At 66.3% G+C, this 54,308-nt stretch carries 59 protein-coding genes and 1 tRNA gene; 33 read left to right on the forward strand and 27 right to left on the reverse strand.

Annotated elements, in window-relative coordinates; all coding sequences use genetic code 11:
* Window positions 1–244 precede the first annotated feature (244 nt).
* From BW38_RS08260 to BW38_RS08225, 8 genes are all read right to left on the reverse strand, one after another.
* Window positions 245–952, reverse strand: coding sequence for a DUF4124 domain-containing protein (locus BW38_RS08260; RefSeq protein ID WP_032976669.1), 708 nt, complete (start codon window positions 950–952; stop codon window positions 245–247).
* A 43-nt stretch (window positions 953–995) separates the two neighbouring features.
* A complete protein-coding gene (locus BW38_RS08255) occupies window positions 996–1,556 on the reverse strand; it encodes a Sua5/YciO/YrdC/YwlC family protein (protein WP_032976670.1) in 561 nt (186 codons plus the stop codon).
* Window positions 1,557–1,677: 121 nt separating this feature from the next.
* Window positions 1,678–4,131 carry a DNA topoisomerase I gene (locus tag BW38_RS08250; protein WP_032976671.1) on the reverse strand — a complete coding sequence of 818 codons (2,454 nt, stop codon included), beginning with the start codon at window positions 4,129–4,131 and terminating at the stop codon, window positions 1,678–1,680.
* Window positions 4,132–4,353: 222 nt separating this feature from the next.
* Complete coding sequence (locus BW38_RS08245; RefSeq protein ID WP_032976672.1) at window positions 4,354–5,283, reverse strand: RDD family protein; 930 nt, start codon at window positions 5,281–5,283, stop codon at window positions 4,354–4,356.
* A gap of 48 nt (window positions 5,284–5,331) precedes the next feature.
* Window positions 5,332–6,066 (reverse strand): GYF domain-containing protein, encoded by a 735-nt coding sequence (locus tag BW38_RS22200; RefSeq protein ID WP_032976674.1) that lies wholly within the window; start codon window positions 6,064–6,066, stop codon window positions 5,332–5,334.
* A 39-nt stretch (window positions 6,067–6,105) separates the two neighbouring features.
* A complete protein-coding gene (locus tag BW38_RS08235) occupies window positions 6,106–6,579 on the reverse strand; it encodes a DUF494 family protein (RefSeq protein ID WP_025879062.1) in 474 nt (157 codons plus the stop codon).
* Window positions 6,580–6,622: 43 nt separating this feature from the next.
* Window positions 6,623–7,750 (reverse strand): DNA-processing protein DprA, encoded by a 1,128-nt coding sequence (gene dprA, locus BW38_RS08230; protein WP_032976675.1) that lies wholly within the window; start codon window positions 7,748–7,750, stop codon window positions 6,623–6,625.
* Between the two features lie 132 nt (window positions 7,751–7,882).
* Complete coding sequence (locus tag BW38_RS08225) at window positions 7,883–9,010, reverse strand: LysM peptidoglycan-binding domain-containing protein (protein WP_032976676.1); 1,128 nt, start codon at window positions 9,008–9,010, stop codon at window positions 7,883–7,885.
* 128 nt (window positions 9,011–9,138) lie between these two features.
* On the opposite strand from BW38_RS08225, the gene def reads away from it, so the two are divergent.
* From def to BW38_RS08200, 5 genes are all read left to right on the forward strand, one after another.
* Window positions 9,139–9,651, forward strand: coding sequence for a peptide deformylase (gene def / locus BW38_RS08220; RefSeq protein WP_025879059.1), 513 nt, complete (start codon window positions 9,139–9,141; stop codon window positions 9,649–9,651).
* A gap of 121 nt (window positions 9,652–9,772) precedes the next feature.
* The gene (gene fmt / locus BW38_RS08215) at window positions 9,773–10,696 is read left to right on the forward strand and encodes a methionyl-tRNA formyltransferase (protein ID WP_032976677.1); all 924 of its coding nucleotides are present in this window, start codon (window positions 9,773–9,775) and stop codon (window positions 10,694–10,696) included.
* Between the two features lie 3 nt (window positions 10,697–10,699).
* Window positions 10,700–12,031, forward strand: coding sequence for a 16S rRNA (cytosine(967)-C(5))-methyltransferase RsmB (gene rsmB, locus BW38_RS08210; protein ID WP_032976678.1), 1,332 nt, complete (start codon window positions 10,700–10,702; stop codon window positions 12,029–12,031).
* A gap of 22 nt (window positions 12,032–12,053) precedes the next feature.
* On the forward strand, window positions 12,054–13,766 hold the full coding sequence (locus BW38_RS08205; protein ID WP_032976679.1) for a glycosyltransferase family 39 protein: 1,713 nt from the start codon (window positions 12,054–12,056) through the stop codon (window positions 13,764–13,766).
* 233 nt (window positions 13,767–13,999) lie between these two features.
* Window positions 14,000–15,175 carry an O-antigen ligase gene (locus tag BW38_RS08200; protein WP_223497314.1) on the forward strand — a complete coding sequence of 392 codons (1,176 nt, stop codon included), beginning with the start codon at window positions 14,000–14,002 and terminating at the stop codon, window positions 15,173–15,175.
* A gap of 25 nt (window positions 15,176–15,200) precedes the next feature.
* Here BW38_RS08200 and BW38_RS08195 read toward each other — a convergent pair whose 3' ends face one another.
* Complete coding sequence (locus BW38_RS08195; protein ID WP_032976680.1) at window positions 15,201–16,007, reverse strand: glycosyltransferase family 2 protein; 807 nt, start codon at window positions 16,005–16,007, stop codon at window positions 15,201–15,203.
* Here BW38_RS08195 and BW38_RS08190 point away from each other — a divergent pair.
* Complete coding sequence (locus BW38_RS08190; protein WP_032976715.1) at window positions 16,006–17,064, forward strand: CDP-glycerol glycerophosphotransferase family protein; 1,059 nt, start codon at window positions 16,006–16,008, stop codon at window positions 17,062–17,064. The two genes, BW38_RS08195 and BW38_RS08190, sit on opposite strands and share 2 nt — an antisense overlap.
* A gap of 233 nt (window positions 17,065–17,297) precedes the next feature.
* On the opposite strand, the gene BW38_RS08185 is transcribed toward BW38_RS08190, so the two are convergent.
* From BW38_RS08185 to BW38_RS08170, 4 genes are all read right to left on the reverse strand, one after another.
* Complete coding sequence (locus tag BW38_RS08185) at window positions 17,298–18,839, reverse strand: PH domain-containing protein (RefSeq protein ID WP_025879052.1); 1,542 nt, start codon at window positions 18,837–18,839, stop codon at window positions 17,298–17,300.
* On the reverse strand, window positions 18,836–19,312 hold the full coding sequence (locus BW38_RS08180) for a PH domain-containing protein (RefSeq protein WP_088101515.1): 477 nt from the start codon (window positions 19,310–19,312) through the stop codon (window positions 18,836–18,838). The genes BW38_RS08185 and BW38_RS08180 overlap by 4 nt, the downstream gene beginning before the upstream one ends.
* Window positions 19,313–19,424: 112 nt before the next feature.
* Window positions 19,425–20,558 carry a GTP cyclohydrolase II RibA gene (gene ribA, locus BW38_RS08175; RefSeq protein WP_032976682.1) on the reverse strand — a complete coding sequence of 378 codons (1,134 nt, stop codon included), beginning with the start codon at window positions 20,556–20,558 and terminating at the stop codon, window positions 19,425–19,427.
* A gap of 74 nt (window positions 20,559–20,632) precedes the next feature.
* Entirely contained in the window at window positions 20,633–21,553 is a 921-nt protein-coding gene (locus tag BW38_RS08170) for a lauroyl acyltransferase (protein WP_025879049.1), read from the reverse strand.
* Window positions 21,554–21,614: 61 nt separating this feature from the next.
* Between BW38_RS08170 and dtd the strand changes: the two genes are divergently transcribed.
* The 4 genes from dtd (at window position 21,615) to BW38_RS08150 (ending at window position 24,702) form a co-directional block, all read left to right on the forward strand.
* Window positions 21,615–22,055 carry a D-aminoacyl-tRNA deacylase gene (dtd, locus tag BW38_RS08165; RefSeq protein WP_032976683.1) on the forward strand — a complete coding sequence of 147 codons (441 nt, stop codon included), beginning with the start codon at window positions 21,615–21,617 and terminating at the stop codon, window positions 22,053–22,055.
* Between the two features lie 90 nt (window positions 22,056–22,145).
* Entirely contained in the window at window positions 22,146–23,996 is a 1,851-nt protein-coding gene (gene rpoD, locus BW38_RS08160; RefSeq protein WP_032976684.1) for an RNA polymerase sigma factor RpoD, read from the forward strand.
* Between the two features lie 274 nt (window positions 23,997–24,270).
* Window positions 24,271–24,582: a hypothetical protein gene (locus BW38_RS08155; protein WP_032976685.1), complete on the forward strand. Its 312-nt coding sequence runs from the start codon at window positions 24,271–24,273 to the stop codon at window positions 24,580–24,582.
* Window positions 24,583–24,626: 44 nt separating this feature from the next.
* A tRNA-Ile gene (locus tag BW38_RS08150) sits at window positions 24,627–24,702 on the forward strand.
* A 14-nt stretch (window positions 24,703–24,716) separates the two neighbouring features.
* Here the strand turns inward: BW38_RS08150 and BW38_RS21940 are convergent.
* Both BW38_RS21940 and BW38_RS08145 read right to left on the reverse strand, forming a co-directional pair.
* The gene (locus BW38_RS21940) at window positions 24,717–24,866 is read right to left on the reverse strand and encodes a hypothetical protein (RefSeq protein WP_154881118.1); all 150 of its coding nucleotides are present in this window, start codon (window positions 24,864–24,866) and stop codon (window positions 24,717–24,719) included.
* Window positions 24,863–26,266 carry a hypothetical protein gene (locus BW38_RS08145; protein ID WP_032976686.1) on the reverse strand — a complete coding sequence of 468 codons (1,404 nt, stop codon included), beginning with the start codon at window positions 26,264–26,266 and terminating at the stop codon, window positions 24,863–24,865. The genes BW38_RS21940 and BW38_RS08145 overlap by 4 nt, the downstream gene beginning before the upstream one ends.
* A gap of 585 nt (window positions 26,267–26,851) precedes the next feature.
* On the opposite strand from BW38_RS08145, the gene BW38_RS0120760 reads away from it, so the two are divergent.
* Window positions 26,852–27,388 (forward strand): hypothetical protein, encoded by a 537-nt coding sequence (locus BW38_RS0120760; protein ID WP_235189962.1) that lies wholly within the window; start codon window positions 26,852–26,854, stop codon window positions 27,386–27,388.
* 57 nt (window positions 27,389–27,445) lie between these two features.
* On the opposite strand, the gene BW38_RS21945 is transcribed toward BW38_RS0120760, so the two are convergent.
* Complete coding sequence (locus tag BW38_RS21945; protein WP_161763242.1) at window positions 27,446–27,592, reverse strand: hypothetical protein; 147 nt, start codon at window positions 27,590–27,592, stop codon at window positions 27,446–27,448.
* 139 nt (window positions 27,593–27,731) lie between these two features.
* On the opposite strand from BW38_RS21945, the gene BW38_RS0120765 reads away from it, so the two are divergent.
* Window positions 27,732–28,400 carry a hypothetical protein gene (locus BW38_RS0120765; protein ID WP_051585045.1) on the forward strand — a complete coding sequence of 223 codons (669 nt, stop codon included), beginning with the start codon at window positions 27,732–27,734 and terminating at the stop codon, window positions 28,398–28,400.
* Between the two features lie 18 nt (window positions 28,401–28,418).
* Here the strand turns inward: BW38_RS0120765 and BW38_RS08140 are convergent, their stop codons facing one another.
* Together BW38_RS08140 and BW38_RS08135 are read right to left on the reverse strand one after the other, a co-directional pair.
* Window positions 28,419–28,739, reverse strand: a complete 321-nt coding sequence (locus BW38_RS08140) for a hypothetical protein (protein ID WP_025879041.1) — start codon at window positions 28,737–28,739, stop codon at window positions 28,419–28,421.
* 128 nt (window positions 28,740–28,867) lie between these two features.
* Entirely contained in the window at window positions 28,868–29,212 is a 345-nt protein-coding gene (locus BW38_RS08135) for a winged helix-turn-helix transcriptional regulator (RefSeq protein ID WP_032976688.1), read from the reverse strand.
* Window positions 29,213–29,299: 87 nt separating this feature from the next.
* Between BW38_RS08135 and BW38_RS08130 the strand changes: the two genes are divergently transcribed.
* Window positions 29,300–29,626, forward strand: a complete 327-nt coding sequence (locus BW38_RS08130) for a nuclear transport factor 2 family protein (RefSeq protein ID WP_032976690.1) — start codon at window positions 29,300–29,302, stop codon at window positions 29,624–29,626.
* Window positions 29,627–29,746: 120 nt separating this feature from the next.
* Here the strand turns inward: BW38_RS08130 and BW38_RS08125 are convergent, their stop codons facing one another.
* A complete protein-coding gene (locus BW38_RS08125) occupies window positions 29,747–30,388 on the reverse strand; it encodes a glutathione S-transferase family protein (RefSeq protein ID WP_032976718.1) in 642 nt (213 codons plus the stop codon).
* 195 nt (window positions 30,389–30,583) lie between these two features.
* Between BW38_RS08125 and BW38_RS08120 the strand changes: the two genes are divergently transcribed.
* Window positions 30,584–30,904, forward strand: a complete 321-nt coding sequence (locus BW38_RS08120) for a hypothetical protein (protein WP_081794575.1) — start codon at window positions 30,584–30,586, stop codon at window positions 30,902–30,904.
* Between the two features lie 20 nt (window positions 30,905–30,924).
* Here the strand turns inward: BW38_RS08120 and BW38_RS08115 are convergent, their stop codons facing one another.
* The gene (locus BW38_RS08115) at window positions 30,925–31,227 is read right to left on the reverse strand and encodes a hypothetical protein (RefSeq protein WP_025879036.1); all 303 of its coding nucleotides are present in this window, start codon (window positions 31,225–31,227) and stop codon (window positions 30,925–30,927) included.
* A 167-nt stretch (window positions 31,228–31,394) separates the two neighbouring features.
* Between BW38_RS08115 and BW38_RS0120770 the strand changes: the two genes are divergently transcribed.
* The 7 genes from BW38_RS0120770 to BW38_RS08085 all read left to right on the forward strand — a co-directional run bounded on the left by BW38_RS0120770 (window position 31,395) and on the right by BW38_RS08085 (window position 35,946).
* Window positions 31,395–31,625 (forward strand): hypothetical protein, encoded by a 231-nt coding sequence (locus BW38_RS0120770; RefSeq protein ID WP_032976720.1) that lies wholly within the window; start codon window positions 31,395–31,397, stop codon window positions 31,623–31,625.
* Between the two features lie 97 nt (window positions 31,626–31,722).
* Entirely contained in the window at window positions 31,723–31,980 is a 258-nt protein-coding gene (locus BW38_RS08110) for a hypothetical protein (RefSeq protein ID WP_223496722.1), read from the forward strand.
* A 43-nt stretch (window positions 31,981–32,023) separates the two neighbouring features.
* Window positions 32,024–32,239, forward strand: a complete 216-nt coding sequence (locus BW38_RS08105) for a hypothetical protein (RefSeq protein ID WP_025879033.1) — start codon at window positions 32,024–32,026, stop codon at window positions 32,237–32,239.
* Entirely contained in the window at window positions 32,227–32,526 is a 300-nt protein-coding gene (locus BW38_RS08100) for a hypothetical protein (protein WP_025879032.1), read from the forward strand. The genes BW38_RS08105 and BW38_RS08100 overlap by 13 nt, the downstream gene beginning before the upstream one ends.
* Window positions 32,527–32,603: 77 nt before the next feature.
* Window positions 32,604–33,668, forward strand: a complete 1,065-nt coding sequence (locus BW38_RS08095) for a prolyl oligopeptidase family serine peptidase (RefSeq protein ID WP_032976692.1) — start codon at window positions 32,604–32,606, stop codon at window positions 33,666–33,668.
* Window positions 33,669–33,980: 312 nt separating this feature from the next.
* The gene (locus tag BW38_RS08090; RefSeq protein WP_032976693.1) at window positions 33,981–34,901 is read left to right on the forward strand and encodes an MBL fold metallo-hydrolase; all 921 of its coding nucleotides are present in this window, start codon (window positions 33,981–33,983) and stop codon (window positions 34,899–34,901) included.
* A gap of 91 nt (window positions 34,902–34,992) precedes the next feature.
* Window positions 34,993–35,946, forward strand: a complete 954-nt coding sequence (locus BW38_RS08085) for an alpha/beta hydrolase (RefSeq protein WP_032976695.1) — start codon at window positions 34,993–34,995, stop codon at window positions 35,944–35,946.
* Between the two features lie 589 nt (window positions 35,947–36,535).
* On the opposite strand, the gene BW38_RS08080 is transcribed toward BW38_RS08085, so the two are convergent.
* From BW38_RS08080 to BW38_RS08070, 3 genes are all read right to left on the reverse strand, one after another.
* Entirely contained in the window at window positions 36,536–37,417 is an 882-nt protein-coding gene (locus BW38_RS08080) for an RNA polymerase sigma-70 factor (protein ID WP_032976696.1), read from the reverse strand.
* Between the two features lie 83 nt (window positions 37,418–37,500).
* On the reverse strand, window positions 37,501–37,908 hold the full coding sequence (locus tag BW38_RS08075; protein ID WP_032976698.1) for a cupin domain-containing protein: 408 nt from the start codon (window positions 37,906–37,908) through the stop codon (window positions 37,501–37,503).
* 35 nt (window positions 37,909–37,943) lie between these two features.
* Window positions 37,944–38,423 (reverse strand): carboxymuconolactone decarboxylase family protein, encoded by a 480-nt coding sequence (locus BW38_RS08070; protein WP_032976699.1) that lies wholly within the window; start codon window positions 38,421–38,423, stop codon window positions 37,944–37,946.
* A gap of 144 nt (window positions 38,424–38,567) precedes the next feature.
* Between BW38_RS08070 and BW38_RS08065 the strand changes: the two genes are divergently transcribed.
* The 5 genes from BW38_RS08065 to BW38_RS08045 all read left to right on the forward strand — a co-directional run bounded on the left by BW38_RS08065 (window position 38,568) and on the right by BW38_RS08045 (window position 41,928).
* Entirely contained in the window at window positions 38,568–38,825 is a 258-nt protein-coding gene (locus BW38_RS08065) for a sigma factor-like helix-turn-helix DNA-binding protein (protein WP_223483463.1), read from the forward strand.
* Window positions 38,822–39,853: a LysR family transcriptional regulator gene (locus BW38_RS08060; protein ID WP_051585047.1), complete on the forward strand. Its 1,032-nt coding sequence runs from the start codon at window positions 38,822–38,824 to the stop codon at window positions 39,851–39,853. The genes BW38_RS08065 and BW38_RS08060 overlap by 4 nt, the downstream gene beginning before the upstream one ends.
* A 115-nt stretch (window positions 39,854–39,968) precedes the next feature.
* Entirely contained in the window at window positions 39,969–40,736 is a 768-nt protein-coding gene (locus BW38_RS08055; RefSeq protein WP_032976700.1) for an SDR family oxidoreductase, read from the forward strand.
* A gap of 32 nt (window positions 40,737–40,768) precedes the next feature.
* Complete coding sequence (locus BW38_RS08050; protein ID WP_025879021.1) at window positions 40,769–41,266, forward strand: Ohr family peroxiredoxin; 498 nt, start codon at window positions 40,769–40,771, stop codon at window positions 41,264–41,266.
* A gap of 209 nt (window positions 41,267–41,475) precedes the next feature.
* The gene (locus BW38_RS08045; protein WP_032952113.1) at window positions 41,476–41,928 is read left to right on the forward strand and encodes a PA2169 family four-helix-bundle protein; all 453 of its coding nucleotides are present in this window, start codon (window positions 41,476–41,478) and stop codon (window positions 41,926–41,928) included.
* 84 nt (window positions 41,929–42,012) lie between these two features.
* Here the strand turns inward: BW38_RS08045 and BW38_RS08040 are convergent, their stop codons facing one another.
* Window positions 42,013–43,479, reverse strand: a complete 1,467-nt coding sequence (locus BW38_RS08040) for an MFS transporter (protein ID WP_235189963.1) — start codon at window positions 43,477–43,479, stop codon at window positions 42,013–42,015.
* 109 nt (window positions 43,480–43,588) lie between these two features.
* Here BW38_RS08040 and BW38_RS08035 point away from each other — a divergent pair, with 109 nt between their 5' ends.
* The 4 genes from BW38_RS08035 (at window position 43,589) to BW38_RS08020 (ending at window position 46,630) form a co-directional block, all read left to right on the forward strand.
* On the forward strand, window positions 43,589–44,494 hold the full coding sequence (locus BW38_RS08035; RefSeq protein ID WP_032976702.1) for a LysR substrate-binding domain-containing protein: 906 nt from the start codon (window positions 43,589–43,591) through the stop codon (window positions 44,492–44,494).
* A 216-nt stretch (window positions 44,495–44,710) separates the two neighbouring features.
* Window positions 44,711–45,892 (forward strand): CmlA/FloR family chloramphenicol efflux MFS transporter, encoded by a 1,182-nt coding sequence (cml, locus tag BW38_RS08030; RefSeq protein ID WP_032976703.1) that lies wholly within the window; start codon window positions 44,711–44,713, stop codon window positions 45,890–45,892.
* 87 nt (window positions 45,893–45,979) lie between these two features.
* Complete coding sequence (locus BW38_RS22205; protein WP_032976704.1) at window positions 45,980–46,180, forward strand: hypothetical protein; 201 nt, start codon at window positions 45,980–45,982, stop codon at window positions 46,178–46,180.
* A 99-nt stretch (window positions 46,181–46,279) separates the two neighbouring features.
* Entirely contained in the window at window positions 46,280–46,630 is a 351-nt protein-coding gene (locus BW38_RS08020) for a VOC family protein (protein ID WP_032976705.1), read from the forward strand.
* Window positions 46,631–46,733: 103 nt separating this feature from the next.
* Here the strand turns inward: BW38_RS08020 and BW38_RS08015 are convergent, their stop codons facing one another.
* Window positions 46,734–47,036, reverse strand: a complete 303-nt coding sequence (locus BW38_RS08015) for a KGG domain-containing protein (protein WP_032976706.1) — start codon at window positions 47,034–47,036, stop codon at window positions 46,734–46,736.
* A gap of 329 nt (window positions 47,037–47,365) precedes the next feature.
* On the opposite strand from BW38_RS08015, the gene BW38_RS08010 reads away from it, so the two are divergent.
* Complete coding sequence (locus tag BW38_RS08010; protein WP_032976707.1) at window positions 47,366–48,259, forward strand: NAD(P)-dependent oxidoreductase; 894 nt, start codon at window positions 47,366–47,368, stop codon at window positions 48,257–48,259.
* Window positions 48,260–48,481: 222 nt separating this feature from the next.
* A complete protein-coding gene (locus BW38_RS22210) occupies window positions 48,482–51,016 on the forward strand; it encodes a methyl-accepting chemotaxis protein (RefSeq protein WP_032976708.1) in 2,535 nt (844 codons plus the stop codon).
* A gap of 72 nt (window positions 51,017–51,088) precedes the next feature.
* Here the strand turns inward: BW38_RS22210 and BW38_RS08000 are convergent, their stop codons facing one another.
* A complete protein-coding gene (locus BW38_RS08000; protein ID WP_025879013.1) occupies window positions 51,089–51,475 on the reverse strand; it encodes a DUF2628 domain-containing protein in 387 nt (128 codons plus the stop codon).
* A gap of 216 nt (window positions 51,476–51,691) precedes the next feature.
* Between BW38_RS08000 and BW38_RS22020 the strand changes: the two genes are divergently transcribed.
* Entirely contained in the window at window positions 51,692–51,862 is a 171-nt protein-coding gene (locus BW38_RS22020; protein ID WP_162887695.1) for a hypothetical protein, read from the forward strand.
* Window positions 51,863–51,919: 57 nt separating this feature from the next.
* Here the strand turns inward: BW38_RS22020 and BW38_RS07995 are convergent, their stop codons facing one another.
* The gene (locus BW38_RS07995) at window positions 51,920–53,956 is read right to left on the reverse strand and encodes a TonB-dependent receptor (protein ID WP_032976710.1); all 2,037 of its coding nucleotides are present in this window, start codon (window positions 53,954–53,956) and stop codon (window positions 51,920–51,922) included.
* Window positions 53,957–54,308: the final 352 nt, after the last annotated feature.

Consider the following 54,308-nt stretch of genomic DNA (forward strand, 5'->3'; position numbering starts at 1 on the left):
GGCGTCTACCAAAGCGGGGGCATAGCCCCAGCGCAGGGCTCAGATGCCCCGGTAGTTGCCAACCTTGGTTGGCACCGCTGTTTGCCAGTGCCCACCAAGGTGGGCATCTACCAAAGCGGGGGCACAGCCCCAGCGCAGGGCTCAGATGCCCCGGTAGTTGCCAACCTTGGTTGGCACCGTTGTTTGCCAGTGCCCACCAAGGTGGGCATCTACCAAAGCGGGGGCATAGCCCCCAGCGCAGAGCTCAGCCGCCGCAGTCCTGCGCCAGCCGCGCGTCGATGCCACGCTGCTCCCTGCTGATCGCGGTGCGCTCGCTCTGCAGCGCGCTGTTGTAACGCCGGTCCAGTTCCCAGCGACGATCACGCAGGCGTGCGCACACTTCCTGCGGGGGCAGGGCGTGGCAGGTATCGCGCACCAGGATGTTGCCGGCAGGCACGTTGACACCGACGCCCACTGACGGCGGGCGATACACCGGAGGCCCGCCGCCGATGGGGGTACCGATGGTGTTGCCGCTGCCGGCCGGACGCGGCCCCGGATGCGGTCCGGGGTACGCACCGCCAGGATGACCATGCGGGTACCAGACCGTCGTCCACAGCGGCACCCAGCGCGGATTCCCTTCGTTGTTGTCGCTGGTGTAGCGGTCGCCGTCTTCACTCACGCATTCGTACATCGGCTGTGGCGGCTGGATGTAGACATGGCGCACCTCGCGCTCGCGCATCGCTGGCGTCTGCACCGATGCGGGCGGCGCGGCCTCGGTGCTGACCACCCGTGGCGGCGGGTCGCGCGGCCGTTGCAGGTCGCGCACTTGCTGGCGGCCGGCCGTGCAGGGCTTGTCCTGCAGCGCGACGGCACCATTGCTGCCGACGCAGCGGTAGACCCGCACGTCGTCGGCGGCAAGGGCCGGCAACGACAGCAGCAGGGCCAGAGACAGGACAGCGCGCAGCAGGGTCATGGGCGCAGCGTGCGCGATCGGCAACACCGACGCAATGGACCTGTCAGGAGCGCAGTACGTTGCCACTGAGCGCGTCGCGGATCGGCGTGGGTTGGGCCAGGCCGCCGGTCTGCCCATCGAGGATGCCGTCGAGCAGGCGCAGCAGGCGAGCGTCCAGCTCTTCGCGGCTGCGCGCGGGGGGCTCGCCGGCAAGGTTGGCGCTGGTGGAGACCAGGGGGCCACCCCAGGCCTGGCACAGGGCTGCTACCAGGGGATGGGCGCTGATTCGCACCGCGATGCCGCTGTGTTCGCCGGTGATCCAGCCGGGCGCGCGCGTGCCGGCGGGCAGGATCCAGGTGTTGGCGCCGGGCCAGCTGGCGAGCACTGCGCGCTGGCGTGCATCGGGCAGCGCCTGCAGGCGCACCCAGCCCTGCAGCTGCGACAGGTCAGCGGCCACCAGGATCATGCCTTTCTCGATCGGGCGCTGCTTCAGTCGCAGCAGCGTGTGCACCGCTGCCTCGTGCGCAGGATCGCAACCCAGGCCCCAGACCGCTTCGGTCGGGTAGGCAATCACCCCGCCACTGCGGAGCGTGGCGACTGCGGTGTCCAGTGTGAGTTCTTTCATGGCGGCGACCGGGCCCGGCGTGGGCCTTCATTATCCCCCCGCTGCGTGCAGAGCGGGTGGAGCGGTGGGGGCGGACCGTGGGTCCGCTCACCTTGGCAGATCATCCACGCATGGCGTGGATCTACTTGGCAGCCTTCTTGACCGCCTTCTTTGCCGGTGCCTTCTTGGCCACGGACTTCTTCGCAGCCGCCTTCTTCGGCGCGGCTTCCTTCTTCACTGCCGCCTTCTTTGCCGGTGCCTTCTTGGCGGCGGCCTTCTTGGCGCCGAAGCCCTTGCGCACCGGCTTGCCGGTTTCTTCCATCAACTGCTGCACCTCGGCCAGGGTCAGCGATGCCGGTTCACGATCCTTGGGGATCTTGCCGTTCATCTTGCCGTCGCTGATGTACGGGCCGAAACGACCGTTCAGCACCTGGATGTCGCTGCCCTCGAACTCCTTGATGATCCGGTTGCGCGCGATTTCTTCCTTCTCTTCGATCAGGAACACGGCGCGGGCCAGGTCGATGGTGTACGGATCGTCTTCCTTCTTCAGCGAGGCGTAGGTGCTGCCGCGCTTGGCGAACGGGCCGAAGCGGCCGATGCCGACGCTGACGTCCTCGCCCTTGTCCTCACCCAGCGCGCGCGGCATCAGGAACAGTTCCAGCGCGTCTTCCAGGGAAATGGTGTGCATTGACTGGCCCGGCCGCAGCGAGGCGAACTTGGGCTTGTCCTCGGCATCCTCGGCGGTGCTGCCGATGGCCGCGTACGGCCCGAACCGGCCCAGGCGCACGCTGACCGGCTTGCCGGTCTTCGGGTCGGTACCCAGTTCGCGCGCACCACTGGCCTCGGCACGGTCGACCGATTCCTTCTTGTCTTCGACCAGTTCCTTGAACGGTCCCCAGAAGCGCGACATCAGCGGAATCCACTCTTCCTCGCCACGCGAGACGGCATCGAGCTCGTCCTCCAGCTTGGCGGTGAAGTCGTAGTCGACGTACTGGGTGAAGTGGCTGGACAGGAACTTGGACACCGCACGGCCGACATCGGACGGGCGGAAGCTGCGGCCTTCCATTTCCACGTACTTGCGGAACAGCAGGGTCTGGATGATCGAGGCGTAGGTCGAAGGACGACCGATGCCGTACTCTTCCAGCGCCTTCACCAGCGCCGCTTCAGTGAAGCGCGGCGGCGGCTGGGTGAAGTGCTGGTCGGCCACGATGCGCTCCAGCGGCACGCGGTCGCCCGGCTTCATCGCCGGCAGCTTGCGGCCTTCATCGTCATCCTCGGCGCTCTTGCTGTCCTTGCCTTCCTCGTACACGGCCAGGAAGCCGGGCACCACCACCGTGGTGCCGCTGGCGCGGAACACATGTTCGCTGCCGGCCGACAGGTCCACGCTGACGGTGTTGAGCGTTGCCGGGATCATCTGGCAGGCCACCGCACGCTTCCAGATCAGTTCGTACAGCTTGCGCTCGTCGTCGGTCAGGAACCGCGCGACCTGGGCCGGGGTGCGCAGTGCCGATGTCGGGCGCACCGCTTCGTGCGCTTCCTGGGCGTTCTTGGACTTGGTCTGGTAGGTGTTGGGCTGGTCGGGCAGCGAGGCGATGCCGTAATCACGGGCAATCACGTCGCGGATTTCAGCCAGCGCGTCCTGCGACAGGTTCACCGAGTCGGTACGCATGTACGAGATCAGGCCGACCGTGCCTTCGTCGCCGCCGATGTCCACGCCTTCGTACAGCTTCTGCGCGACCTGCATGGTCTTGCGCGTGGTGAAACCGAGCTTGCGCGAGGCTTCCTGCTGCAGCGTGGAGGTGGTGAATGGCGGCGCGGGGCGGCGCTTGCGCTCCTTGCTGGCCACGTCTGTGACATGCAGGGCGCCCTGTGCGGCCTGCTGGATGCGCAGGCGGGCGGCCTCGGCGGTGTCGCCGTCGGTGACGGTGAACTGCTCGAACTTCTGCCCGTCCAGCTTGACCAGCTTGGCGTTGAAATGCTGCGAGGGGTGCGCGCACTCGGCGGCGATCGACCAGTACTCGCGGGCGATGAAGGCTTCGATCTCTTCCTCGCGCTCGACGATCATGCGCAGCGCCGGGCTCTGCACGCGGCCTGCCGACAGGCCGCGCTGGACCTTGCGCCACAACACCGGCGACAGGTTGAAACCGACCAGGTAGTCCAGCGCGCGGCGCGCCTGCTGGGCGTCGACCAGGTCGCTGGCGATCTCGCGCGGCTGGCTGATGGCTTCCTTGATCGCGCGCGGGGTGATCTCGGTGAACACCACGCGCTGCATCGGCTTGTCCTTGACCAGCCCGCGCTCCTTCAGGATCTCGGCGATATGCCAGCTGATCGCTTCACCCTCGCGATCCGGGTCGGTCGCCAGCAGGATGTCGTCGGCGCCCTTTGCGGCCTTGGCGATCGCATCGACATGCTTTTCGTTCTTCTCGATCACGTCGTAATGCATGGCGAACCCGTTGTCCGGGTCAACCGCGCCTTCCTTCGGGATCAGGTCACGCACGTGCCCATACGAGGCCAGGACCGTGTAGTCCTTGCCGAGGTATTTGTTGATCGTCTTGGCTTTGGCCGGCGATTCAACGATGAGCAGGTGCTTGGGCATGGCAGCAGGGTCTGTGGGTAAGCCGCGGGGAAGGGCCGCTAGGGTGGAGCAAACGGCCGCATTAGTGAAGCGGCCACGGGCAAATCAATAAACTGAACGCCCGGGACTGTGCCGGGCGTTCAGGTTTCACCTTATTAGAGGAATCACGCCCGGCCTGCCATTGTCAAGCAGGGGGGCGTGAGGATGGCCGTCCGCGACGGCGCATTGGCCCTCGATCCGCGATCACGACGCCATGTTGGCGATGACGCCGACGGCGAAGATGATCGCGGCGAAACCGGCCAGCATCAGCAGGCCGCCCAGCACCAGGATCACGATGGTCACCGTGCCCATCTCGCGGCGCTGCAGCTGCGGCTGGTCGGTATAGGCCCAGCGGTCGACCACCACCGTGTCGCAGATCAGGTCATGCAGGCCCTGCTTGCGCTCGGTGAAGGCGGCCATCAGGTAGCCGATGCACAGTGTCAGGCCACTGAGGATGGTGGCGAAATAGCGGCCGATGCTGCGGCCCAGGGTCAGGCGATCGCCATTGCCGCGCACGACCTTGATGCCGATGGCCATCTTGCCGAGGGTGGCACCGCCGCGGGAGGCATGGAACCAGCCGTAGTAAGCGGCGGCGATGAACAGGCCGGCCAGGCCACTGATCAGCTGGGTGACCACTTCAACCGCTGTTTCGCCGCTGCCGGCAGCACCCATGCCCGCGCCGAGCACGAAGCCCAGTACGCCACCGACCACGCCGCTGGGAATCAGCAGGACGAAGTAGTCGATCAGGTAGGCGGCAAAGCGCTTCCAGAAGCCGGCATAGACCACCTCGCCGCCATGCACCGGCTGCGAGTAGTCACTGCCGCCTGCACCGGGCGCGGTGTACGGCGAGCTGCTGAGGGCGCCGGTGCCCGGCAGGGGCGCGGTGCCGTTGTCGATCGCGGCGTAGTCGTTGCGCAGGTCGAAGCCACCGGTGGCGGTGGACGTGCTGGCATCGGCCAGGGTCTGCAGGCCCAGCTCTTCCACCATCTGCCGCAGCGGCGCCCACTGCCCCATGCCTTCGCGCCAGACCAGGGTGTCCAGGTTCAACTGGCCACGTTGGAAGCGCTGGCGGATCTCGGTGACCTCCAGCGGTCCCTGGCGTTGCTGTCCTTCGGCGTAGTACCACTCAGTCATTGCATGTCCCCTGTTGGGTCGTCCTTGGTGGGTTGCCCGATGCGCGGCTCAGCCGCGGCATTGCGTGGGCAGATACTTGTCGTCGCTTTCGCCGCTGCATTCCCAGCGCCCGCTGTCGCGGTCGTATTCGAGCCAGAGCAGGTCGCCATCCTGGCTCTTGCCGGGAACCGCCAGCGTCGCTTCGATGCCGCAGTGGCCATTGTTGAAGCGGCCGATATGCACGGCCGACAGGCCCTGGCCTGCGAATTCGTCCGCCGCCGGGAAGCCGGCGTCGTTGGCGCCCGGGCAGCGGCCCTGGTCATCGGCGAAGTGCTGGACCTTGTCCTTCAGCGGCTGCAGCACGGTGACCGCGCCGGCGACCTTGGCCTTGATGGTGTAGTCGTTGTAGGCCGGCAGGGCGATCGCGGCCAGGATGGCCAGGATCGGCACCACCACCAGCAGTGCGACGCCGCCGATGATGGCGGTCAACGCGCAGCCGGACAGGCCCTTCTTCGCGACCGGGGCAGCGTCCATCGGCGTGGTCGCGTACGGAGAGGCGGGGGGAAGGGTGGGCGGCAGAGGGGCGGCAGGCGGCGGCGGTGGTGCCGTGGCGGCTGCATCAACGGCGGGCACGATCAGGCCCAGTTCGTCGACCACGTTGCGCAACGGCTGCCATTGCGGCAAGCCGTCGCGCCATACGAGGGTGTCCAGGGTGATCTGGTTGCTGCGGAACAGCTCGATCAACTGTTCCGAGGGCAACGGGCCTTGCTGGCGGTTGCCTTCGGCATGGAACCACTCACTCACGGGGACGCTCCTGAATGCGCACGGTCCCCAAGTGTACGGTCAGTGCAGGGGTTCTGGCTCGTCCACGAACATCTGCGTTTCCATCCAGGCGTAGGCCGCCTCGGCGCCGGGCTGGTTGAACAGCACCATCAGCACGACCCATTTCAGGTCGTCCAGGTCCAGTTCGTCCTGGTCCAGGGCCATCGCCCGGTCCAGCACCAGCTCGCGCTGGCCGGCATCGAGGATGCCGTGCTGTTCCAGGTACAGCAGGAAACCACGGCACTCCACGTCAAGCTTGTCCAGCTCCGGGCCGTGATAGATGCGCACCGGGCCATCGACCCGGGCCTGGGCCGCGCTTGGGCGCTGCGCTGCCAGGGCATCGAGCCATTCGAATGCCTTGTTGATCTCAGTGGGGCTGAAACCGGCCTGGATCAGGCCATTCTGCAGTGAGTCGCGGTCACGGATCAGGTCCGCATCTTCGCTGAAATAGTGTTCAAACAGGTACAACAGTACATCCAGGATGCTCTCTTTCATTGCCCCTCGGCCTGCGTCGCGCGACGCTGTGGAGGTGAAGAAACTAGGGACGTCGACAGTAGCGGCCGTGTACGCACACCACGATCCCCGCAAGTTCCATGGCCAGCAGCATGGAGGACACCTCCGACGCCGTCAATCCACACTGCGTGATCAGTGAATCCATACTGATTGGGTCGTGCTCCAGCACCCGCCACAAGCGCTGGTAGTCAGCGTCGTTCGCCCAGCATGCCGGCAGGTCCGCCGGCGCTGCCTGTTCAGTGGGGGTGGCAAGCCGGGTTTGCAAGCCCGGAAGCTGGTGACGCAGTGCCGGGGCCAGCAGTTCCAGCACTTCTTCGGGCCGTTCGACCAGGGCAACCCCTTCACGGATGAGCCGGTGGCAGCCGACGGCGCGCGGATTGAGTACCGAACCGGGTATCGCGCAGACCTCGCGGCCGGCTTCGGCTGCCAGCCGGGCGGTGATCAGGGCGCCCGAGCGTTGTGCGGCCTCGACCACCACCGTGGCCAGGGCCAACCCGGCCACCAGCCGGTTGCGCGCGGGGAAGTGACCCGGCCGTGCGGGCGTACCTGGCAGGTACTCGCTGAGCACCGCGCCGTCGGTGGCGATTCTTGCCTGAAGGCGGGCATGGCTGGTGGGATAGGCGCGGTCCGGGCCAGTGCCTATCACCGCGAGGGTGCAGCCGCCTGCCTCCAGCGCCGCCTGGTGGGCGGCCGCATCGATGCCTGCCGCCAATCCACTGGTCACCGCCAGCCCGGCCTCGACGAAGCAGGTGGCAAACCGGGCGGCCAGGGCACGACCGGCGGGGGTGGGTGAACGGCTGCCGACCAGGGCCACCGCAGGACGCCAGGCGATGGCCGGATCGCCGGCAACGAACAGCGCCAGGGGCGGATTGGGTGCATCAAGCAGGAGGGGCGGGAAGGCTGGATCGTTGCAGGCCAGCAGATGATGATCAGGCTGCTGCAGCCAGCGCTGCGCCAGCGCGAGGGCGCGGGTGTCGGGACGCTCCAGCGCAGCGCATTGTTCCGGTGTGCAGCCGTGGGCCCGCCAGCCTGCAACACCGAGCGCCAACGCTGCATCCGCATTGCCGGTGGTCTGCAGCAGCGCGCGCCTGGGTGCCAGGGAACCAGCCGCGATCAACAGGCGCAGCAGCGCCTCATGTCCATGCTCAGTCATCCCCCGACTATCGGCCTCACGCAACAAAGGCGCCCTAGGGCGCCTTCGCGTATTGCTGTCAGGGTATCCCGGAGGTTGCCGGCCGATGCGGCCGGCACTCCCTGCCGAGGCCGGGCGGGGCCCGGCGCCGGATCATTTCGCGTCCGGATGCAGCGCGCTGTAGCCCACACGCACCGGCTTCACACCCTGCATCACCAACGCATAGCTGACGTTGTCGAAGGTGCGGAAGACCATGGCATGCGCGGCGTACTCATCCGGCAGGCTGACCCGGCCGGCGCCGGTGCTGATCGAGTCGTCCATGCGAGAGGACCCCGGGAACTTCATCCGGTGCGCCACGTGGCTGCCATGGCGCCACAGCGAGAACACGGTGCCGTTGTCCACGCCCTGGGCGCGACCAGCGGAAATCGCGATCACATCGCGCGGGCCGCCGGTAGTGAACATATCGGTGACTGCCAGCACGCGTACATCCACGCCTTCCACGCCGGCTGCGGGCACATGCGGGAAGAACTGCAGGTCGTACGGCGTGGCCTCGACCGGCACCAGGCGGTCGCCTGCACGTACTTCACGGCCGCCGCTGGCGTTGTCCAGCGCCAGGGTCGACGCTTCGGTCTTGCCGCCGGCCACCTGGGTGATGGTGCCGGTGCCGACCTGTGCCAGCTCGTAACCCAGCACGCCGCGGCGGTGGTTGGGCGCGCTGAAGGCCTTCCAGAGATTGCCGCTGCCCGGGGTGACGTCGCCGTTGGCGGTCAGGTCCTCGGTGGGCTTGGGCTGGGCGTAGCGCACGGTCGGGCGGACCACGGCCCAGCGCTGCCCGACCTGGGCGTCGGCCAGGCGCACATAGGCGGTCTGCCCACCGGTGGCGCGCAGGCGGTTGTCTTCCAGGCCGACCACATAGGGCAGCTGTTCGATGCTGTCGACCACGCTGAGCTGCTTCAGGAACGGCTCGACCTGGGCCAGCGGCACGCCGGTTACCGGGGCTTCCTGGCGCGGGCCGGGCTGGGCCGTCACGCGGTCCAGGTAGGCCAGGCTGAGGACGTCACCGGGATAGATCAGGTGTGGATTGGCGACCTGCGGATTGGCCTGCCATATCTCCGGCCACAGCCATGGTTTCTGCAGGAATCGTCCTGCGATGTCCCACAGGGTGTCCCCTTTGCGGACCACATAGGTGTCCGGGTGCCCGCCATTCACTTCCACGGCGGTAGCATAGGCAGCCACGGTCAGCATCGCCGCGGCGACGACCGTACGAAAACGAAGCAACATAGGTGTGAAGCCCTGATTCCCCAACAGGTTCGCGCACTATAGTCCAGAAACCGGGGCGCAAGGCAAGCGTTGGAGCTAGAATCTGCGACGTATGCCGGCGTACCCCGGCCCCAACCCCGGAAACTGCCATGGCTTTACTCCCCATCCTTGAGTTCCCCGATCCGCGCCTGCGTACCAAGGCTGCGTTGATCGATGCCGCCGAAGTGACCACGCCGGCGTTCCAGGAGCTGCTCGACAACATGTTCGAGACCATGTACGACGCCCCGGGCATCGGCCTGGCTGCCAGCCAGGTGGACGTGCACCAGCGCTTCATGGTCATCGACGTGAGCGAAGAAAAGAACGAGCCGCGCGTCTTCATCAACCCGGAAATCGTCGCCAAGGACGGGGGCCAGGTGTACCAGGAAGGCTGCCTGTCGGTGCCTGGCATCTTCGCCGACGTGACCCGTGCCGACACCATCACCGTCAAGTTCCTGGATCGCCAGGGGCAGCCGCAGGAGTTGACCACCGACGGCCTGCTGGCGGTCTGCGTGCAGCACGAGATGGACCATCTGGACGGCAAGCTGTTCATCGATTACCTGTCGCCGCTGAAGCGCGAGATGGTCCGCAAGAAGCTGGCCAAGCAGCGCAAGCACGTGGCGTGATCGCTGCTCCGGGCCGCCCTTCGGGGTGGCCCGCGCCTGCGCGTGACGCGCGGGCTGCATGGCGCCGGCCGACGGCGCCGTTTTTTTTCCTGCACGATTTCATCCTGCAAGTGGGGTTGCCATGAGGATTGTCTTTGCCGGTACGCCGGAATTCGCGGTGTCTTCGCTGCGCGCGGCCGCGCGTCATCACGAGGTGGTGGCTGTCTATACCCAGCCCGATCGCCCTGCCGGTCGCGGCCGTGGTCTGGCGCCTTCGCCGGTCAAGCTGGAAGCGGTCGCCCGTGGCATCCCCGTGTACCAGCCGGAAACGCTGAAGGACGAAGTGGCCCAGCAGCAGCTGCGTGACCTGCAGCCGGACCTGATGGTGGTGGTGGCCTATGGCCTGATCCTGCCCAAGGCGGTGCTGACCATTCCGACCCACGGTTGCTGGAACGTGCATGGTTCGCTGCTGCCGCGCTGGCGCGGCGCCGCACCGATCCAGCGCGCCATCCAGGCCGGTGACAGCAAGACCGGCGTCTGCCTGATGCAGATGGAAGCCGGCCTGGATACGGGCCCGGTGCTGCTGCACCAGGAGCTGCCGATCGCCGCTACCGATACCGGTGGCCAGCTGCACGACAAGCTGGCCGAGCTCGGCGCGCAGGTGCTGTCCGATGGGCTGGGCCTGCTGCGCGCCGGCATCAAGCCGATCGCACGGCCGCAGCCGGAGCAGGGCGTGACATACGCGCACAAGCTGGACAAGGCCGAGGCAAAACTGGACTGGGCGCAGGACGCAGAAGCGCTGGCGCGCACGGTGCGTGCATTCAATCCGTGGCCGATTGCCGAGGCACTGCTGGCCGGTGAGCGCGTGCGCATCCACGGCGCGGTGGCGCTGGATGTGACGCATGGCCAGGCGCCGGGCACGGTGCTGGCCGCGGGCCGCGAGGGCATCGACATCGCCTGCGGGCAGGGCGCGTTGCGCCTGCGCGTGCTGCAGCGCGAAGGCGGCAAGGCAATCACCGCTGCCGACTACCTCAATGCGCGCCGTGATCTGCGCGTGGGGGTTTGACGGGTGAGCAAGGCAAACGATTTTTCCATCGCCAAGGCGGCGCCGGGCGCGGCCACCCGCATGCTGGCTGCGCGCGTGCTGGCGCAGGTGTTCACCCGCGGTCGTTCGCTCAAGGCGGAACTGGCCTGGGCGCTGCCGAAGCTGTCCGACACCCGCGACCGCGCGCTGCTTGAAGCGTTGTGCTTTGCGGTGCTGCGCCGTCGCAGCACCTATGACGCCGCCCTGCAGGGATGGATGCAGAAGCCGCTGTCCGCACGCGATGCCGACCTGCGCACGTTGCTGATGGTGGGCTTCGCCCAGCTGGATGTGCTGGAACTGCCTGCCCATGCGGCCCTGTCGGCGACGGTCGATGCTGCACGCGCACTTGGCCGCGAACGCCAGGCTGGCCTGGTCAATGCGATCCTGCGACGGGCCCAGCGCGAAGGCTTCCCCGAACAACCGGCGCGCGACGCATTTCCGGCATGGCTGGCCGAGGCCGTCGAGCACGACTGGCCGGCACAGGCCGAGGCGATCTTCGCCGCCAGCCTGCAGCCAGCGCCGCTGTGGCTGCGTGCCAACCGCCAGCAGGGCGGGCGCGACAAGATGATGGCGGCCCTGGCCGAGGTGGGCATTGCCGCCGAAGCCAGCGCGCTGAGCGCCGATGCGCTGCGACTGGCCGTGCCGGTTCCGGTGAACCAGCTGCCCGGTTTCGGCGAAGGCCTGCTGTCGGTGCAGGATCTGTCGGCGCAGTGTGCAGCCGACGCGCTGGCGCCGCCGGCAGGCAGCCGCGTGCTCGACGCCTGTGCCGCCCCGGGCGGCAAGTCGGCGCACCTGCTCGAGCGTGACCCCAGCCTGCAATTGCTGGCGCTGGATATCGATGCCCGTCGTCTGGCGCGCGCAAGGGATACGTTCGCCCGCACCGGTGTGGGCGAAGGCGCGCAGGTGCAGGTGGCCGATGCCAGCGATCCGGGGGCATGGTGGGACGGCGTTCCGTTCGACGCGATCCTGCTGGACGCACCGTGCTCGGCCACCGGCGTCATCCGCCGGCAGCCGGACGTGATGTTCCATCGCCGTGCGGAAGACATCGATGCGCTGGTCGGCATCCAGGCCCGCCTGCTGGAAGCCTGCTGGTCGATGCTGCGCCCCGGTGGTGTGTTGCTGTATGCCACCTGCTCGATCCTGCGCGCGGAAAACGTCGATCAGGTAAAGGGCTTCCTGAAATGGCACGCGGATGCGGAAGCGGTCGCGCTGGATGACGCATTTGGTCTGGATTGTGACGGTATTGCTCGCCAGCGCCTGCCCGGTGAAAACGATGCTGACGGATTTTTCTACGCGCGTCTGCTAAAAAAGGGCTGACCCAACCGCTGTCCGAGCCCCCATGCTGAAAACCCGTGCGTCACGCCAGACGTGGCTGTTCGTTGTGATGGCCCTGTTGGTGTTGGGTGCCGGGCTGGGACTACGCGATCCCTGGCCCTCGGACGAACCGCGCTTCGCCTTGGTCGCCAAGCAGATGGTGGACAGCGGCGACTGGCTGTTCCCGCACCGTGGGCTGGAGCTGTACTCGGACAAGCCGCCGATGCTGATGTGGTGGCAGGCCACGCTGTACAGCGTGATCGGCAACTGGCGCGTGGCGTTCCTGCTGCCTTCGCTGATCGCTGCACTGGGCACGCTGTGGTGCGTGGTCGACCTCGGCCGGCGCCTGTGGACACGCCAGGTCGGCCTGTACGCTGGCTGGGCGCTGCTGTTCGCCCTGCAGTTCACCTTCCAGGCGAAGAAGGCGCAGATCGACCCGCTGGTGGTGTTGTTCATCACCCTGGCCAACTATGGCCTGCTTCGCCACCTGTTGCTGGGGCCTGCTTGGCGCTGGTGGTGGCTGGGCTGGTTCTTTGCCGGCATCGGGGTGATCACCAAGGGCGTGGGCGTGATCGCGCTGCTGATGATCGTGCCAGCGGTGATCGGTTCTGCCCTGCACTGGCCACGGGTGCGGCTGCATGCGCGCGACCTGCGCTTCTGGCTGGCGCCGCTGGCATTCGTGCTGGCCGTCGCGCTGTGGCTGGTGCCGATGGTGATGACCGCGCTGGCCACCCGTTCCGGCGAATACCTGGCCTACATGGACGACATCCTGTTCCGGCAGACCGCCAAGCGCTATGCGCAATCGTGGGACCACCACCAGCCATGGTGGTACTTCCTGGGCACCATGCCGTCGATGTGGATTCCGGCCTTCCTGGCGGTGCCGTGGGCGATCCCCGCCTGGCGGCGCCGGCTGCAGCGCCGGGACGCACGCTATCTGTTGCTGCTGGGCTGGTGGGCGCTGATCGTGCTGTTCTTCTCGATCCCCAATGGCAAGCGCGACGTCTACATCCTGCCTGCGCTGCCGATGTTCTGCCTGGCGCTGGCGCCGTTGCTGCCGGGGCTGCTGCGCCGGCGCGATGTGCAATGGCTGCTGGGCGCGTTCACCCTGCTGCTGTCGCTGGGGACGTTGGCCGCCGGGTTGTCTGCCCTGCTGGGCAAGCCCGGCTTCGAAGTGCGGCTGATGCAGACGCGGGGCATCGGCAATGGCGAAATGAACGCCCTGGCCTGGGCGGCGATGGCGATGGGCGGCTGGGGTGTGGCCAGCCTGCTGCTGTTCGGGCGCGCCCGCCGCGAGCTGGCCCTGGTCTCGACCCTGACTGCCGTCTGGGTGCTGTACAGCCTGATCGGCTATCCGCTGCTGAATGATTCAAGTTCCGCCCGCGGCCTGATGCGGCACACCGGCCAGCGTATCGGCGCCGACGCGGAGCTGGGGCTGGTGGCCTGGAAAGAGCAGAATCTGCTGATGGCCGACCGCCCGGCAGCCACCTTCGGTTTCAACGAGCCTTGGGATGGGCAGCTGGCTGCGGCCGTGGAATGGCAGCAGTTGGCGCCCCGGCGCCGCTGGTTGCTGGTCCACGAAGACGCGCTGTTGCCCTGCATCGACCGCAACCACGCCGAGTTGGCGGGAATTGCCAATCGCCGCCGCTGGTGGCTGGTACCGGCTGCTGCCGTGCAGGGCCGCTGCGTGGCCAGCGCGAAGGAACGCGAACGTGAACGACGGCTGCAACGTGAGGAATAACCATCCTGGCCCGTGCTTGTCCAGACTGCCCAAGCGACAGCAAAGGCAGTAAAACGTCAGCGTGGGATTGGCCGTGCCGGTGATCCCGTTCATTCCGCCGGATTGCAGCGAACTTTTTCGACGTGGCAGCTTTACAGCACAACCTGGAATCCACGATCGGCGATCCGCTGGGCGTCCCCGCAGGCAAGCTCCCGCGCGCGGCGCACTGGCTGGCGCAGATCGGCCTGTTCTGCATGCCGGCACTGGTGCTGACCATCCCGATCAACCTGTTGCCCTACGCGCTGCTGCTGCTGGTCAGCACGGCGATGGTGCCCGGCCTGCTGTGGCAGGCCCGGCGTATGGACAAGCAGCCGATCAAGGTTCTCAGCTGGCTGATGCTGGCGGTGCTGTTGATGGCCATCGTGTCGGTCGTGCTGTTCGAACAGGGCCTGCGCGATGTCGACAATCGATCCCGCTTCCTGGTCATCCCGTGGATCGCACTGTGGGTGTGTGCGCTGCGCCCGGACATGCGCTGGCTGTGGCGCGGTGCATTGGCCGGGCTGGTGGGCACCTTCGTGCTTTCGGCACTGCAGGTGTTCCAGGGTGCGGCACGCGCCGAACTGTTCACCAACGCGATCGTGCTCGCCGACATCGTGATGATGCTGATGGTGCTGCTGGTGTTCTGCCGGCCGTCGCGGCGTTGGTCGCTGGTGATCGTCGGCATGGCTGCTGGTTGCGGGACCATCATCCTGACCGGAAGCCGGGGCGTGTTCGCGGCCCTGCTGGCGCTGCTGGTGGTGCTGGCACTGAGCCTGCGCTGGCGCACCGGCGCGGCGCGTCTTTCAGTGCTTGCCGGCATGCTGGCCATCGGCGCGACCCTGCTGCTGTCGGTGCCCGAACTGCGCCACCAGGTGCGGTTGTCCGAACTGCACAGCGATGTGCAGCGCATGGAGCAGGGGGACAGCGACTCTTCGGCTGGGGCGCGCGTCGAGCGCCTGCAGGTGGCGTGGGAGACCTTCCTCGACCATCCGCTGACCGGGGTAGGCATCGGCCATTTCGACATGGCCATGAAGCGGGTGCCGGTCTGTCGCGAGAACCCGCAGGAAATCCGCTGCCACCTGCGCCATGCGCACAACGATCTGGCCGAGTGGGGGGCTACCCAGGGCCTGCCGGGCGTGTTGCTGCTGCTGGCCGTATATGGCGTACCCCTTTGGGTGTTCGTGCGCCTGCACCGGCGCAGCGGGCACGCTACCTTCCGCGGCCCTGCCGCGGCCGGCGTGATGGTGGTGGTGTCCTACATCCTGTGCGGGCTGACCCAGTCGATGTTCGCGCACCAGATGACCGCAAGCTTCTACGTCACCATCGTCGGCCTGCTGACCGGCCTGTCGATCGTGGAAGGTGCCCGGCACCGGGCAAAGAACGCCCGGTAGCGTTCAGCCACGCTCGGCTCCGCACTCAGGGGTTGGGCGGATCGGACACGGCCTGACCGTTGCCCAGCATCCACAGCATGATGGTCTTCTGACGTACGTAGTTGGCGCGCACGTAGGCATACACCAGGCCATGCCAGCCGTCGCGGAAGCCGCCACGGAACAGGAAGCCGCGCCAGAACCGCCAGGCCGGGGCCAGCACCAGCTTGCCGAGGGTGGCCCGCTTGCCACGCGCGAACTCGTGTTCGGCCATCATCCGTGCGTACTTCTCGGTCTTGGCCAGCTGCTGCTGCAGCGAGCGATAGGGGAAGTGGATGAGGTCCCCGCGCAGGGTGCCGACCGTGCCATCGACACTGGCCGCCTCATGGATCTCGCGCTTGCCGCGCCAGCCGCCGTGGCGGCGGTCGAACAGGCGCAGCACCCGGTCCGGATAGGCATTGCCGTGGCGCAGGAACCTGCCGAAGTACTCCGACAGGCGGGCGAAGCGGTAACCCGCATGACCTGCAAAGCCGCCGTCGCGGGCCTGCTCGATGGCCGTGCGCAGTTCCGGGCTGATGCGCTCGTCGGCGTCCAGGCACAGCACCCAGTGGTGGGTGGCCTGCTCGACGCAGAACGCCTTCTGGCTGCGGAAGCCATCGAACGGACGCTGCAGCACGCGGGCGCCGGCCGCCTCGGCGATGGCCACCGTGGCGTCGGTGGACTGCGAGTCCACCACCACGATCTCATCGCAGAAGGCCAGCGAGGCCAGGCAGTCGCCGATGCGCCCGGCCTCGTTGAACGCGATAATGCAGGCCGAGATGCGAGGCCGTTCGATGGGAGCGGTCGTGGAGGACATGATGGCCGGGTACCTGTTGTTTGCGACGGAGCGCTATGCGCTGCCTATTCTCGCCCCGTTGGTGCAAGCCTTGCACGCTTCCGGCCAGGAAGTGGCCGCCTGGTTCGAAGATGGCGCGGCTGGCAGCCAGCTGCCCGGCGTGCCCAACATCGGCCTGAAGCAGGCCCTGGCGATGCGGCCGCGGGCGGTGTTCAGCGCGGCCAACTGGGTGCCGACCTTCCTGTCGGGGGCCAAGGTGCAGCTGTTCCATGGCTTCAACGTGGAAAAGCGCGACAGTGCGCGTGGCCACTTCCGGGTGCGCGGCATGTTCGACCTGTACTGCACGCAGGGCCCTGCCACCACCGCGCCGTTCCGCGGGATCGCGGCAGTGCAGGGCCATTTCGCCGTGGCGGAAACCGGCTGGCCGAAGCTGGACCCGCTGTTCCGCGACGACGGTGGCGACAGTGCCGCGCTGCGCAGTGCAGCCGGCGGCCGCCCGGTGATCCTGTTCGGTTCAACCTTCACCGAGCGCTTGAGCGCCGCCCCGCACCTGCATGCGCAGATCGCGGCCGACATCGCCGCCGGTCAGCACTACTGGCTGCTGACCCTGCACCCGAAGTGCCCGCCGGAACTGTTCGAACGCTACCGCGCGCTGGCCGGCGCCAATGCGCGTTTCATCGAACCGGAGCAGGTGATGGCAGCCCAGCGCGCCGCCGACGTGCTGGTGTCGGACACCTCATCGATCGTTTCGGAGTTCATCGTCCAGCACAAGCCGGTGGTGACCTTCCGCAACCGCGTGCCAAAGCCGCACATGATCGATTTCGATGATCCGCAGCAGCTGCCGGCCATGCTGGCGCGCGCGCTGCATCCCGACGCTGCGTTGCAGGCGGAGATCGTGCGTTACGCCGATGCCATCCACCCCTATCGCGATGGCCGGTCCAGCGAGCGGGTGATCGCCGCCACCGAGGATTTCCTGTCCGGCGAAATGGGCGTGCTGCGTCGCAAGCCGTTTGGCAGCTGGGTGCGCGACCTGCAGATCCGCAAGGACCTGGGCTACTGGGGTCCGTCGCAGCGGTGATGTGGGTAGTGCCGGCCGCTGGCCGGCAACCACCGGAATGCCTGCGTTTGCCGGCCAGCGGCCGGCACTACCGTAGATCCACGCCATGCGTGGGTGGTGCAGTAGATCCACGCCATGCGTGGGTGGTGCAGTAGATCCACGCCATGCGTGGGTGGTGGAGTAGATCCACGCCATGCGTGGATGGTGAAGTAGATCCACGCCATGCGTGGATGGCGGTTCAACGATCGGCCGCGCTACCAGCGCAGCTTGCGCCGTGCCAGCGCCGTGGCCAGTTCTTCCATCAACGCCTGTGCACGCGCCTGCGGCAGGTAGCGCAGTGCCAGTGCCACATCGCCATGCGCACCGGCGGTGTCCAGCTGCAGGCTGGCCGTACCCAACAGCTTGTCCAGCGGCGAGCGCTGCAGGCGCAGGCCCTGCACTTTGTCCAGCTCGGCCCAGCGCCACCAGCGCTTCCACCAGCCGCCGCGCACCGCCACGAACTGGCCATCCAGGTGCCAGCCCATCCGCGCCATCTGCCGGTGCGCGATCAACAGGCTGACCGGCAGCCAGGCCAGCAGTGCCAGGGCCGGCAGGCCCCAGCGCCAGTACAGCGCGGCGGTCAGCAACGGCACCACCAGCAAGGTGGACAGCGACAATCGCCACCATCCGCGTTGCGGAATCGGTTGCCACTGCTGCGGCGGCCATTGCAGCTGCGGCAGCAGGTGGCGCACCAGCCCATCGCAGGCGCTTGCACCAGCCAGCGGTGCCAGTTCGCGCAGCGCGCGGTCGTCGTCGCGCGAGGGACCACCGGCGGCGCTGTCAATACGCAGCTGGCGCAGCCCGAACCAGCGTTGCAGGGTGCTCTCGCCCAGCGTCCATGCCTGGATGCGGCGGCGCGCGACGCTGCTGCGGGTGCGGCTGAGCAGGCCGGTGGAGACGGTCAGACGCCGTTCGCGCTCGCTGAGGGTGAAGCCGTGGTAGCGCAGCAGCGTCAACACCACCGACAACACCCGCAGCAGCAGCCAGCCCAGCAGCAACGCGGCCGCCAACAGCACCAGCCCGCCGGTCACCCCGGCATGCAGGTGGCTGGCGTAGCCGAAGGCCTCGCGCCCGCCACGCTGGATGGCATCGTCCATCACCGGGCGCGGTACGGTCTGGAACAGGACGCCGAAGGCGGCGATCGCCAGCGCCCAGCCACGGTTGGACAGCAGGCCCATGCGCAGCACGTCCCAGCTCGACAGGCGCAGCAGTACCTGCTCGTCGTCGGATGGCACGACATCGGCAGCCGGCGCGTCGCCCGGCGTCGGCTGGGGCGCCTGTCCACGCTGGCGCACCAGTTGTTCCAGGGCCAGCGCCTGGTCCAGCCGCAGCACGCGCATCTCCGCTTCCGGACGCACCCCGCCGGCCGATTCCAGGCGCAGTTCGGCAACCCCGAACAACCGGTGCAACGGGTTCTGCCGCACTTCCACGTTGTGGATGCGGGCGAAGGGAATCTCGCGCCGGTTGCGCGCCAGCAGGCCGCTGCGCACGGTGATCGCATCGTTGCCGATGCGATAGCGGTAGCTGAGGTACTGCAGCACCGACACCAGCACCAGCGCGGCGATGGCGGTCAACGGGATCAACTGTGCCCACATCGGATCGCGGTCGCCGCGTTGGCCGAACACCAGCAACGCGACCAGCGGCAGGAAATAGTGGCGCAGCTGCATCAGCAGCACGAACAGCCACGACCACGGATGCAGGCGATGCTCGTCGCCACCGCTGGGCAGCGAGGGCGGCAGGGGCGGGGGCAGGCTCACAGGGCGTCGGCGTCCTGGTCGAGCTGATGGGCCAGGGTGTCACGCAGGCGCTCGGCATCGGCTTCGTCCAGGCCGCTGACGGTGACCGCACTCAGGCGGGTGCCGGCGGTATGCACGATCAGCGTGGCCAGGCCTGCACGCCGCTCCAGGGGCCCGCGACGCAGGTCCAGGTGCTGCACGCGCGAAATGGGGATGCGGGTCTCCAGCTGCCACATCAGGTCGCGGCGCAGGCCCAGGCCCTGTGCGTCCAGCCGCCAGCGGGTGCGGGTCAGGCGCCGATGGCCGATCCAGGCGCCGAAGGCGAGGCCGACCAGCAGGCCCAGCATCGCTGCCCACAGGCCACCGGGAAGATCGAAGAACCACCAGAGGGCCGCCAGCGGTGCGCCGGGGATGAACAGTCCGCCGAAGGCGCCCTCCAGCGCCGCCAACCGGGCAGCGCGCCGCGGCAGGGGTTGCCAGTGGTCGAGGGGCATTTCGGCAGCAGCAACAGGCAAGGGCAGTTCGGTCACGCGGGCGTCCGTCGGGCAGCAGGGCGGGCAGGCGCGGTGATGGCCGCACCGCGCAGACGTTAGCAGGTCGCCCGCGTTACTGGGCGGCCTGGATCAGCGCATCGACATCCAGCAGATGGCCGGCGCGGTCGGCCTTGGTGCGCAGGTAGTGCTCGTTCTCGGCGGTGATCTCGCCGGTGACCGGAATGCAGTCCAGCACTTCGATGCCGGCATTGCGCAGGCGCTGTGCCTTGGTCGGGTTGTTGCTGAGCAGGGCAACACGGGATACACCCAGCCCGCGCAGCATCGCCACCGCGCTGCCGTAGCGGCGCTCGTCGGCGCCGAAGCCCAGCTGCGCATCGGCGTCGATGGTATCCAGGCCGTCGTGCTGGTAGCCGTAGGCGCGCATCTTCGCGGCGATGCCGGTACCGCGGCCTTCCTGGTCCAGGTACAGCAGCACGCCGCCGCCCAGTTCCTTCAGTTTGCGCAGGCCGCGCCGCAGCTGGTCGCCGCAATCGCACTTGAGCGAACCGAACAGGTCGCCGGTGAGGCAGGACGAATGCACGCGCACCGGCACCACTGCGGACAGGTCCGGTTCGCCGACGATGATCGCTACCTGGTCGCGCTGGGCGACGCCACCGCGGAACACCGCGAAGGTGGTCATGCCGACGTCGCGCAGCGGCACCGGAGAACGCGCCACCAGTTCGTAATCATGTGCGGCGTGCGCGGCGCCTTCGGCCAGATCGCACAGGCCAACCTCGGCCGCGCCATCGAACGTGGCGTCGTCTGCATCCAGGCGCACGGCCACCATCGCCGGCAACAGCAGGCCCAGCCGGGCCAGTTCGACAGCGCCGGCATCGAACGCATCGCCTGCGCTCCAAGCCGCGGGCATCGGTCCGGGTTCGCGCAGGTAGCCCAGCGAGGGCAGGGCATCGAAGGCAACGCCGGCCAGCGGCAGGCGCGCGCCCTCGGGGGCCTCCACGCCGAGCACGCGGGCGCGGGTGGCGGTCAGGTACAGGTAATGGCGCTCGCGCGCGGCACTGGCGAAGGCGGCGAAGCTGCTGGCAGTGGCGCTGTCCAGCGCGATCACCGCCAGGCGCTGGCCCTGGCCATCGTGGAGCAGGACCGGGCGACCGGCGCGCAGTTCGGCGACCGCGCGCTCGCAGCGGATCGCTGCCGGATCACCGAACAGGGAGGAAGCAGACATGGCAGGACCGGGGGAGGCGGACATCGGTGTCTCTATGGGGGCGCCAGCGTCGTATTCAACGTGCTGCGGCGGTGTGTCGCAGGCCGGTGCAGCGGCTCTCAGTGCGGATGTTCGTCGGTCGCGTACGGGTCTTCCTCGCCGCTGCCCGGTGGCCGCAGCGTATAGCGCTTGTAGGTCCACTGGTACTGCGCCGGGTCGCGGCGCGCGATGCGTTCGATGCCCGCGTTGAGCGCGGTGGCCGCCACGTGCGGGTCCGGATCGGCCACGGCCGGGTCGGTCGGCTCGATGTGCAGGGCAAATTCCATGTCCGGGCCGATGCGCTCGCACCAGCCATACAGCACGGTCGCGCCGGTGCGCTCGGCCAGGCGGTTGACCAGGGTCATGGTCAGTGCCTGCACGCCGAAGAACGGCACGAACACGCCGTCGCCGGCCTTGGGCTGCTGGTCGGGCAGGATGCCGGTGGCACCGCCGTCCTTGAGCACCTTGAACAGCTGGCGCACGGCCGGGCCTTCGGCGCGCACCTGCTGCACGTTGTCGCCGCCCCGCACGATCTGCAGGAAGGCATCGCTGGCCTCGTCCTCCGGCGGCTTGTAGACGATGGCGATCTGGCCCCGCGAGGCCAGCCACTGGTTCAGCAGCTCCCAGTTGCCGTAGTGCGGGGCCGCCACGATCACGCCCTTGCCGCTGGCCAGGGCCGCGTCGTACAGCGCCTGGCCGTGGCGCTCCTTCAGGTGCAGGCGCAGGTTGTCGGCGGGCTTCCGGCTCCACAGGCGCAGGGTCTCGATGGCCTGCAGGGCGGTGGAGCGCAGCAGTTCGCGCTGCAGGCGGTCGCGTGCCGGCGCGTCCAGCTCGGGGTAGGCCAGCTCCAGGTTGCGGCGGGTGACGCGGCTCTCGCGGGCATCGAGGCGCACCCACGTCCAGGCCAAGGCGCGCGCGAACCCGCGCAGCAATGGCCAGGGCAGGCGGGCGAACAGGGTGGTGGCGCGGTAGACCAGCCGGGCTTTGCGGTGTGGATTCATCGGCCCCAGTTTAGCCAAGGGCGCTGCTATCGTGGCCGGCCCCTTGCCTGGAAGCCCGCCGATGCTCGTCCTGATTCAACGTGTCAGCCAGGCTGCCGTGCATGTGGAAGGTGAGGCGGTGGGGCAGATCGGCCCCGGCCTGCTGGCCCTGGTCGGCATGGAGCCGGGCGATACCGAGGCCCAGTTGCAGCGGATGGCCGAACGCCTGCTCGGCTACCGTGTGTTTGCAGATGAGGCCGGAAAAATGAACCGCTCGCTGCGTGATACCGGCGGCGGCCTGCTGCTTGTCAGCCAGTTCACCCTGGCCGCAGACACCCGTTCCGGCATGCGGCCAAGCTTCACCAGCGCGGCACCGCCGCAGGAGGCTGAACGCGGGTTCAATCGATTTGTCGACATCTGTCGTGAAAATCACGCGCCGGGGGTGGAAACGGGCCGCTTCGGTGCCCATATGGTCGTCAGCCTGGTCAACGACGGTCCCGTGACCTTCCTCCTCAGGCCCTAGGCCGCCGGGACCACCGCCCGGCAGGCCGGGCCCCGGGCTGGTATAATGCTACGTTCCCTATTTCCCCCTAGCCGGTGGCGCGAGCACTACATGGCCAACGAACGTCCTGCCCAATCCGAAATCAAGCAACTGATCAGCAAGGGCCTGGAACAGGGCTACCTGACCTATGCCGAAGTCAATGACCATCTGCCCGACGACATGGTCGACCCGGAACAGATCGAAGACATCATCGGCATGATCAACGGCATGGGCATTGATGTCCATGAAGTTGCTCCGGATGTGGAAACCCTGCTTCTCAACGACGGCAACACGGGCAACCGTGAGGTCGACGACACCGCAGCCGAAGAAGCTGCCGCCGCGCTGAGCGCGCTCGACACCGAAGGTGGCCGTACCACCGACCCGGTGCGCATGTACATGCGCGAAATGGGTACCGTCGAGCTGCTGACCCGCGAAGGCGAAATCGCCATTGCCAAGCGCATCGAAGAAGGCCTGTCCCAGGTCCAGGCCGCACTCGGCCAGTTCCCGGTGTCGGTCGAATCGCTGCTGACCGATTACGAAGCGCACAAGGAAGGCCGCAAGCGCCTTGCCGAAGTGATCGTCGGCTTCAACGACCTGACCGACGACGTGCCGGCCCCGGCCGCTGTGGTGGCCGATGACGCGGACGACGCCGATGCCGACGCCGACGAGGAAGAAGACGACGTCGACGGCGGCGATGAAGAAGCCGCACCGACCGGTCCGGATCCGGAGGAAGTGGCTGCGCGCATGCAGGCGCTGGGCGATGCCCTCAACGCCTTCAAGAAGGCTGCCGCCAAGGGCGACAAGAAGAACCTGCTGAAGCTCCGCGAGGAGATGTCGGCGGTGTTCGTCACCCTGAAGCTGCCGCTGCCGCTGACCGACGTGCTGACCAAGCAGCTGCGCGACACCATGGGCAGCATCAAGGCCCACGAGCGCCGCGTGCTGAACCTGGCCACCGTCACTGCCCGCATGCCGCGCAAGGACTTCATCCGTTCCTGGGAAGGCAACCAGACCAACCTGGAGTGGGTGGAAGACGCACTGAAGCGCAAGCAGAAGTGGTCTTCGGCGCTGCGTGAAGTGAAGGACCAGATCGTGTCCGAGCAGCAGGCCACCATCGACATCGAGAAGGTCACCCTGCTGGACTTGGACGAGCTGAAGGAACTCAGCCGTGCCATGGCCTACGGCGAAGCCAAGGCGCGCAAGGCCAAGAAGGAAATGGTCGAGGCCAACCTGCGCCTGGTGATCTCCATCGCCAAGAAGTACACCAACCGCGGCCTGCAGTTCCTCGACCTGATCCAGGAAGGCAACATCGGCCTGATGAAGGCCGTGGACAAGTTCGAGTACCGCCGCGGCTACAAGTTCTCCACGTATGCGACCTGGTGGATCCGCCAGGCCATCACCCGTTCGATCGCCGACCAGGCGCGCACCATCCGTATTCCGGTGCACATGATCGAAACGATCAACAAGTTGAACCGCATTTCCCGCCAGATGCTCCAGCAGTACGGCCGCGAGGCTACGCCGGAGGAGCTGGCCAAGGAAATGGACATGCCGGAAGACAAGATCCGCAAGGTGATGAAGATCGCCAAAGAGCCGATCTCGATGGAAACCCCGATCGGCGACGACGAGGATTCCCATCTGGGCGACTTCATCGAGGACACCAACGTGGAGTCCCCGATCGAGAACACCACCAACATCAACCTGTCTGAAACCGTGCGCGACGTGCTGGCCGGCCTCACCCCGAGGGAAGCCAAGGTGCTGCGCATGCGCTTCGGCATCGACATGAATACCGACCACACCCTTGAGGAAGTCGGCAAGCAGTTCGACGTGACCCGCGAGCGCATCCGCCAGATCGAAGCGAAGGCCCTGCGCAAGCTGCGTCACCCGAGCCGTTCGGAGCAGCTGCGCAGCTTCCTGGATATCGATTGATATCCAGGTAGTGCTGACGTGTTGAGAGAAACCCCGCTTCGGCGGGGTTTTTCTTTGGGGGATCCGGTGTGGAGCCGTGGCCATGCTTGGCCGCGGTTGGCGATGACGCATCCGCCCTTTGACGTGCAGGGATGCCAGACGCACGCTGGCGATGCAGGTGCTCAACACACCTCGTGGGCGGGCCGGATCACCGGCACCGAGGCGGACGCGCTGCGGGGACACGTGCAACGCGTGTATCTGCGGCATCACCCCTGTTGAGCACTGGAGCTTGGCCATGAAGGCTGTTGAACATGATGTACCTGCTGTTGCTGCCCTGGATTTCCCGCCGTTGATGACGTGGGAGGACGTCATGCAGGACGAACTGGAGGATCGGCTGGGCTTCGCCCGACGGGCCACGCTGGCGCTGCTGACGCAATCGGGAGAACAGATGGTTGCGGGGTTTGCCGGTGGCAACCGGAGGGGGCTGGAGGGCGCGATGAAGGCGGTGGCGCTGTTCCAGGCGCATCTGCTGGAGATGGAGAGGTTGGCGGGGATGGCGGAGCGACGGTTGCAGCGTGTTGGCGAGGCGCTTGCTGCTGCCGACTGAGTAGCCGACTCCGGCCGTGCTCCACTACACTGTGACGCTGCGCAGGGCCTATAGCTCAACGGTTAGAGCAGGGGACTCATAATCCCTTGGTTCCAGGTTCGAATCCTGGTGGGCCCACCATAAAAAACAGGCACTTAGGCGGCGGCCCAAGTGCCTTTTTTGTGCCGGCGGAAAAATTGCCGGGAAAATTCACTGCCGCAGCGCTCGGTGATCCCGATGATGACCTGCAGCTCATGTAGCTTCTGAATCGGGGAAGATACGTCGCTGTTGAGTACGTCGATCATGGTTGCCCCCTAGGCGTGATTCGAGAAAGATGAAACGGCGTGTACAGGGATCTTGGGGGGGATTGGCACGACACGATCGACGGTTTCGCGGAGCTGTCGGAATAGTCGATGCTCACGGCTCCTCCATTCCGGCAAGCTGAAATCCATGCAGATCGCGCGTCCAACACATGCTCTCTAAAATCAAACCCATCTACTGCCACGGGTTTTCCCCCAGGCCTCAGAGAGCTGCAGGTCTTCACTTCGGGATCAAGCACAATCACTCCGCCACCGGTAAACAGGCCGTAGTTCCCTTGGCAGTCGTTGCGTGAAACCTCTCGCATCAGTTCCGCGGCAATGCGGAACTGCTGGTCCTTGCTCAAGCCGCTGATCGTTTCGCGAAGCGCGTAGCCATTCTGGGCTAGAAGTTCGATCATGGCGTTCTGCACCGGCGATCGCGCACCGAATGCCTCATTGAAGTCGGTACTTCCATTGAAACGCGACGAGGAGTTCTCTTGCAGGGTACTTTTCCAGAACGTGCCCAGAGCGACTGCTGGATCAGAATCTATCCGGATGAGGTTGATGAAGGTGTAGACCATCCCGCAGGAGTACGCGAGTTGATACTCGCCCCCACTGATCAGGTCATTCAATGGTCGCTTCTTGTACTCTGCCTGGTCGATACATGACTCCGCAGCTGCGCCTACGTCGCGCGTGATCCCTTGCTCCTTACTCCCGGTCACCTCCGACAGAAACAAGCTCGCTGCCATTTCTGCCCCGCCCTCGAGCAGCATAATTCTGCTTTCCTGCGGGAGTGACTCCATCATCTGCACATCTTGATTCCATTGATGAAATGCTTCATGGGCAATGAAGTGAGACAAGTCATTTGGAAAGCCTTTTGAGGTGTCCAGGCAGCCCGCACGAAGGCCAATCAGCAGCAGTCCGGGCAATGAGCTTCCGCTGAAGCGGCAGCCCTGCTGGGTATTGGCGCCCTGCTCAAGCAAGAAGATTACAGAGCTCACGCTGTGCGGCTCAGGTCCCAGGGCACGCCTATAGAACTTCTGGGCCTTCTCCAGCCAATCCTGATATTGGCTCCTGAACGCCTGTGGCACGCCTTGATCCGCCAGCAGCGTTGGAACTGGTATTGGCCGCCCATCGCTGAAGAATGCGTAGCCTTCGAACAACGTCACTGGAGAGCTTGCTGGAAGCTGTGAGGTTCCTGGATCGATATCGCCACATAGGCGTTCAAACTGCGAATCATCAGGATTGATCAAGGGCTGGAGGTTGATCGCGACAGTAGAGGGCGCCAACCTGATGATCAGCGGGTACTTTCTTCCTTCGGGAAGCAGGCTCCTGCTGATATCCAAGGTGTAGACGTGTTCGTCCGAGCGGGAGCGCTTCGACGCTTGCCACTCCTGCAGGTTCAATTTGGGCGTACTCCGAGCTGTCACTCGCAAAGTCGCCTTTGACATGGCTGTGTCGACCTCAAGGCCGGACGCGAGGCAATCACGCGTCCCGGCCCATGCGTTTGCTGTGAGGAGAGCCCACAGGAGCAAGGTTGCCAACAGAGCCCATGGCTTTGGAGCTATGGGTACCAGTCGAATGAAAGCCTTGCCGGCAGTTTCGCGCATATCACCCCGTCCACAGCCACTTCCCTGAAGCCTCACACTCAGCATTGCTCAGCCCTCCCGGTGGTTTATCGCGAACCGTTAGTCTGCACTGTAATGACCCACCGGTTTCTGCTCAGGCCATGCGGTTAATGTAGCGGCATAGGCCGCGTCCGGGGTCATCATTACCAATGCCAGGATGAGCCAGCCATCCTTGCCACCCGTTGTGCACCACCCTGACGTAGGCTTCCTGGCAGCTTCCGCAACGCAAGGATGCATCCAATGCCGGCACCCGCACATTCGCGCTTGATCACCGTAGCGGCCAGAACCCATCTCCGCCCCCTGGGCTGTGTGCAGAAAGGGCGCTCCAGAGTCTGGCTGGACGACCAGGGGTGGTGGGTCGGGATGGTTGAATTCCAGCAGTCTTCGTGGAGCAAAGGAAGTTATCTGAACGTTGGGGCGTGCTTCCTCTGGAATGAGAAGGACTTCCTGTCATTCGATGCCGGCCACAGGGTCGAGGGTTTCCACGAATTCATCAGTGACGCGCAGTTCGCACTGGCGGCGACGTTCCTGGCCGAACGCGCGGGGCAGGAGGTGCTCGCATTGCGGGAGCGTTTCGCATCGCCTTCGCACGTGGAGGCCTGGATGGCAGCCAACGCAGGCCTGTCGTTATGGGGCCACTACCACGCGGCAGTCGCGGCAGGCGTTTCTGGTGCGGTTGACCAGAGCAGGCAACTGTTCGAGAAGATCATTGCCGATCCGCACGACGTGCCGTGGGCGATCAACCTCAAGCACCGATGCGAGGCGCTTCTCTGCAGTGTGCAGAACGGCGCTGAATTCGAAGCAGAAATCGCCAGCATGATCACTCGGACCCGACGTCAGCTGGGACTTGCTGAACATGCGCAGGCAATGCCCGCTTGGCTGCGACAGCATGATTCGTAAAGCGGGTTGAAAACGGCCACCTGTCAGCTGGGCGCGGTACCAGACCCAGTGCGAATGTCACCCCGCGGCCACCGCTGTGGCGCGATGCGTGTGCTGCAGCAGACGGAACAGGCTCAGGGATAGCAGGAAGGCGACCTGCTCGACCAGGAAGGTGGCAATGCCCCATTGGAACAGCTGCCGGTGGGCCACCAGGTTGCCCAGCATTGCTTGTGGGCAGCCCGAACGCTACGAGAAGCATCGGCCGGGGGTGACTGCCAGAAGTCGGGGGGGGACAGCTGGCATCGCAGGCGCAGGCCCCGCCCGTGATCCCGGCTTCACGCGCCGCACGCTATCCACAGCGGTCATGGACCTCATACGACTGCTGCGATCGCTGGAAGAATTCCTCTACGAGCTGGTCGGCTGGCTGGTGTTCTATCCGCGGATGTTCTGGCGGGTACTGATTCACCCCGGTGAGGTTGCGCTCTACACCCGCCGCGAGCTCGGCAAGGATCTGGAGCACAGGTTTTCCGATGCGATCAGCCCGGTGCTGATGCTGATCCTGTCGGTGGCCATCGCCCATGCGCTGGAGATGGCGCTGCGCATGTCCTCGCCCCGACTCAGTACACCGGTAGGGCAGCTGCTTTTCAGCAGCGAGCAGGGGCTGCTGCTCACCCGCTCTGCGGTGTTCTGCGTGTACGCGCTCGGCGCGGCACTGGGCACGCTTCGGCGCCAGCGGCTGCCCGTGAATCGCGAGACGCTGCGCGAGCCCTTCTCCATCCAGGCGTTCATTGCATGCCCGTTCGTGGTGGCACTCGCGCTGTCGCAGGTGGCAGCCGCGTCCCCGGCACAGGCTGGCCCGTTCACCGCGACCTGCATCAGCGTGCTGGCGGTGGCGTGGTACCTGTGGGCCCGCATGCGGGCCTTCGTGGCCTTGAATGGAGGATCAGCGCTGCGTGCGCTCGGCTCGGTAGTGGTCTCGTTCCTGCTGACGACGATCGCGGTTGTCGGCCTGTTTGCTGCCGTCATCCTCTGATCTTCAACAGGGCGGCGATCACTCGAGAGCGTGATCGGATTTGCGCGGTGGCACTGCCGTGGCCTCACCGCGCTGCAGGAGGTCGAAGAAGTCCACTGCCTCCGCCGCCAGCGCGTCGTGGGCGTCGAAATCCCAGTTCTGCTTGTACTCGCGGGCGAGCAGATCACAGACGGCCTTGGCCTGCTGGTAGGTCTGCGACTTCTCCCCGCGATCGGCCAACTGGTCGCGGTGGATCTGGCACAGCATGAGCTGGTGGGCATCTTCGGCCCGCTCGCGCTCCCAGCCGATGTCGGGCAGGGCGGACAGTGCTGAGGCAAGCGCGATGGCAATCAAGGGCATGATCCGGTTCCGGGCGGGGGGCGGAACCTGAGCCTAGGTGATGGTGCAGTGCGCGTGGCGGCACGCGCGGTGGCCGTTTTACGGGGTGTTCACCATTCGCAGCAGCATGGTGGCTGCGCTGAAGGTGGTCATGCCGATGGCTCGCCTGCCGCTGGTTTCTGCTCCTGCCACAGCAGCAGCGCGTCCAGTGCCGGGCACAGGGCCTGCCCCCACGCACTCAGTCGATACTCCACTTTCGGTGGCACCTGCGGATACACCGTGCGCAGCACGATGCCGTCGGCTTCCAGTGCACGCAGCTGCTGCGCCAGCATCTTCTGCGAGATGCCGGGGATGAGCCGCTCCAGGTCGGAATAGCGCTGCACCTTGCCGTCGAACAGGTGGAAGAGGATCAACAGCTTCCAGCGGCCTTCCAGCAGTGCGAGTGCACGGGCCATGTCCGCGGCGGCGGTTTCAGGGGTATAGGCCTTTCTCATGGGGTGGGTCACTTACCTTCAGGTGCGCTCTTGTGGCGGCCAGGGTGCGGTTCGAGAATAGCGCCAGTCCCGCCTGGAGTGCCTGCGATGTCGATTGATCTTCCCGCGCCGTTGTCCCGCTATTTCCTGCTGGCCAATGGCGAGCCCGGAACGCACGTGGAGCAGTGCTTTGCCGCAGACGCGACGGTGCGCGATGAGCGCCAGCAACACCAGGGACACACGGCGATTGCCGCCTGGGTGGCGCAGACGCGTGCGGCCTACCAGCAACACGTGGTCCCCCTGCAGCTGCACGTGCAGGACGGTCGCCACATCGTGTCTGCACAGGTCAGTGGCACGTTTCCGGGCAGCCCGGTGGTGCTGACACACGCGTTCACCCTGCAAGGGGATGGCATCGTCGCGCTGGACATCCACTGATTCAGTGACGGTTGCTTCCGGAAATCGGGTGGCACGCGGATGGCTGCCGATTTACGCGTAGCAGTACCAATGGATGGTGATCTCCATGCATGGCGTGGAGCTACTGGGAGCGGCGTGGAGCTACAGGTTCTGGAACACCGCCAGCTGTGCGGCGAAGGCGCGCTGGTAGGCCGGCCGCGCGGTCGCGCGGTCAACGTAGGCAGCAAGGTCTGGATACTCGCCGACGATGCCGCTGCTCTGCAGCCGCAGCAGCACCGACACCATCAGCAGATCGCCGGCGCTGAAGTCTCCGTCCAGCCACGGTGCATCGCCCAGCCGGGCGGACAGCTGGCTCAGCCGCCTGCGCACGCACTCGTCCAGCATCACCAGCCGTTGCGCGTACCAGGGCTGTTCGCGTTCCAGCACCCACGCCATGGAGCGTTCGACGATCGGCGGCTCCACAGTGTTCAGCGCGGCGAACATCCAGGTGATCGCGCGCATGCGCGCACCCGTATCGGCGGGCAGCAACCCGGGGTGCTGCCCGGCCAGGTGCAGCAGGATCGCGCCTGATTCAAACAGCACTACGTTGCCATCTTCATAGGTGGGGATCTGACCGAACGGATGCCGCGCCAGGTGCGCCGGCTGCTTCATCTCCTCGAAGGAGAGCAGATAGACGTCGTAGGCCACTCCCAGCTCTTCCAGCGCCCAGCGCACGCGCATGTCGCGGGCCAGCCCCTGGCCACGGTCCGGGGAATGCTTGAATGCGGTCAGGATCGGCGTCATCAGGATGTCCATCGGCGTTGGCTGCCACGTTGGCCGGCCTTTCTTCTCTCGACGCCCGGACGGCTCGGCAATCGACACGCCTCCGCTGACCGAGGGCCCGACATCGCCGGCCCGGATGAACGGTTCACGTCTGACGATTCGCCCGGGAGGGTCGGTGCAGCGATACTGCCGTCCTGCACACCCTTGGGGAAGTACGTGAGCCCGTCCAGACTGCCGCGCATCGTTGGGTTCGACGTGCCACGGCTTCACCAGCAGGTCGATGCGACTGCCGATGAAGCCATCACCGCGCTGCTCGATCAGGCACCCGATGAACAGTGGACCGGCCGCTTCCTGCAGCACTGCGCGATGCTGGCGTCGCAGCTTTCATTGGCGGAAGTGAGGGTGGAGGGCACCCGCATTGCCTTCCACGGTTCGATCGCCGATGCGCGTGCCTTGGCCGATGCGGTGATCGCGCTGGTGAACCGGTTGAATGATCAGCTGATGCAGGAAGGCAACCAGCTCGCGGGCGAGGAGTGATCTGCCCGCAGCCTGCTGTCTCAGCCCGCCTGCGGGGCCAATGCCGGCCCGGACAGGCGCGCCCAGCAGCCCATCGCCATTTCCGCCGACCCCGGGTGGCCACGCAGGCTGGTGCGCAGCGCAAGCCGTGACTGCAGATCGGTGAGCCACGCCGTGCGCGTGCCATGTGGGTTGCGGACATAGATGTCGCACGCCAGGCGGATGACCGGTGCGACCTCGTGGCGGAAGTTGATGGCGGGCAGATCGCCCGTCTGGAACGCGGCCTGCCAATGCTGCAGCTCGCGCTCGACGTCAACGAAGTCCTTGTTGGTGATGCGTTCCATGAGACTTCTCCTGTTGGAACGCCAACGTACACCTGTGCATGTCAGGAGCCTGTGTGCGCGCAGCGCTGTTCATGGTGCCCGTTCATTAATCTCCGGCTTTCATGCAGCTGCGTAACCGGCCCGCGCCCACAGTGGCGCTGCAGCAGATCGCTGCGGTGGAGCAAGACATGAACAACAGTACGCCGCAAGGCCAGACCGACCGCACCAACGCACCGACCGGAATCAAGCAGGCCGCCCAGCAGGGCCAGGCCGACGGCAACGCAATGGGCGGCGACCGCAAGCAGGACGGCAAGCAGCGCCAGCAGGAGCAGCAGGTCCAGCAGGATGCAAAGCCGGTCGGCCCGCAGAAGTCCAGGCAGGAACAGAAGAGCGAGCCGGGCCGTGACACCCGTCGCTGAGCAGTAAGCGAAGAAGAGGCCGCGCGTTGCGCGGCTTTCCTCTGTCCAACGTTCGGGAAGAGCGCTGATGCCATCCCATGCCCGTGCGGTAAGCCTGATGACGAAGATCATGTACCAGTGCCGTCCGGCAAGAACGACGACGATGGCGCGCTGCCGCGCCTGCCAGGCCCCCAGTCCGGGTGGCATGGAGTGCGCGCGTTGCCTTACCGAAGAACTCGGGGGCGTGATCGGCAACCGCGGTGCTGCGGCACGCTGGCTGGATTCGTTCCTGAAGGTGCAGCAGGACGAGGCGTTCGTTTTCGTGTGTGCCAAGCGGGTCGAGGAAACCGCGTCGGCGGGTCGCAGTCTGGAGTGACATTGCGCAGGCGTATGCTCGAACTCCAATGGGAGCGAGCGTCATGTCTTTTCAGATCAACCTCTATGACAGGGACGGACGCGGGCTTCGCCTTCCCGATGGATGGTGGATCGACCTGCACACCGATCCCCCCGCGCTGGTCAACGGCGCTGTCCGCATCGATCTGCCGGCGTCCGCGCGCAACGAGCATCCTGATCTGCAACCGGATGTCCTGAACCATCTCCGCCGCCGTATTGAAGGTGCGCAATGGCTAACCTGACCTACCATCCGCCGCTGGGCGTGCGCTGGCTGACGTTCCGCCTGCGCAACGGTCAATCCATCGGCCCGGAGAAGCTGCGGGCCGTGTGGTCCGATGCCGCAGAAACCAACAACTGTTCGGTGCGCCGCGAGCACGTAGAAGGCGCCGGCTTCGTCTATGCGCTGTACGCACCGAGCGGGCTGTGCGTTCCGCGCCGGGCGGAACTGCGCATGCGGCTGTTGCTGGAAGAAGCGGGCTACGCGTTTTCGATGGGCGTGCTTACCGGCAGCCATCCTGCCTACGGTTGAGCGCAGGGCGATCTGATCGGCCCGGAGGTTGCTAGACTGCGCGCCCCGCGCGTTGCCGCAATCACGGAAGATTCCCCATGCCGAAGCTGTCTGCTCTTGCTGTTTTCCTGGCGCTCGCTGTCTGCGCGCCAACCGCACACGCCGAGGAACAGGACAGCGCCTCGACCATCGCGTTCAAGTCGATCAGCCCGGTGCTGAATGCCCTGATCAATGCCGACGATGCGCAGGACCTGATGGAGCGGGCCGAGGAAGACGACGCCACGCTGCTGCAGTCGCTGGCGCTTTATCTGGCCGCAACCCGCGAAGACCCCACGTTGGCGCAGGCGCCGTACCACGCAGCGGCATTGTTCGCACGCCGCGGTGACGATGCGCTGGCCGAGCGCTATCTGCGCCAAGCCGATGAGCGTGGCATGTGGTTCGCGCCCGCGCTGGCCGACAACGATGACTTCGAGCACCTGCGCGGAACGCCATTCTTCAAGCAGGTGCTGGCCAATACACAGGCACGCTACGCGAAGGTATCGGTCGGCAAGGTGGGCGCCATCTCGGTGCTGCCCCCTTCGAAGGGGGTTGCGATGCCGGCCTGTGCGCCGGTGCTGGTGTGGCTGCACGGCTACGGCATCAACGGCCACCTGGACAGCAGCGAGCAGCCGCTGGCCGATGCTGGTGTGGTGTTGCTGGGCATCAACGGTACGGAGATGCGCGAGTCGTTCGACAGCTTCAGCTGGACCGGCCCGTATGAGGGCACGCACAAGGTGGTGCAGGCGGGGCTTGAGCAACTGGCCGCGCGCCAGTGCATCGACCGCAAGCAGGTGTACCTGATGGGCTTCTCGCAGGGCTCGCAGCATGCCGGCGCGCTGCTGGCGCAGCATCCGGATGACTATGCCGGCGCATTGCTGGTGTCGCCGGGTGGCTGGCGCCAGCCGGTGCCCACGCAGAGCAGCGCGCACGGCAAGCGGGTGTTCGTCATCAACGGCGAGCAGGAAGGGCCGGCGAACCAGAAGATGAGCGCGGATTTCCGCGCCCTTTTCAGCGATGGCAACGAGCTCCGGTCGCGTACCCATGAGGGTGGCCATTTCTATCCGGACGACTGGAAGACCTCGTTCCCACAGGCCATCCGCTGGCTGATGGGCAAGGGCGGCTGAGCGAAGCCCACCGGGTGGCAGGCGGTGGGCGGGAACCACGTCGCCCACTGCTTCCCAAAAGGCAACGCCACGAGCCCGCCTGCGGGTCTACTGCGCACCGTCTGTGTTGCCTACGCTGATCCCACACGGCCCTTGCCGTGCTCCGGGGCCACGACAGCTCGTGGATCCCGTCTTCAATCGAACCAGCGGCGCTGTGCTGCAGGGCATTGCTGCCCGGCAACGCCATGCTCTGCGCCGTGCGAAGGCGTACCCCGGAACTGTCCGCCGGCCCTGCTTCACTGCCTGCCAGCCAACCTTCGTGGAGATCGCCTCATGTTCAGCCTGGAAAACACCATTGCCCCTGCCGCGCCCGCGCTCGACGAGCTTGTTCCCTCGCGCTACGCCCTGAAAGTCGGTGATATCGATGTGCTGGTGGTCAGCGACGGCGTGCTGCCGCTGCCGACGCAGATGCTCGGCCACAACGTGCAGGCGTCCGAGCGCGCCGAATGGTTCGACGAGATGTACCTGCCACAGGATGCGTTCGACTGGGCGTTGAACGTGATGGTGGTGCACAGTGGTGAGCGCACCATCCTGATCGACGCCGGCCTGGGCATGGACCCGGACCTGCAGCTGCCGCGCGCCGGCCAGCTGATCCGTCGCCTCGGCGCTGCCGGTATCGACCTGCGCGAGATCACCGATGTAGTGATCACGCACATGCACATGGACCACATCGGTGGCCTGCTGATGGACGGAGTGAAAGCACAGCTGCGGCCGGATCTGAAGATCCACGTTGCGGCGTCGGAAGTGGCGTTCTGGAAGTCGCCCGACTTCACCCGCACGAACATGCCGCAGGGATTCCCGGACGCGCTTCGCGCAACGGCCACGCATTTCTGGGCCGAGTACGGCAGTTTCGTGCACACCTTCGAGGATGAGCATGAGATCGCACCGGGCGTAGTCGCGCGCCGCACCGGCGGCCACACGCCGGGCCACTGCGTGGTACGCGTTGCCTCGGGGGGCCAGGCGCTGACCTTTGCTGGCGATGCCGTGTTCGCCGTCGGTTTTGATCAACCGAACTGGCACAACGGTTTCGAGCACGACCCGGAGGAAGCGGCGCGGGTGCGCATTGAACTGCTCAATACGCTGGCCGGCACCGGCGAGATGCTGGTGGCCACGCACCTGCCGTTCCCGTCGGTGGGCCGGGTGTCCCGCGAGGGCGATGCGTTCCGCTGGGTGCCAGTGTTCTGGGATTTTTGATCAAGTTTTCTGGACTTCACGTCACCAATGGTCCCGGGCAGGGGCGCACAGTAGCCCCTGTCGAAACCCACCCATCCGCTGGAGGTCCACCGTGAACACCGTTACCCGCACCCTCGCTGCAACTGCCCTGGCCCTGTCGATGCAGGCGGGCCTGTCCGCCCAGGCCGCCGCGCCGGCACACCCGTCCGCGCCCAGCGCTGTCACGCGCACCGCCAGCACCATCACCACTGCCGATGGCGTGCAGCTGTATTACAAGGACTGGGGCCCGAAGAACGGGCCGGTGGTGACCTTCAGCCATGGCTGGCCACTGGATTCGGACAGCTGGGAATCGCAGATGATGTTCCTGGCGGACCACGGTTACCGGGTGGTCGCACACGACCGCCGTGGCCACGGTCGTTCCAGCCAGCCTTGGGATGGCAACGACATGGATCACTACGCCGATGATCTGGCCACGGTGATCAATACGCTGGACCTGAAGGACGTCACGCTGGTGGGCTTCTCCACCGGCGGCGGCGAAGTGGCGCGGTACATCGGCCGCCATGGCACGGGACGGGTGAAGAAGGCCGTGCTGATCAGTTCGGTGCCGCCGTTCATGCTGAAGACCGCAGACAACCCCGGTGGCGTTCCGATCGAAGTGTTCGACGGCATCCGCAAGGCGCAGCTGGAGAACCGCTCGCAGCTGTACAAGGACATTCCGTCTGGTCCGTTCTATGGATTCAACCGGCCGGGCGCGAAGGTCAACCAGGCGATGGTCGATGCATGGTGGGCGCAGGGCATGCTGGGTGGACAGAAGAACACCTACGACTCGATCGCCGCGTTCTCGGCGACCGACTTCCGCGCTGACCTGCAGAAGTTCGATGTGCCGACCCTGGTGATCCACGGCGACGACGATCAGATCGTGCCGATCGACGTGGCGGGACGGATGTCGGCCAAGCTGATCAAGGGCGCCAGGCTGATCGTCTACCCGGGTGCGCCGCATGGTCTGACCGAGACCCACAAGGACAAGGTCAACCAGGACCTGCTGGCCTTCCTGCAGCAGAAGTAGCCACAAGGGCAGCCGTCAGCCAGCACGGAGACCGGTAGAGCCACGCCATGCGTGGCTTTGCCGTGCATGAAGGCAACCGCATCCACGCATGGCGTGGATCTACTGGATTGACGCAGGGTGGAGAGCCTGCCGGTAGGGCCACGCCATGCGTGGCTTAGCTATGCATGAAGGCAACCGCATCCACGCATGGCGTGGATCTACTGGATCGACACAGGGTGGAAAGCCCGCCGGTAGAGCCACGCCATGCGTGGCTTCGCCGTGCATGAAGGCAACCGCATCCACGCATGGCGTGGATCTACTGGATCGACGCAGGGTGGAAAGCCCACCGGTAGAGCCACGCCATGTGTGGCTTTGCTGTGCATGAGAGCAACCGCATCCACGCATGGCGTGGATCTACTGGATCGACGCAGGGTGGAAAGCCCACCGGTAGAGCCACGCCATGCGTGGCTTTGCTGTGCATGAGAGCAACCGCATCCACGCATGGTGTGGATCTACTGGATTGACGCAGGGTGAAGAGCCCGCCGGTAGAGTCACGCCATGCGTGGCTTTGCCGTGTATGAGAGCAACCGCATCCACGCATGGCGTGGATCTACTGGATCGAGGTTGGCTGGTTCAGGCCCTGCAGCTTGTGCGGGTTGCGCTGCACCAGGATCTGCACGATCTGCTCGCCGTTGGTATCGAAGGCCATTGCCGATTCCAGCACCTCGTCGAAGTAACGCAGCAGCCCCAGGCGTCCGTTGATCATACTCGGCACCATGCGCAGCTGGTCCTTGCGCCGCAGGTGCGGAGCGTACAGCAGCTGTGCGATGCGTGCGCCGCCGACCATCGGTTTCGGGAAGCTGGTGACGATGCCGCCGCCATCGCCGATCAGCACGGCCGATTCGGCCATCAGGGCTTTCATCGTCCTGAAGTCGCCATTGGCGATGGCCTCTGCGAAACGCCGCATCAGTTTCTGGTGCACGTCCTGCGGCACGTTGTAGCGCGGTCGCTCCTGCCGCAGCTGCAGGCGTGCGCGGTGCACGATCTGCCGGCAGGCGGCTTCGGTCTTGTCCAGCGTGCGTGCCACCACGTCGTAATCCTGGTCGAACACATCGTGCAGCAGGAACGCGGCACGCGCGTCCGGGGCCAGCCGCTCCAGCACGTTGAGGAAGGCCACCGACAGATCACTGGCCGTTTCCAGCATGTACTCGGGTGTGCCGGTGTCTTCGGTGAGCAGCGGCTCGGGCAGCCACATGCCGACGTAGTGCTCGCGCGTGCGCCGGGCCAGGCGCAGGCCATCGATGGCGCGGCGGGTGGTGGTGGCCACCAGCCAGGCTTCGGCGTTCTCGATGTCCTGCTGGTTGGCGCCATGCCAGCGCAGCCAGACATCCTGCACCACGTCCTCGGCCTCGTGCGAGGAGCCGAGCATGCGGTAGGCCACGCCGAACAGGCGCGGGCGTAGTCGGGTGAACAGTGCGGTGGGGTCGTCCATGCCAGCAGAGACGGGACAGCTCCGCCGATTGTGACACCGGCGGACCTGTGGGAGTGGCGGGTACTGCCCCGGACCGGTGGCGGTCAGCGTGGTGGCAGTACCGCCGGCTTGCCGATGTCCTTGATCAGGAACACGACGAATGTCGCCGGTTCGGTCTGGCTGGCATTGCGGCCGACGGTATGCAGATCGTCCGGGCCCTCATGGAAGGCCTCCCCCGGGCCGAGGGTGACCTCGCGGCCACCGGCCACGCCCATCACGATGCGGCCCTGCAGCACATAGACGAAGCCGTGGGCGTCGTGCCGGTGCACGGGATCGGCGCCGCCGGGTGGGTACTGCACCGTCAGGATCAGTGCTTCCTTGCCCGGCTGTTCCGGCAACGGACGGGTCATGACCTCGCGCACGATGGGCTCGGGCGCGGTGGCCGGCGGTGTGGCGGCGATGCTGGTCAACGGCAGCAGGGCCAGCAGCGCCAGGGAACAGAGAGAACGCATGGCAGGTCTCCAGCAGGAAAGTGTGCAGTCGACGCTCAGGCCAGACCGGCCTTGTCCAGGCCAAAGGCCTGGTCCAGCGAGCCGGGTTGCGTACGGAAGGCGACGTTGGCGCGGTTCCAGGCATTGATCGCCATCACCGCGTAGGTCAGGTCGACGATTTCCTGTTCGGACAGCTGACTACGCACGCGCTCATACACGTCGTCCGCAACCCCCTGCGCTGGGAGGTGGGTAAGTGTGTCGGTCCACGCCAGGCAGGCCCGTTCGCGCGCACTGAACAGGTTCGATTCGCGCCACGCCGCGACATGGTGCAGGCGCAGTGCGCGCTCGCCACGGATCGTCGCTTCCTTCACGTGCATGTCCAGGCAGAACCCGCAGCCGTTGAGCTGCGAGGCGTGGATGTTGACCAGGTCGATGATGGCCGCTTCGATCGAGCTGTTGTGCACGGCGTGGGAGAAGGTGCCGAGCTTCCTGAAGAGTTCGGGCGACTGTGCGGCGTAGTCCAGGCGTTGGCTCATGACGGTGTTCCGATGGGAGTTGAGGGACGCAGCGAGGCTAGGCCCGCTGCACGCGGGGCGCTAGGCGAGGGCAGGGCTGCACGGTGTTGCACGAAAAACACCAATGGCCTGTCACAGCGGCGGATGCTCGCCCGTCTGCCGGGCATGGACACCTCATCCGCCCCGAACCGCGCAGCAGCCTGCCCCGCCAGTGAGCGGGTCTGGCAGGCCTTCCTTGCCGCATTGCACGAACTGCCACCGGACATGCGGGCCGTGCTGTTGCTGCATGACGTGCTGGGCGCGGGCTTTGAAGACATCGCGCCGCTGCTTGGGCTGGAGCTGCCGGCATGCCGCCAGCGACTGGCCCATGCACGCGCCCACCTGCTTGCCCGACGCGACTTCCAGGAGCCCGGAACACCATGAATGTCATGCCGCAGTCCTGCCTGGCCAGCGACGGCCGCGATTCCCTCACGGCGTCCTTTTCCGCCAGCTATGCCGGGGTCCTGGCATTCATCGCGGTAGCCGCCGAGGGCAGCTTCGCCCGCGCCGGTGATCGCCTCGGCATCGGTCGTTCGGCAGTCAGCCGCAGCGTGCAGAAGCTGGAGGGACAACTGGGCGTGCGCCTGTTCCTGCGCACCACGCGCTCGACAACACTCACCCGCGAAGGCGAGCTGTTCCTGGAGGGCTGCAGCCCGGGCGTTGCCAGCATCCTGCAGGCGCTGGACGAAATGCGCGACCTGCGCGAGGGACCACCGCGCGGGCATCTGCGGATCAGTGCGACCCATGGCTTCGGACGCCGGGTGATCGCGCCGCTGCTGTCTGCGTTCCGCGCGGAGTATCCACAGGTCTCTGTGGAGCTGCTGCTGGACGAGCAGGCACCGGACCTGGCCGCCGATCGCATCGATGTGGCGTTCCGCGATGGCGTGCTGGAAGACAGCCAGGTGATCGCCAAGCAGCTGGTGCCGATGCAGCTGGTGGTCTGTGCATCGCCCGCGTATGTGCAGGCGCATGGCCTGGCAGACACCATCGAAGTGTTGTCCAGCCATGCCTGCATCGGTCGACGCCTTCCCGGTGGGCGCCTGCAGCGCTGGGACTTCCGTGTGGACGGCCAGGATGTGAATCTGCAGCCGCCGGCGGAGGTGGTGTTCAATGATGCCGATCTTGTCCTGCAGGCAGTGATCGACGGATTGGGGATCGCCCAGCTGCCCAGCTACCAGGTAAGTGATGCGTTGCGCACAGGCGCTGTAGTGACCTGCCTGGACCGCTACGCGCCGCACGATCGTGGCCATTACCTGTGCTATCTCAGCCGACGCCAGCTGCCCAAGCGGATCCGCGCGTTCATCGATTTCAGCACCCAGCGCATACGCGCGCTGGATCTGGATGTGTTCTCGCACTGGGAAGCGCGGCAGCAGGCGGCAGCGCAGCGCGATTCGGCCCCGGCATGGGCATGACCGCATTGGTGCCGATGCGGCAACAGTGCGTGGCCCGCTGCGGATCTACTGCGCCGGCCAATGCGTTCCTAGCATGCAGCCACATCCGAACTTTCCACGCTCCAGGAGACCTGTCATGAAGATCCTCGTCATCGGTGGCACCGGCCGCATCGGCAGCAAGGTGGTCGATCGCCTGCATGCGGCCGGCCATGAGGTCGTCGTCGCTGCACCCTCCACCGGTATCGATGTGCTGAACGGCGAGGGCCTGGCCGCTGCGATGGCGGGCACCGAGGTGGTGGTCGACCTGGCCAACTCGCCCTCGTTCGAAGATGCGGCGGTGCTGTCGTTCTTCGTGACGGCCGGCCACAACATCCTGGCGGCCGCGGCGCAGGCAGGCGTACGCCATCATGTCGCGCTGTCGGTGGTGGGTACCGACAAGCTGGCGGCCAGCGGCTATTTCCGCGGCAAGATCGCCCAGGAGCGCTTGATCCGCGATTCGGGCCTGGCGTACACGATCATCCACTCGACACAGTTCTTCGAGTTCCTGCCGGGCATCCTCCAGGCAGCCGGTGACGGCCAGACCCTGCAGCTGCCGACCGCCGCAGTGCAGCCGATCGCCGCCGAGGATGTAGCCGATGCGGTTGCGCGCATCGCGCTGCAGGCACCAGCCAATGGCGTGGTGGAGATCGCCGGCCCGGAACGCGAATCGATGGCGGTGCTGGCGCAGCGCTTCCTGCAGGCAACCGGTGACGCGCGTGAAGTGGTTGGCGATGCCCAGGCGCGCTACTTCGGTGCGCAGCTGCAGCAGGACACGCTGGTGCCGGTGGGCCAGGCATGGCTCGGCACGATCAGCTTCGAGCGCTGGTTGCAGCAGTCCGGGCTGGCACAGGGCCAGCCGGCCTGATCGGCGGTGGACGCTCCCAGCAGGAACCTGCGATGACCGGGCTGAAACCACCTCCGCACACGGTGCTCGACAAGTACCACGGTGATGAGGTGCGCCCGCTGTATACCGGACGGGTGCGGGTCAGCGGTGGCGTGGCACAGCACGGTCGTGCGTCGGGCGTGGTGCGGTCCGATGATGGTGCGCTGTCAGTGGACCTGCGGTTGCCTGCTGAGCTGGGCGGACCCGGTGGCGGTACCAATCCCGAGCAGTTGCTGGCGGCGGGCTACGCCGGCTGCTTCCACGGTGCGATGGTGCTGGTGGCTGCGCGTGCGGGAATGGAACTGGTCGAGCCGAGCATCGAGGTAGCGGTGACGTTCGCGCGAGATCCCGTGGACGGCCTGTACCTGCTGTCGGCCGAGATCGTGGTGTGCCTGCCTGGCATGGACCCGATACGTGCAGCCGAACTGGTGCGCAACACCGAGCGGGTCTGTCCGTACGCGAAGATGTTCCATCGGGGCATCAGCCATGTAGTGCGGGTAGCGGTGGACTAGACATGCGGTGCGGATGACCGTGGAGGTCATTGCCAGGATTCAGATGCGGTGAAGACACCGCGTCGCCCGTGTGAGTGGGTGGGGCGCCGTTGGGCAGCATGATCACCGCATCAATCGATGCTCACCCGCGAACCACACCCGGTCGGCCAGTCTGGGCTCGCAGGCAACGGATTCCACTGTTGCCCTTTTTCCCCCAGAGGAGACTACACATGAGCACCCAGTCCACCATCGAGCATCGCCTCAACGACCTGATCGAGATCGCACGTGATGGCAAGTCCTTCTACGAGGAAGCCGCAACCAAGGTGAAGGATGCCGAGCTGTCGGCATTGTTCGTCCGCATCGCCGGCGTGAAGGGCCGCATCGTGTCCTCGCTGAGCAGCTCGGTGGCCGCTACCGGCGGCAAGCCGGCCGAGCACGGCACCATGGTCGGTTCCATGCAGCAGTTCTACGGCAAGGTGCGCGCGGCCTTCGGTGACACCAACTACGGTTACGTGGCCGAACTTGAAGAGTCCGAGGATCGCCTGCTGGGCGCGTTCAAGGACGTGCTGAAGGACAACGACCTGCCGCCGGCGGTGCGCCAGGAAGTGACCCAGTGGCTGCCGGAAGTGCAGGAATGCCACTCGGTCATGCGCGACCGCAAGCATGCGATGAAGGCTGCCTGATCGCATCTGGCGATCATCCCCCACATCGCCGCGACCAGGGCAGCCCAGTGCTGCCCTGGTCGTTTCTGCGTCTGCCATCTGCGATCAGGCGCGTGGCCTGAGCAGGGCAACGGCCAGGCTGGCCAGCGTCGCTGCTGCGGCCGCAGTCCACAGGGACGCGGCAAAGCCCTGGCTGTAGATCGCCCGCGCCAGATCAACCGGGGCTCCTCGGGTCAGTGCACCGGTGGCGATGGTGTCGGCCAGACGCATGACTTCATCTGCAGGCACGCGTGTTGAGAGTCCGGCGCGGATGCCGACGGTCAGGGCGCTGGAGAGGACCGTGAAACCGAGCAGGATGCCGACGAAGCGCGTCGTCGCACTGATGCCCGAGGCCATGCCTGCGCGGTCGCGGGGCGCCGAACCGATGATCGCCTTGGATGTTTCGCCGTTGAGGATGCCACCGCCTGCGCCGATGATGACCATCGCCAGCAGCGCCACCGTCGGCTGGTTGTGCCATGCACCGATACCGGCCAGCGCATTGCCGGCGGCAGTGATGGACAGGCCGATGGCCAGCACCATCCCGCTCGACAATCGTCTGCCCAGGCGCCTGCCCACGCTGGGGAACAGCAGCATCGCCGCAGCGAACGGCAGCATGCCGGCGCCCGTGGCCAGCGCACTCAGGCCGACGCCGTTCTGCAGGTACTGCGGCAGCATCGAGGCCATCACCTGCGCACTGACCGCGTAGCCGATCATGGCGATCAGTGCACCGACAAAGCGCGGGCTGGCAAGCAGCCGCAGGTCGACCATCGGATGCCGACGCGTGAGCTCGATGCAGGTGAACAGCGCGGCCATCGCGATGCCCAGGCCCAGGCCGGCCAGGGCCACCGCCGATGTCCATCCCTGCGCGAGTCCTTCCACGAGGAAGAACACGATGCCGAAGATCGCCATGCTGAAGGTGATGATGCCGGGCGGATCGAGCGGGCGTACCAACGTGTCGGCAGTGTCGGGAACCCAGCGGATAGCACCATAGGCCAGGAAGGCGAGGAAGGGCAGGATCGCGATGAACACCGAGCGCCATCCCCACAGCGAGGACAACAGCCCACCGATAAGCGGCGAGAGCACCATCATCATGCCCATTGCCGTGCCCCAGAAGGCCCAGGCATCGTCGCGTTGCTTGCCCTCGTGGAATTCGTGGCCGATCACCGACAGTGATGGGGCCAGCAGGAAAGCGGCACCCACGCCCTGCAACGCTCGGGCCACATACAGCGCACTGGCCGTGGGGGCCAGCGCGCAGGTCAGCGATGAGAGGGCGAACAGTGCGATGCCGATCAGCAGCACCCGCCTGCGGCCATGACGATCGGCGATGGCACCGGCGGGCAGAAGCAGCGAGGTGAAGGTCAGGATGTAGCAGCTGATCACCCATTCGATGTCGGCGAAGTCAGCCTGCAGATCCCGCGCGATGGTCGGCAGCGCGACGGCCACGGCGTTGGTTTCCAGCACCGTCATCGTGCAGCCGAGTGAGGCGATGATCAGGATCCAGTTGGGCGGTCTGCGGCGGGGGAAGAGAGACACCGGGTACTCGGGTGGGGAACGAAGAAGGCCCATTCAAGCAACTTCGACTGTTTGTTTCATTGCCGGTGTTCTTCAAGTACGTTAGGCCAAAGCTAACGAGCCGGCACGCATGGACCGTCGACATCTGCAGTACTACGTCGCACTGGCCGAGGAGCTGCATTTCGGGCGCGCCGCGCTGCGCCTGGGCATCGCCACGCCGACGCTGAGCGTTCAGATCCAGCAGATCGAGCGTCGCCTGGGCACCCCCTTGTTCGACCGCAGTAGGCGCGAGGTCACGCTGACCTCTGCCGGTGCGATCTTCCTGGCCGAAGCACGCAACGTGCTGCGCCAGTTCGAGCAGGCAGAGGCCGTGGGCCGCCGCGCTGGTCGCGGGGAAATAGGCAGGATCGAGATCGGCTACGTAGGTTCGGCGGTCCATGCCGGCGCGCTGCAGGAGCAGTTGCAGCGGTTCCGCAGCGCATCGCCCGACGTGGAGCTGAAGGTCGGCGAATGGCCGATGGCCGACCTGCCGGACCTCCTGCTGGACGGTCGCATCGATGTGGTGTTCTGCCGGCTTCCGATGGAGGTGCCCGATGCGCTCGGTTCGCACATCCTGATCGAAGATCAGTTCTGCGTGGCGTTGCCGGCATCGCATGCGCTGGCCCACGCGGGGGTGCCGGTGCAGCCGGCGCTGCTGGCGAAGGAGGCGTTCATCATGCCGGAGCAGCCCGCCGGCACGCTGGAAGTCGCCCGCCGTGGCGGATTCGTGCCGGACATCCGCTCCCGTCCCGGTCATCTTGTCGCGGTGCTCGCGCAGGTCTCGGTGGGCGATGGCGCCGTGGCGATCGTGCCGTCGGTGCTGCAGCGGACGCTGCTGCTGCCAGGCGTGGTGTATCTGCCTATCGCCGGGCCGGTCATCGCCTCGACTATCGCTGCGCTATACCGTGAACAGGAAACATCGCCAGCGGTCCGCCGGCTCATCGAACAGGTGCGGCGTACCCCCTCCCGGCGCACCGACATGCTGCCCTTGCCCTGAGGCCCTGCCGGACGACGTTGCCGGGCTGCCCCGCAATGGCCTTGCTACACTGGCCGCACTCGATCTTCCACCGGATCATCAGATGAACGGGAACGGTCCGCAGACAGTCCGCTGAGCCGCAACAACGGTACGCACGTTGTTGCGGTGATCTTGTCCTGCGATTTCCACGCACTGGGTTGATCACCGCCGGATTCCCTCCTGAGCGGATGTTTCCCCATGTCTGATCGAAAAGCCCTTCGCTGGGCCCATTCCCTGCCGGGCGCCATCGCATTGATGGCTCCCTTCGACCTCCTGGCTTCGCTGGCCATGGATATCTACCTGCCGGTCGTATCGGCCATGCCGCAGGCACTTGGCACGTCGCCCGCCCTCATCCAGTTGACGCTGAGCCTGTACATGCTCGTGCTGGGGCTGGGCCAGCTGATCTTCGGCCCGCTGTCGGACCGGATCGGGCGACGGCCGGTGCTGCTGATGGGCGCGCTGTTGTTCACGCTGGCGTCGTTCGCGCTGGCCGCGTGTAGCGGTGGTGCGGCATTCCTTGCGTGGCGCGGCGTGCAGGCGGTTGGGGCGTCGGCCGCACTGGTGGCCACCTTCGCCACGGTGCGCGACGTGTATGCCGATACGGCCGAGGGCGCCACGCTCTATGGCCTGTTCGCCTCGATGTTGGCGTTCGTGCCGGCGCTCGGTCCGATCCTCGGCGCATTGATCGCCTATACGCTGGGCTGGCGGGCAATTTTCATCGCGCTGGGTGTGCTGGGACTGCTGGCGGGTGCACGCGCATGCCGCGGCTGGCAGGAGACACGGCCACCGCAGCATGTCCACGTATCGCCAGCCTTCGCGCGCATCCTCGGCAATGCCGGCTTCTGGGCTCATGCATTGGGATTCAGTGCAGCGATGGGCACGTTCTTCGTGTTTTTCTCGATCGCCCCGCGGGTGCTGATGGGGAGGGCTGGCTATTCGCCGATTGGCTTCAGCCTGGCCTTCGCGACGGTGGCGCTGGTGATGATCGTCACCTCGCGCTTCGCTTCCTGGTTCATCGGGCGATGGGGCATTGGCGGCAGTTTCCAGCGTGGGCTGATGGTGATGAATGGCGGCGCGCTGGTCATGGCGATGACGGCGATGCTGCCGCCATCCTTTGCCAGTGTCGTGTTGCCGATGTGGTTGGTGGCCATCGGCATCGTGATGGTGGCTGCGGTGGCGGCCAACGGTGCGCTGCGCGATTTTGCCGATGCCTCCGGCACGGCAGTGGCGCTGTACTACGCCGTGCAGAGCCTGATCGTGGCAACGCTTGGCACGCTGGCGACGCTGCTGCTGCCGGGCGATACGGTCTGGCCGCTGGTGGCCTTTGGGCTGCTGCTGCCGTCGTTGAGCCTGGGTGGCCTGGTGATGCTGCGACGGTAACTGCGCCCACGCTTTCACTTCCTCTCCCGCACACGCGGGTACGGTGATGCGGCCTGGAGTCACCAGGCCTATCAGGGAGTGATATCGATGCGAGCCATCAGGAAAGCGATCGTTGCTGCAGTGTTTGCACTCGCGTGTACCGGTTCGGTGGCGGTGGCCGGTCCGGTCCAGCCGTGCGACTTCCCGTGCTGGAAGGCCTACCAGGCCTGCGTTTCCGGCGGCGGTGATGCCATGGAGTGCCAGTTCGAATACGATCGCTGTGTCATGGACAGGTGCGGCGCCGTCTGAGGCCTGCATACCGTTCGCAATGGGGGGCCCGATCCAGGGGCCCCTTTTCACCTGGCCGCAGGCACGAAGTCCGCGGTCCTGATCGTCTGGAGCCGCAACATGGCCGTCAAACGTGTCGTCGCCAACATCGCCAGTGCCGATCCTGCGCAGGCGGCCGCGTTCTACGGCGACATCCTCGGCATGGACATCGTGATGGACCACGGCTGGATCGTCACCTACGGTGGGCAGGGCACTGCGCTGGCACAGCTCAGCGTTGCCAGCGAAGGCGGATCGGGTACCCCGGTGCCGGATCTTTCGATCGAGGTGGATGATCTGGACGACGTGCTCGAACGCCTGCGACACGCGGACATCGCGCTTGAATATGGCCCGGCTGAAGAGCCATGGGGTGTACGTCGCTTCTACGTGCGCGACCCGTTTGGGCGCCTGCTGAACATCCTCGCCCACACCTAGCCGGCGCGCCCCGGCTCAGCGGCGCCTTCCACTGTGCTGACAGTGATGAGTGCTGATCGACGTCGGCGGCACCGCCGGTACGCGGCGCAGTGACCGCAACACGTCAACGTTGTTGACCGCTGTCAGGTTTGTCGGCCATGTCCTGCTGTTGCTGTTGCTGTTGCTGGCGGCTGCTGGCGTGCCGCGCATGGCCGCCTTCACGGCCGATCGTGGCCATGTGTTGGCGGTCCTGGCTGATCGCTTCACCGCCTTTCCGGCCCGCCACCCGGGCCTCGTCCGGGCTGAACTGGTGTGCATTGCCGGATGCGTGGGCAGCACGTCCCCCTTTGGCCGCGATCGCGCGCTGTTTGTCTTCGTCCATCGAGGCAAAGCCACGATTGCTGTTGCCATTGCGTGAGTTGGTCATTACCGGTCTCCGGTGTGAACATGGGTCGCTGCCATCAGTGACAGTCCCATGTTGCACAGTGCAGGCTAAAGACAGGTCGAAGTGGGCTGTACGAGGCTCACATGGCCTGCGCACGCGTTTGACGACCGGTTACCGTGCAGGAAGCGCCGGGCTCTGCAACCGGTCGTCACGGCAGCCACCCGTGGCGCCCTGGCAAGGGAGAGTCCGAGCGGTTGGCCGGAGGTGGATGGCATGCACAATGTCATCGTCTGCTATCGCCGACGCCATCGTGCATGCCTAGAATCAAGCCATCCCGGTAGGTCCCGGGCGCTGTCGAGTGAATGGATTCAATGAAGATTCTGTTGACCGGAAGTTCCGGGCGGATAGGGCGGGCGATCTTCGGTGCGCTGGCCGCTGCCAATGAGGTGGTGGGGCTGGATCGCAGTCCGTTCGCCACCACGCGCGTCATTGCCGATGTCACCGATCGCCGGGCGCTGGAACGCGCCGTGCAGGGGGTCGACGCGGTGATCCACACCGCGGCCCTGCACGCCCCGCACGTGGGCCTGGTACCTGACGCGGTGTTCCAGCAGATCAACGTGGAGGCCACCGCGAACCTGCTGCAACTGGCGCGCGAGGCCGGCGTGCAGCGCTTCGTGCTGACCAGTACCACGGCGTTGTACGGCCATGCCGTGGTGTCCGGCGGCTGCCGTTGGATCGACGAGGACACCGAGCCGCTGCCGCGCACGATCTACCACCGCACCAAGCTGCAGGCCGAAGCGTTGGCCGAAGCGGCGGCCAGCGCAACGTTCACCGTGCGCGTGCTGCGGATGGCACGTTGCTTCCCCGAGCCGCCTGACCGCATGGCGATGTTCCGCCTGCACCGTGGTATCGACGCGCGCGACGTGGCCAGCGCGCATGCCGCGCTGCTGCACGATGAAGGCGCGGCCTTCCAGCGTTACCTCGCCTGTGCGCCGACGCCCTTCCGGCGCGAGGACTGCCTGCAGCTGGCCGCCGATCCGCGCCAGGTGCTGGCGCGCCGCGCACCGCAGCTGCTGGCCGAGTTCGAGCGCCGTGGCTGGCCACTGCCGCTCAGCATCGATCGGGTCTATGACAGCAGCCGGATGCGTGCAGCGCTGGGCTGGCAGCCACGTTTCGGTCCGGAGGACGTGCTGCAGCAGTACGCCGCGGGCAGCATCGAGGTCCTGCCCCGTGCGGAGTGGATCCGCGACCGCGTCGCCGAATAGCACAGGCGAGCAGCACAGGCCTGGGTCGACGGCCGCAGCTGAGCGGGTTCAGGTTTTGTGCGTGCGGCGAGCCTCAACCTCGCCCGGCCATGGCCGCTAACCCGGTGCGCGCCTTCCCGCGCCGGGTTCCGATCCGGCGGGCAGGCGGCCCGCGCGACGGATCGCGCATCTGCGCGGTGCCCTGGTGGCACCGGTCGACCTGAACTGCCTGCGGATCCTCCCATGTCTTCTTCCCGTTCCGTCGCTGCCCGTCGCCCCGGCAGCATCGCCCACAAGCTGATGCTGGGCACCGCGGTGATCGCGTTGCTGTGCTTCGGCGCGACCGCGTTCCTGATCTATCACCAGGCCAGTTCGGCGCTGGTGTCGTCCTCGCGGCAGACCATGGCCAGCGAAGCCCGTGCCGAGGCGCGGCAGGTGGCTGCCGACCTGGGTACGGCCTTTGCCAGCAACGATGCGATGGTGGAAACCGTGCTGGCCCAGCGTGCGCGCGGTGATGCCCCTGATCGCGCCAGCCTGGCCAATGTCATCGGCGAGCAGCTGCACGCGCACCCGGAATGGCTGGGCAAGAGCACCATGTGGGAGGCCAATGCCTTCGACGGCAAGGACGCCGAGTTCGTCAACAGCGAGGCGCACGACGCCACCGGCCGCTACATGAGCTACTGGGCCTGGCAGGACGGCAAGCCGCAGCAGTCGACGATGACCGACTACACCGAGACGCCCAGCGGCTCGGGCAACTGGTACATGGTGCCCAGCCGCGACAAGCTGCCGCTGGTCAGCGAACCGTATGCCTACGACATCGGCGGCAAGCAGGTGCTGATGAGCACGCTGAGCACGCCGATCGTCGAGAACGGCACCTTCCTCGGTGTCTTCACCGTCGACTTCTCGCTGGACGCGCTGCAGAAGCACCTGGCCACGCTGACGCCGATGGGCGCCGGCCGCGTCGAACTGCTGTCGCCGAAGGGCGTGGTGCTGGCCTCGGCCGATGCTGCCGAGATCGGCAAGCCGCGTACCGATGCCGCCACCCTCGGCATGCTGGCGCAGATCGCCGCCGACAAGACGTACGAAGCGTTCGAGCCCGACGCTGCCGGCAACGTCCGCCTGTACGTGCCGCTGCAGGTGGGTGACGCGCCGCAGCGTTTCGCGCTGGGCGTGGTGGTGCCGCATGCGGTGATCATCGCGCAGGCCCGCGAGCTGCTGTGGATCATCCTGCTGGTGGGTGTGGTGGCTGCGCTGGTGCTCAGTGGCGGTGTCTACCTGCTGCTGCAGCGCCTGGCCGTGCGACCGCTGGCGCAGGCGGTGCGCATCGCCGGCGACGTGGCTGCGGGCAAGCTGGATACCGCCATGCCGGCGCTGGGCAACGATGAAGTGGGCCGCCTGCTGGACGCCATGCAGGGCATGCGTGGCCAGCTGCAGGCAGTGATGGCCGCACAGGCGGAGATGGCGCGCCGCCATGATGCCGGTGAAATCAGCTACCGCATGGATGCCTCGGTGTTCCCGGGCGAATATGGCCGCATGGTGGCCGACAGCAACCAGCTGGTGGCCGACAGCAATGCGGTCACCCAACGCCTGGTCGAGGTGATGCAGCGCTACGCGGTGGGTGACCTGAGCGTGGACATGGAGGCACTGCCGGGCGAAAAGGCGATATTCACCGCTGCCATGGCAACCACCAAGACCAACCTGGCGGCGATCAACGAACAGATCCAGCAGCTGGCCGCTGCGGCGGCGGCAGGTGATTTCGCCGTGCGTGGCGATACCCAGCGCTTCGAGCATGACTTCCGCCGCATGGTGGAAACGCTCAACACCATGATGCAGGTCAGCGACCAGAACCTGGCTGCGCTGTCGACGCTGCTGCGCGCCATCGCCGCCGGTGACCTGAGTACACGGATGGAGGGTGACTTCCACGGCGTGTTCGCGGTGATGCGCGACGATGCCAACAGCACCGTGCAGCAGTTGACCCAGATCGTCGGCCAGATCCAGCAGTCTGCGGCCAGCATCCGCCTGGCCGCAGGCGAGATCGCGTCGGGCAACAGCGACCTGTCACGCCGTACCGAGCAGCAGGCGGCCAACCTGGAAGAGACCGCCGCGTCGATGGAGGAACTGACCTCCACCGTGCGCCAGAACGCCGATCATGCCCTGCAGGCCAACAAGCTGGCGGCCTCGGCCGCAGGCGTTGCCAGCGAAGGCGGGCAGGTGGTCAGCCAGGTGGTGCAGACCATGGAGCAGATCGAGACCTCTTCGCAGCGCATCGCCGAGATCATCTCGGTGATCGACGGCATCGCTTTCCAGACCAACATCCTGGCCCTGAACGCAGCGGTGGAAGCGGCGCGCGCCGGTGAACAGGGCCGTGGCTTTGCGGTGGTCGCCAGCGAAGTGCGCGCGCTGGCACAGCGCTCGGCGGGCGCGGCCAAGGAGATCAAGGAGCTGATCGACGCTTCGGTCGGCCATGTCGGCGCCGGCGCGCAGCTGGTGCACGGTGCGGGCCGCACGATGCAGGAGATCGTCGGCCAGGTCGGCCGGGTCAACGAGATCATGGCCGAGATCTCGGCCGCCTCGCGCGAGCAGTCGGCCGGTATCGAGCAGGTCAACCAGACTGTGGTGCAGATGGACGAGACCACCCAGCAGAATGCTGCGCTGGTGGAAGAAGCCACCGCTGCGGCGCGGGCGATGGAAGAACAGGCCGAGCAGCTGGCGGTGGCGGTGTCCCGCTTCCGCCTGCAGGCCGACACCCGGCCGGCTGCCGCGTTGCGCGCCGCCTGAGCTGGGGCATGAACGACGACGCCCGGCCAAGGCCGGGCGTCGATGTGCCACTGCATACGTGGTGCGCTGGGCTTAGAACATGCCTTCGAAGGGGTTCCAGCTGGTGTTGCCCTTCACCTGTTCCAGGTAGTAGCTGTAGTTGGTGCTCGAGGCGACCAGGAAGTTCATTGCAATGAACAGTGCGCGGGCCACGATGTCCGGCAGCACCAGGCTGACCGCGATCAGCACGATGTTGATGCCGATCACCACCAGCGCCTTGCGCCACATGCCCAGGATGAACAGATAGATCGCGCCGAAGAAGAAGGCGAAGAAGTTCAGGTTGATCTTCAGGCGGTCGCCGAAGGACAGCGCCTTCCAGGCCTGCTTGAAGCCGGGCTCCTTGGGAGCGCCGTGCTGCTGGAAGAAGTTGAAGCGGAACTGCCACTTCGGGCTGAAGCGGGTCAGGTCAACGGTGTTCATGTGTAGGGACTTCCCTGTTAGGAAAACGTTTTCATGATAAGTGAGTCACATTCAGCAAACCAGCTTGGAGCGTCAAAAATGTGACGTTCCTACGGCAAAGGGCTTGCGTCCCGGTGCCGCACCGTCACCCATCCGCCTTGTTTTTAGGATAGGGTGCGCAGTTCCGCTGCTACCCCGGCTGTTTGCGGGTGGCAGCGGTATGTCCATGGAGGTTGCATGACCACACCAGCTACACCGGAAAACGCACCCGGACCGGTGCTCCTGCCGACACCCGAAGTGGTGCAGGCACAACAACTGCTCGCCCGCCAGCAACTGGCGGTGGCGATGGACCGTGCACGCATCGCGGCCAGCCGCGACGCTGCGCCGGCCGTGCTGGAAAACGACTGAGCCTGGGAAACCAGCGGCGATCGCGCTGGCCTGCTGCCAGCGCGATCGCAGTGCGCATCAGAAGCGCGCGGTCATGCTGAGGAAGTAGCTGCGGCCGGCGACGAAGTAGTCGGTAGAGCCGTCGGCGTACAGCTTCTTGTCGGCCAGGTTGCTGACGCCGCCACGCAGGGTCAGCACCTCATTGACGTTCCATGCAGCGGTCAGGTCATACAGCGTATAGGCCTTCAGGAAGGTATTGACCACGCCGGTCTGCTTGCCGGTGTACTGCGCCGACAGGCTGCTGGAGAACGTGGTGTTCGGGGTCCAGTCCAGCGACGAATAGCCTGAGAACTCCGGGGTGTCGATCAGGTTGCGGCCAGTGGTCAGGTTCTTGGCTTCCTTCATCCAGGTCGCCGACGTGCGCCAGCGCCAGTGATCGCCGAAGCGGAAGTTGAGGTTGCCTTCCATGCCGCTGGTGCGCGCGCGCTGCACGTTGCTCATGCGCGTCCACCAGTAGCCGTTGAAGAAGCCCAGCGCTTCATACTCGATCTTGTTCCTGAAGTCGGTATGGAAGTAGGTCAGGCCGGCGTCGACCAGGTCGTTGTCGAAGCTGATGCCGATCTCGCGGTTGGTGCTGGTTTCCGGGTCCAGGTCCGGGTTGCCGGCCATGTAGCAACCGCCGCGGGTATAGCCCAGCGGGATCAGCGAGGTGCAGCCGCGGCCACCGGACTGGGTCGCCGCGCTGGGCGAATTCTCGGTCAGGCTCGGCGCGCGGAAGCCCTTGGACACGCCGCCACGGATCGTCCACTGCTCGCTCGGGTGCCAGACCAGGTAGGCACGCGGACTGACATGGCTGCCGAACTGTTCATGGTGGTCCAGGCGCGCGCCCAGGGTCAGTGCCAGGGTACGGTGCAGCTTCAGCTCGTCTTCGACGAACAGCGCCCAGGTGTCCACTTCCAGGCTGGAGCCGACCACCGGGTTGCCGGCATAGTCCACCGGCGCCTGGCCGATGGTGTCGGTGTTGGTCAACTCCTGGCGCTTCCACTGGCCGCCCACCGCGAACTGGTGGTCCACGCCCAGGGTGAAGGGCGTGCTCAGGCTGCCTTCGATGATCGTATCGGTTGCCTCGGAGCGACCGGTGGCGCCGATGTCGTTCTTGTACTCGGTCCAGTACGCGCTGAGCTTGGAAGTACCGAAATCCCACTTGCCGTCGTGGTTCAGCGCCAGCGAACTGCGCTTGAGCTCACTGGCACCCCAGGCGCCTTCGTCCTGCTTTTCCAGCGCCTGGGCGATGAAGGCCTGCTGCACACCGTGGCCAGCTTCCAGTGACACTTCCTGTGCCTCGCTCAGCTTCCACTGCAGCAGCGCGTCGACATTGCGGTCCTTCTCGCCGGCGTAGGCGTTGCCATACACGCCGCCGTTGGAGCGGTCCGAGTCGCGGCGCATGCTGTTGGCACCGATGCGCAGGCCGAAGCGCTCGCCCAGCGGTCCGGAGAAGGTCGCGCCGATCTGCTGGGTGTCGCCACGGTCGCCATCCTGCGGCCGGGTGTAGCTGTGGGTCGCGCTGCCGTTCCAGCTGTCACCGATGCGCTTGGTGATGATGTTGATCACCCCGCCCATCGCATCCGAGCCATACAGCGAGGACATCGGACCGCGCACCACTTCGATGCGCTCGATCTGGTCGGGGGAAATCCAGTTCAGGTCCTGGCGGCCCAGGTCGGGGCGATAGTTGGTCGAGGCCGAGCTGCCCATGCGCTTGCCGTCCACCAGTACCAGCGTGTAGTTGGACGGCATGCCGCGCAGCTTGATCTTGGACTGCTCACCGGCGGCGCTGAGCCCACCGGTCACGCCCGGAATACGGCTGAGCAGGGTGGCCAGGTCGTGCACCGGCTGGCGTTCGATGTCTTCGCGGCTGATCACGCTGATGCTGGCCGGGGCATCCTTGATCCACTGCTGGTTGCCCGAGGCGGTGACCACCACGGTATCCAGGTCCTTGGTCGAGGCATCGGCGCTGGCTTCAGCGGCGGCGAGGGCAGGCAGGGCCAGCAGGCAGGCGGCGGCCAGGGCGCTGGCCAGGCGGGTGCGCGACAGGCGCGCGGAACGGAGAGGGGACATGACGGCTTCCAAGGGAGAGGAGAGACCCGGTGGAAGCGGCAGGCGCACGCAGACAGCAGGCAGCCACCCCTTCCCTGGGTCGTCGAGCGCGCGGAAGGTCCGGCGCAGCTGGGTGGGTCCGGTGCGCGGAGCGCGGTGACCTGCCTGGTTAACGGAATGATAACCGTTCTCGTTTGTTACGATCCAGTACTTCCCGGGATGAATCGACATTCCCCGGCCGCGCGCGACGGTTCGCCTGCTGACTGCTGAATGGGGAGATTTCCCGGCGTAGACCTTCGCACCCGGCTTACATTCGGGGCCATAGACTGGGCCGCATTTTTCGATTCCGCCCCGTTGGAGATCGTGTGGGTTC

Source organism: Stenotrophomonas sp. RIT309 (genome assembly GCF_000632045.1).
Taxonomy (GTDB): Bacteria; Pseudomonadota; Gammaproteobacteria; order Xanthomonadales; family Xanthomonadaceae; genus Stenotrophomonas; species Stenotrophomonas indicatrix.

Coding starts and splice junctions, on each gene's coding strand:
- BW38_RS08095 (WP_032976692.1), top strand. CDS start 32,604: ATGCCGAAGCTGTCTGCTCTTGCTGTTTTCCTGGCGCTCGCTGTCTGC.
- BW38_RS08065 (WP_223483463.1), top strand. CDS start 38,568: ATGGACACCTCATCCGCCCCGAACCGCGCAGCAGCCTGCCCCGCCAGT.
- BW38_RS0120765 (WP_051585045.1), top strand. CDS start 27,732: ATGGACCTCATACGACTGCTGCGATCGCTGGAAGAATTCCTCTACGAG.
- BW38_RS08105 (WP_025879033.1), top strand. CDS start 32,024: ATGTCTTTTCAGATCAACCTCTATGACAGGGACGGACGCGGGCTTCGC.
- BW38_RS08155 (WP_032976685.1), top strand. CDS start 24,271: ATGAAGGCTGTTGAACATGATGTACCTGCTGTTGCTGCCCTGGATTTC.
- BW38_RS08050 (WP_025879021.1), top strand. CDS start 40,769: ATGACCGGGCTGAAACCACCTCCGCACACGGTGCTCGACAAGTACCAC.
- BW38_RS08010 (WP_032976707.1), top strand. CDS start 47,366: ATGAAGATTCTGTTGACCGGAAGTTCCGGGCGGATAGGGCGGGCGATC.
- BW38_RS08225 (WP_032976676.1), bottom strand. CDS start 9,010: ATGTTGCTTCGTTTTCGTACGGTCGTCGCCGCGGCGATGCTGACCGTG.
- BW38_RS08035 (WP_032976702.1), top strand. CDS start 43,589: ATGGACCGTCGACATCTGCAGTACTACGTCGCACTGGCCGAGGAGCTG.
- BW38_RS08090 (WP_032976693.1), top strand. CDS start 33,981: ATGTTCAGCCTGGAAAACACCATTGCCCCTGCCGCGCCCGCGCTCGAC.
- BW38_RS08115 (WP_025879036.1), bottom strand. CDS start 31,227: ATGGAACGCATCACCAACAAGGACTTCGTTGACGTCGAGCGCGAGCTG.
- dprA (WP_032976675.1), bottom strand. CDS start 7,750: ATGACTGAGCATGGACATGAGGCGCTGCTGCGCCTGTTGATCGCGGCT.
- BW38_RS07995 (WP_032976710.1), bottom strand. CDS start 53,956: ATGTCCCCTCTCCGTTCCGCGCGCCTGTCGCGCACCCGCCTGGCCAGC.
- BW38_RS08140 (WP_025879041.1), bottom strand. CDS start 28,739: ATGCCCTTGATTGCCATCGCGCTTGCCTCAGCACTGTCCGCCCTGCCC.
- BW38_RS08130 (WP_032976690.1), top strand. CDS start 29,300: ATGTCGATTGATCTTCCCGCGCCGTTGTCCCGCTATTTCCTGCTGGCC.
- BW38_RS08190 (WP_032976715.1), top strand. CDS start 16,006: ATGATGGCCGGGTACCTGTTGTTTGCGACGGAGCGCTATGCGCTGCCT.
- BW38_RS08200 (WP_223497314.1), top strand. CDS start 14,000: ATGCCGGCACTGGTGCTGACCATCCCGATCAACCTGTTGCCCTACGCG.
- BW38_RS08060 (WP_051585047.1), top strand. CDS start 38,822: ATGAATGTCATGCCGCAGTCCTGCCTGGCCAGCGACGGCCGCGATTCC.
- BW38_RS22020 (WP_162887695.1), top strand. CDS start 51,692: ATGACCACACCAGCTACACCGGAAAACGCACCCGGACCGGTGCTCCTG.
- dtd (WP_032976683.1), top strand. CDS start 21,615: ATGCTCGTCCTGATTCAACGTGTCAGCCAGGCTGCCGTGCATGTGGAA.
- BW38_RS08020 (WP_032976705.1), top strand. CDS start 46,280: ATGGCCGTCAAACGTGTCGTCGCCAACATCGCCAGTGCCGATCCTGCG.
- rpoD (WP_032976684.1), top strand. CDS start 22,146: ATGGCCAACGAACGTCCTGCCCAATCCGAAATCAAGCAACTGATCAGC.
- BW38_RS08110 (WP_223496722.1), top strand. CDS start 31,723: ATGACGAAGATCATGTACCAGTGCCGTCCGGCAAGAACGACGACGATG.
- BW38_RS08195 (WP_032976680.1), bottom strand. CDS start 16,007: ATGTCCTCCACGACCGCTCCCATCGAACGGCCTCGCATCTCGGCCTGC.
- BW38_RS08125 (WP_032976718.1), bottom strand. CDS start 30,388: ATGACGCCGATCCTGACCGCATTCAAGCATTCCCCGGACCGTGGCCAG.
- BW38_RS08075 (WP_032976698.1), bottom strand. CDS start 37,908: ATGCGTTCTCTCTGTTCCCTGGCGCTGCTGGCCCTGCTGCCGTTGACC.
- BW38_RS08135 (WP_032976688.1), bottom strand. CDS start 29,212: ATGAGAAAGGCCTATACCCCTGAAACCGCCGCCGCGGACATGGCCCGT.
- BW38_RS08015 (WP_032976706.1), bottom strand. CDS start 47,036: ATGACCAACTCACGCAATGGCAACAGCAATCGTGGCTTTGCCTCGATG.
- BW38_RS22205 (WP_032976704.1), top strand. CDS start 45,980: ATGCGAGCCATCAGGAAAGCGATCGTTGCTGCAGTGTTTGCACTCGCG.
- ribA (WP_032976682.1), bottom strand. CDS start 20,558: ATGTCCGCCTCCCCCGGTCCTGCCATGTCTGCTTCCTCCCTGTTCGGT.
- BW38_RS0120760 (WP_235189962.1), top strand. CDS start 26,852: ATGGTTGAATTCCAGCAGTCTTCGTGGAGCAAAGGAAGTTATCTGAAC.
- BW38_RS0120770 (WP_032976720.1), top strand. CDS start 31,395: ATGAACAACAGTACGCCGCAAGGCCAGACCGACCGCACCAACGCACCG.
- BW38_RS08250 (WP_032976671.1), bottom strand. CDS start 4,131: ATGCCCAAGCACCTGCTCATCGTTGAATCGCCGGCCAAAGCCAAGACG.
- BW38_RS08070 (WP_032976699.1), bottom strand. CDS start 38,423: ATGAGCCAACGCCTGGACTACGCCGCACAGTCGCCCGAACTCTTCAGG.
- BW38_RS08245 (WP_032976672.1), bottom strand. CDS start 5,283: ATGACTGAGTGGTACTACGCCGAAGGACAGCAACGCCAGGGACCGCTG.
- BW38_RS08170 (WP_025879049.1), bottom strand. CDS start 21,553: ATGAATCCACACCGCAAAGCCCGGCTGGTCTACCGCGCCACCACCCTG.
- BW38_RS08205 (WP_032976679.1), top strand. CDS start 12,054: ATGCTGAAAACCCGTGCGTCACGCCAGACGTGGCTGTTCGTTGTGATG.
- BW38_RS22210 (WP_032976708.1), top strand. CDS start 48,482: ATGTCTTCTTCCCGTTCCGTCGCTGCCCGTCGCCCCGGCAGCATCGCC.
- BW38_RS08000 (WP_025879013.1), bottom strand. CDS start 51,475: ATGAACACCGTTGACCTGACCCGCTTCAGCCCGAAGTGGCAGTTCCGC.
- BW38_RS21945 (WP_161763242.1), bottom strand. CDS start 27,592: ATGCTGGGCAACCTGGTGGCCCACCGGCAGCTGTTCCAATGGGGCATT.
- def (WP_025879059.1), top strand. CDS start 9,139: ATGGCTTTACTCCCCATCCTTGAGTTCCCCGATCCGCGCCTGCGTACC.
- BW38_RS08255 (WP_032976670.1), bottom strand. CDS start 1,556: ATGAAAGAACTCACACTGGACACCGCAGTCGCCACGCTCCGCAGTGGC.
- BW38_RS08100 (WP_025879032.1), top strand. CDS start 32,227: ATGGCTAACCTGACCTACCATCCGCCGCTGGGCGTGCGCTGGCTGACG.
- BW38_RS08055 (WP_032976700.1), top strand. CDS start 39,969: ATGAAGATCCTCGTCATCGGTGGCACCGGCCGCATCGGCAGCAAGGTG.
- BW38_RS08260 (WP_032976669.1), bottom strand. CDS start 952: ATGACCCTGCTGCGCGCTGTCCTGTCTCTGGCCCTGCTGCTGTCGTTG.
- BW38_RS21940 (WP_154881118.1), bottom strand. CDS start 24,866: ATGATCGACGTACTCAACAGCGACGTATCTTCCCCGATTCAGAAGCTA.
- BW38_RS08045 (WP_032952113.1), top strand. CDS start 41,476: ATGAGCACCCAGTCCACCATCGAGCATCGCCTCAACGACCTGATCGAG.
- cml (WP_032976703.1), top strand. CDS start 44,711: ATGTCTGATCGAAAAGCCCTTCGCTGGGCCCATTCCCTGCCGGGCGCC.
- BW38_RS08080 (WP_032976696.1), bottom strand. CDS start 37,417: ATGGACGACCCCACCGCACTGTTCACCCGACTACGCCCGCGCCTGTTC.
- BW38_RS08235 (WP_025879062.1), bottom strand. CDS start 6,579: ATGAAAGAGAGCATCCTGGATGTACTGTTGTACCTGTTTGAACACTAT.
- BW38_RS08180 (WP_088101515.1), bottom strand. CDS start 19,312: ATGCCCCTCGACCACTGGCAACCCCTGCCGCGGCGCGCTGCCCGGTTG.
- fmt (WP_032976677.1), top strand. CDS start 9,773: ATGAGGATTGTCTTTGCCGGTACGCCGGAATTCGCGGTGTCTTCGCTG.